Genomic DNA, 57,671 nt, shown 5'->3' with positions numbered 1-57,671 from the left:
GTACGCCTCGATTGCACCCACGCCGACGCTCGCCGATTCGACCGCTTCGCCCCGAGGACTCAGCAACATGCTGCTCTACTTGTTCACCGACATCGACGCAGGCAATCCGCTGACGATGCTCGGGTTTCAAGTGCCGGGCATGGCGGTCAGCGACTTCAAACTGCTGACGCCCGACCCGAGCTACACGACCCCGCCGTCCGATGAGCATGCCGCCAAGGACGCGCCGCCGCCGAACCTCAACGCCAAACCGCGTGAGAAAGTCGAGGACGTGCAACCGGTCAACAACAACGAACCGCTGGTCTACATCTACCACTCGCACAACCGCGAGTCGTTCCTGCCGGATCTGAAAGCGGGCACCAAGGCGGACAACGCCTACGATGCCAAGATCAACATCGAGCAAGCGGGTGGGGCGATGAAGCAGGAATTGGAAAAAGCAGGCGTGCCGACTCTGCAAACGCTCGTGGACTACTGGTCGGTCGGGGACTTTGACAACGCCTACGACTATTCGCGCCCGACGGTGCAAAAAGTGCTGAGCGAGCACAAAAACATCAAACTGATCTTCGACATCCACCGTGACTCTCTGCCGCGTGAGAAAACGACGACGACGATCAACGGAGTCGATTATTCGATGGTCTACTTCATCGTCGGCGGCGGCAACAACCCGCATTCCGAACAAAACGCAGCGACTGCCACGAAATTGCACGACTATTTAAAAGAAAAATACCCGAGCCTCTCCAAAGGGGTGTGGGTCAAAGGCCCGGCGCCTTACGACACCCGCTACAACCAAGACCTCGACCCGAACATGGTGCTGATCGAAATCGGCGGCCCGGGCAACTCCATCGAGGAGGAAAAACGCACGGCCACCGTGATGGCGGACGTCATCGCCCAGTATCTCAAGGACATCAACGCCCTCTCGCCGGAAGTGAAAGTGACCAAAGAAATGCAAGATTCGCAACAACGCCAAGAGCAACGGACGCAGACGGGCAACTAGGGGGTATCACCCCCTTTTTCCCGGACCATACTGGATAGCAAACTCTACTGGGGAGGAGTTGAAACCATGAAAGTCAAAACGATTCTGGAGCAGTCGGCCGTGTACGGCGTGTTGCTCGTAATGCTTGCGCTGCTGGTGATCTTCGGCATCTCCTCGGCGGAGAAGGGCGTCAACTCGCTGGTCGGCACAAACGACAAGCAAGCGCTCGCGATCAAAAACGAGCAGGGCGACGTCGATCTGAAAATTCTCGGCAAGGACGTCAAAGCCACCAAGCCTTCGTGGTCGCAAGAATTGAGCCATGACATTGAAAATCAACAGAGCTCCGTGGGCAGCGGGGTAGACACCGCTTCGATCTCGATTGGCACGTGGATGGAGACGGGAGCCAAGAAGTTGCTCGATTCGCTTTCGGGAGCTTTTACTTCGAATTAAATTTGAGACCCTGTGCATAGCGCAGGGTGCTTTTTTTTGTTATAATTACGGGCATGTATGGTCTCAGAAGGGGGACATCTTGAAGATGGACGCAAGAAAACGCCAGGAGAAGATCCGCAACTTCTCGATTATCGCACACATTGACCACGGGAAGTCCACGTTGGCTGACCGGATTCTTGAATATACAGGCACGATCTCCAAGCGTGAGATGCAAGATCAATTGCTGGACAATATGGACATCGAACGTGAACGCGGGATCACGATCAAATTGCAGTCCGTGCGCCTGAACTACAAGGCGAAGGACGGCGAGGAATACATCTTGCACCTGATCGACACGCCGGGACACGTAGACTTCACGTATGAAGTTTCTCGTTCGCTGGCCGCTTGCGAAGGCGCGTTGCTCGTCGTGGACGCGGCACAGGGCATCGAAGCCCAGACTCTCGCAAACGTGTACTTAGCTTTGGAGAACAACTTGGAAATTCTCCCGGTTATCAATAAAATCGACCTCCCGTCTGCGGAACCGGAGCGCGTGAAGCAAGAGATTGAGGACGTCATCGGTCTTGATGCGTCCGACGCGGTGCTCGCGTCTGCGAAGTCGGGCATCGGTATCCAAGACATCTTGGAACAAATCGTGCAAAAAGTCCCGGCTCCGACCGGCGACCCGGATGCGCCGCTGCAAGCGTTGATCTACGATTCCTACTTCGACCCGTACAAGGGCGTCATCGTTCAGATGCGGATCATCAACGGTTCGCTGAAAGCGGGTCAAAAAGTCCGCATGATGGCAACCGAAGCGGAGTACGAAGTCATCGAAGTCGGCAAACTCGCGCCGCGCATGATCGCCGTCGACGAGCTGATGGTAGGCGACGTCGGCTACTTCCACGCTTCGATCAAAAACGTCCGCGACACCCGCGTCGGCGACACGGTCACTCTCGTCGAGAACCCGGCGATGGAGCAATTGCCTGGCTACCGCGGCATCAACCCGATGGTCTTCTGCGGTCTGTATCCGGTTGAAACCAACGAATACAACGACCTGCGCGATGCCTTGGAGAAAATGGAACTCAACGATGCCGCTCTCAAGTACGAGCCGGAGACGTCGACCGCTCTGGGCTTTGGCTTCCGTTGCGGTTTCCTCGGCCTCTTGCACATGGAAGTTATCCAAGAGCGTCTCGAGCGCGAATTCGACCTCACCCTGATCACGACGGCTCCGTCTGTTGTCTACCATGTCTACAACACGGACGGCACCTCGATGGAAATCGACAACCCGTCCAAACTGCCGGACCCGCAGCGCATCGAGCGCATCGAGGAGCCGTATGTCAAGGCGTCGATCATTGTGCCGAAGGACTATGTCGGCGTCATCATGGAGCTCTGCCAAGAGAAGCGCGGCGTGTTCCTGAACATGGACTACCTCGACCAGAACCGCGTCACGCTCGTGTACGAGATTCCGCTGACCGAAGTTGTGTACGACTTCTTCGACCGTCTGAAGTCGGGGACGAAGGGCTATGCGTCGTTCGACTACGAGCTGATCGGCTACCGTCCGTCCGCGCTGGTCAAAATGGACGTTCTGCTCAACAACGAAATCATCGACGCCCTGTCGATCATCGTTCACAAGGACAAAGCGTACGCCCGCGGCAAATCGCTCTGCGAGAAGCTCAAAGAACTGATCCCGCGCCAGCAATTCGAAGTCCCGATCCAAGCGGCGATCGGCAACAAGATCATCTCCCGCGAAACGATCAAAGCGATCCGCAAAAACGTCCTCGCCAAGTGTTACGGCGGCGACATCTCCCGGAAACGCAAACTGCTCGACAAGCAAAAAGAAGGCAAGAAGCGCATGAAGCAAGTCGGCTCCGTCGAGGTGCCGCAAGAAGCGTTCATGGCGGTTCTCAAAATCGACTAACACAGCAAAAAACGTCCCCTGTGCACGAATGCGCAGGGGACGTTTTTTATGGTACAATGAAGTTTATCTGGACTTAGATAGAGGGGGACTTAAGTTGGTGTCCAAAGAAGAAAAGCAAAGAGAGCAACTTCATCAGATGTTGCAACATATAGAGGATTGCATGGCCGAGGAAATGTACGAGCGTGCGCAGGAGGTCTTGAATACCTGCTTGAAGCTGGAAGTGTATGACGCTCGCGTCTACCAGCGCTATGCGTTTGTCCTGCGGATGCTCGACCGTGTACCGGCCGCAGAGCTTTTTGAAAAAGTCGCGATGAACCCGGATGATGCGGAAGGCTACTACGGCGTGGCGCAAGCGCTGATGAAGGACAACCTGTTCGGTTCCGCCATCAACCCGCTGCGCAAAACGGTCGAACTGATCCCGATGGCGGCGAATGCGGTGTTTGAGCTGGGCTATTGCCTGCTCAAGGAATTCCGCATGGAAGACGCGCTGGAGCAATTCAAAAATGCGTACGAGTACTCCCCGAGTCCGAATACGGCGTTCTACGTCGCCTACACTTCGTTGCTGTCCAAGGACGCGGCGGGCGCGAAAGAACTGTTCCCCTACATCGAGGGCGAGTACGCGAAGCACAACCAAGAGCCGGTGATGCTGAACATTTTGAAGGACATGCTTGCGCGCTATGAAGCGTTCCCGCCGAAAGACCTGCGCGATTGGCACTTCGTTCAATACGGCACCCCGCTTCTGCGCACGTCGGAGGAAGACTTGGGCGAACCGAACGAAAACCTCAACGGCCGCTATGTGTTCATCAACTACGGCTGGCTGAACGTCGCGCAGATTCTCGTCGCGTTGAAACGCATGATCGAGGAAGTTCCGGGCTTCCCGCAGTACGAATACATCATTCCGGCGAGCATGGACGTAGCACCGATCGCCTTCGCCTTCTCCGAAATGACCGGCATCCCGATGGTGCCGCGTGAAATGCTCGACACGACGCAAAAAGGTCTGCTGTTCACCGCATGGTCGGATGAAGTTCGCGTGGTGGCGGAGCATATGTCGCACAATCCCAATGTCACGCTGTTCTCGTTCTCGATGGGCTGGACGCTGCAAGCGCCGGTTTGCCCGGACATGATCGGCTACCTCGACCAAGCAAGCCGTCTGCCGTGGCAAGAGACGATGTTGGTCCACGAAAACGGCGAGCGCAACCACCGCCCGGCGATGCAGGTGCCGCCGGAAGTCGTGATGTACCACATCTTGGAGCGCGTAGAAGCGGTCGACCAAGGCGAGATCGACAAGTTGGTGGCGTACTACACGGAACGCGCCCATCTGTTGAAAGTCGGCGAGAACATCAACAACCCGCGCCTCGGTTTCCAAGTCGAGTCGCCGATCGAATCGATCCGCATGGTGGTGTGACGAAGTGAAGGGACAAGTCTCGTCGCTGTACGTTCACATCCCGTTCTGTGCGTCGAAGTGCTACTACTGTGATTTCAACTCCTATGTCTCGACGTCTGATGTGATGGACCGCTACTTGGACGGCTTGGATCGAGAATTGGAAGCAGTCTCCTCCGCATATGAACACCTCCCGTTGCAGACGGTGTTCTTCGGCGGGGGGACACCGACGATTTTTGATGCCCGGCAGAGCGAGCGGATGATGGCGATGTTGCATCGCCACTTCCGCATGGCGGACGGCGTGGAGATTTCCGTCGAAGCCAATCCGGGCACCGTCGATTTGGAGAAGTTGCAAGTGTTGAAGGACGGCGGGGTGAACCGCTTGAGTTTCGGCGTGCAGAGCTTTGACAACGACCTGCTCGTCAAACTCGGCCGCCTGCACGACCGCGATGCGGTCTACCGCTCGTGGGAATTGGCGCGCCAAGCCGGGTTTGGCTCGATCAACTTGGACCTGATGTTCGGGTTGCCGGGGCAGACGGTCGAGACGCTTCAGAGCACGCTTCGGGCGCTGATCGATCTCGGGCCGGAGCATGTGTCGGCGTACTCGTTGAAAGTGGAGGAAGGCACGCCCTTCTACACGTGGTACGAGCGTGGGAAGTTGATTCTCCCGCATGAAGATGAGGAAGTGCTGATGTACCAACTCGTCATGGATTCGTTCCGTGCGAGCGGGTATGAGATGTACGAAATCTCGAACTACGCGAAGCCGGGTCACCGCTCGCGACACAACCAAGTGTATTGGAGAAACGAGCCGTATATGGCGACCGGCTCCGGTGCGCACGGCTATGTCAACAGCGTGCGGTACGTGAACCAAAAAGACGTGCCGCAGTACATCGAAACCACCGTTGGCGGTGAACGCCCGGTGGTGGAGACCGAGGAAATTTCTGACGTGATGCAACGAGAAGATACGATGATCCTCGGATTGCGTTTGTTGGAAGGCGTGACGTTCGAGCGGTTCCGCGAGAAACACGGGCAGGACATGCTGGACGTGTTTGCGAAGCCGATCCGCAAGTATGAACAACGTGGTTTGCTCACCGTCGATGACGTGGGAGTGCGCTTGACCGAGCAGGGGATTTTCCTCGCCAATGAAGTGTACGCTGCGTTTTTGGGTGACGAATAGAAGGTTTGGAAGGTTTGGATTGGTTGAAAGTACGTTGTGTGCTCGAAACTACTCCACCAAAATCAAATTCCGTAGGGGCGATTTTTTCGACTCTTTTGGGGATTGTTTTTGGTGGAGTTTTTTTCTAGATGCGAATTGGGCTATACTTTTAAGAACTGAAGCGAGGTGCGCTGATGACAATTGACAAAATGAACCGACCCCTGCGCGACCTCCGGATCTCCGTGACCGACCGTTGCAATTTCCGCTGTCGATACTGCATGCCGCCGGACGTGTTTGGCAACGACTACCCGTTCCTGTCTCGGGAGGAATTGCTGGACTTTGACGAGATCGTTCGTCTGTCGGAAGTGTTCGCCAAGCTCGGGGTGCGAAAATTGCGGGTGACGGGCGGGGAACCTCTGCTGCGTCCGAATCTTCCGGAATTGCTGGGGCGTTTGCATGAAATTCCGGGCATTGAGGATCTGGCTTTGACGACCAACGGAGTGTTGGTGCCGAAGTATGCACAGGCGTTGCGAGACGCAGGGTTGCAGCGGATTACGATCTCGTTGGATTCGCTTGACGAGGAACGGTTTGCTCATATGAACGGACGCGGCGTGAGCGTGCGCGCGGTGCTCGACGGCATTGAAGCGGCGGCAAAAGCGGGGTTGAAAGTCAAGGTGAACACCGTCGTGCAGAAGGGCGTCAACGAAGACGACATTCTGCCGCTGGCTCGTCATTTCCGTGGAACGGGGCATACGGTGCGTTTCATTGAATTTATGGATGTGGGGAATTCGAACGGCTGGATGTTGGATCAGGTGGTCTCGAAGCAGGAGATCTTCAACCTGATTCACCGAGAGATGCCGATTGAGCCCGTGGCTCCCGCAGAGCTCGGCGAAGTGGCGAAGCGGTTCCGGTACATAGGGAGTGAGGAGGAGATTGGTATCATCTCCTCGGTGACAGATGCGTTCTGCTCGACGTGTACACGGGCGAGATTGTCTGCGAACGGGCAATTTTATACGTGTTTGTTTGCGAGCAGCGGGTCTGATCTGCGCGATTTCATGCGTGGGGGCGTTTCGGCGGACGATTTGTCTGCGAAGATCGCGGAGATTTGGAACGGACGGGGCGACCGCTATTCCGAAGAGCGGATGGAAGGCACCCAGAAGCCGCGCAGCAAAATTGAAATGTCCTATATAGGCGGTTGATGACAGATGAAGTTCAATCGACCGACGGTTGACGTCGGAAAGGCACAAGACTTGCTCTTGCAACATCTCACTCCCTTAGAGGCGGAAATAGTCCCGCTCTTGGAGAGCTTCGGGCGGACGCTTGCGGAGGATGTCCACGCCACGCATCCGGTGCCGCACTTCGTGAAGTCAGGCATGGATGGATACGCCGTGCGGGCTGTAGACATCCAAGGGGCGACGCCTGAGACTCCGGCTCTGTTAAAAGTGAATGAAGTGATTCCCTGTGGATCTCTTCCCACAAAGCCAATAGGACCGGGGGAAGCCGCCCGCATCATGACGGGAGCCATGCTCCCCGAGGGCGCAGACACCGTCGTTATGTTCGAGATGACGGAAGAGCGCCAAGAAGCCGGCGGTGACGAAGGTTTTGAAAAAAAGGAAAGCCTGAAGTATGCGGTCGTATTTAAAGAAGTACCCCTCGGACGAAATGTCTCGCAGATTGGTGAAGAGATGGCGGCGGGAGAGTTGTTGCTCGAACGTGGACGCACGATTCAAGCGGGGGAAGCGGCGCTTTTGGCGACGTTTGGTTTTTCGGAGGTGCCCGTCGTGCGCAGACCTCGCGTGGCGATCTTCACCACCGGCTCTGAATTGCTGGCCGTCGACGCCCCCTTGCAACCGGGCAAGATTCGCAACTCCAACCGCTACATGCTCACGTCCCTCGTTCAATCGGCCAGTGCGCAAGTCGTCTCCCTGCAAACGGTGCCCGACGATATCGAGCAAGCCCGCGCCCTCGTGTGCGACTGGATGAACCGTGTCGACGTGGTGCTGACGTCGGGGGGCGTCTCGGTCGGGGACTTTGACATCATGGCAGACTTGCTCGACAACTGGGACGGTCAAGTGCTGTTTCAGAAGATCGAGATGCGACCGGGCAGCGTGACCAGCGCGGCTGCGCGGGGGAACGCTTTTTTATGTGCGCTCTCCGGCAATCCGGGTGCGTGTTTTGTCGGGTTCGAACTTTTCGTGCGACCGGTTCTGCACGGACTCCAAGCCCGTCGCCAAGTCTTACCAACAGCGTTCACCGCCGTCCTGCGCGGCGACTACCCCAAAGCGAACATCTACGCGCGCTACTTGCGCGGACAGACGCTTCTCCACGAAGGCAAAGTCTACGTCGAACCCGTGGGCAAGGACCAATCCAGCGTCACCGTCTCCATCAAAGACTCCGACTGTCTGATCGTCATCCCACCGGGCGGCGGCGTCCGAGACGGGGAAATGGTCACCGCATTGCGCTTGCCTTCCCAGCCCTACGCATGAAAAAACTCCCGTTTCAAGAACGGGAGTTTTGTATGCGCTCCGGGTGCGTGTAGACGTTCAGCGTGTCATTGCGAATAAAACCGACCGCCGTAATCCCCAATTCTTCCGCCATCTCCAACGCCAACTGCGTCGGGGCTGACTTCGAGAGCACGACTTCACACCCGATCTTGGCGACTTTGAGCAGAATTTCCGAGGAGATGCGTCCGCTGAACACGATGACTTTGTCGTCTACGGAGATGCCGTTTTTCAGACAGTGTCCGTAGATTTTGTCCAACGCATTGTGCCGACCGATGTCGGTGCGGGACAGCAAGATGCCGTTCTGATCGCAAAGCGAGGCATTGTGAACCCCGCCCGTTTCTTGAAAAAGTGCCGCCTGCGCCTGCATCTCCGACATCAGCCGGAAGCAATTCTCCACAGAGAGCGAGACACGGCGCTCCTTCATCGTCTTGACGGTGCGGGCGTCGTTGAAAAAGTAGAAGCTCTGGCGGCTTTTTCCACAGCAGGACGTGATGTAACGCTTGTTGTACAGGCGGGTGTTCAACGTGACCAACTTGTCGGTCTCGACATAGACGAACCCTTGCGCCGGGTCGACGGTGACGTTTCGAATGTCTCCGTACGAGCGCAGGACTCCCTCCGAACTCAAAAACCCGACCACCATGTCCTCGATATACTCCGGCGTGCAGACCACCGTGGCGAACTCCTCGTCGTTGAGGTAGATCGTCACCGGAAATTCGGTCACGACCGTGTCTTGTACGTCGCGGAATTCTCCCATGCGATACGAGCGGACGGTGCGGGTCGTGGAAATGGGTTGCAGTTTCCTCATCCCTTTCGATGGAGTCAATTTGAATTCATTCTACTCCGCTTCATGAAAATGTCAAAGGCAGGTGAGTCCTGATGAGCGCAACACGCCTCGCACATGAATTCTCCAACGTCGTGCGCGAAATCCGCAAAAAACACACCGGCAAAGGGCCGGAGGAGATCATCACCCGCTTTTGTGGACCGTGGGCGATTTCCGAAATGAAAGGCAATCTGACGAACTTGGAAAAATTCATGAGCCAGTCGGACGAAGGCAAACGGATGATCCACCAGACCCGCACCGCGTTTGTCAAAAAAATCTACGAAGAGCGCGAAGTGGTCGCCGCTTTGGAGAAAGTCGTCAACGCCACGTTCGTGACGCTGTTCAGCGATTTCAACGTGGAGATGGACGTGGCGATGACCGTTTTTGTTTTTGATCGACCTTTGGGTCTGGACAGTTAGGTGGGACGACGCCTATAATTATTTGTGCAAGGAATCATACAGGATTGGTTTCGCAGGTACGAAGGTGCTTGCTGCTACTCCATTACGATCCAGCTTTCATTCAACCAATGGGATGACGAGCTGTATTGTAATGGAGTTTTTTGTTATCTGGAATCATCTAGGAGGGACATTTCATGGAGAAACTCAAAGTTCGGATCGACGGACAGGACGTGGAAGTCGAGGCCGGCAAGACCATTCTCCAGGTCTTTTTACAACACGAAGTGGAACATCCGCACATCTGCTACCAGCCCGATCTCGGGCCGATTCAGACGTGCGACACCTGCATGGTGGAAGTGGACGGCCGCATCTTGCGCGCTTGTGCGACCGCCGTGGAGTCGGGGATGAACATTGAGCGACTTTCGGAGCGAGCGCGAGAGGCGCAAACCGAAGCGATGAACCGCATCTTGGAGAATCACATGCTATACTGCACCGTCTGTGACAACAACAACGGCGATTGCCGGGTACATAACACGGCGGAACTGTTGCAAATCGAGCACCAGACGTATGAATACAAACCGAAGCCCTATGAAATCGACATGTCCCATCCGTTCTACCGCTACGACCCCGACCAATGCATTCTCTGCGGGCAATGCGTGGAAGCGTGCCAAGACCTGCAAGTCAACGAGACGCTCTCGATCGATTGGGAGCGAGAACGTCCGCGTGTCGTCTGGGACTTCGACGTGGCGATCAACGAATCGTCCTGTGTCTCGTGCGGGCACTGCGTCACCGTCTGCCCGTGCAACGCCCTGATGGAGAAATCGATGCTCGGCGAGGCCGGGTTCATGTCGGGCATCTCGCAAGACTTGTTGCTCCCGATGATCGACTTGGTCAAAGAAGTGGAGCCGGGGTACAGCGGCATTTTTGCCGTTTCGGAAGTGGAGTCGGCGCTGCGCGACACCCGCACGAAAAAAACCAAGACCGTCTGCACGTTCTGCGGGGTCGGCTGTACGTTTGACGTCTGGACGAAGGGCCGCAAGATCTTGAAAGTCCAACCGACCCCCGAAGCTCCTGTGAACGGAATCTCCACCTGCGTCAAAGGCAAGTTCGGTTGGGATTTCATCAACAGCGAAGAACGCCTGACCACCCCGCTGATTCGCCAAGGCGACGAGTTCGTCGAAGCGACGTGGGAGGAAGCGTTGAGCTTGATCGGACGTCGATTGGGCGAGATCAAGCAACGCGACGGGGCGGATGCCATCGGGTTCATCTCGTCCTCGAAAGTCACCAACGAAGAAAACTTCCTCATGCAAAAACTCGCCCGTTCGGTCGTCGGCACGAACAACGTGGACAACTGCTCCCGCTACTGCCAGTCGCCTGCGACAGACGGTTTGATGCGCACGGTCGGTCTCGGCGGAGATGCAGGGTCGATTCACGACCTCGCAAGCGCAGGCCTCGTGATCATCGTCGGGGCGAATCCGGCAGAAGCACATCCCGTATTTGCAACGCGCATCAAACGTGCGCAAAAGCTTCACGGTCAGAAGTTGATCGTCGCCGACCTGCGCAAAAACGAGATGGCGGAACGCGCCGACGTCTTCATTCGTCCGAAGCAAGGCACCGATGCGATTTGGTTGGCGGCTGTCGCGAAGTACATCATCGACCAAGGCTGGCACGACCGCAAATTCCTGGAGGAAAAAGTCAACGGGTTCGAAGAGTTCGCCGCTTCGCTTGACTCGTACGATCTCGCAACGGCGTCTGAAATCACCGGACTCTCGCAAGAACAAATGATCGAGATCGCCACGATGATTCGAGACGCCGATGGAACGTGCATCGCGTGGGCGATGGGGATTACGCAAAACTGCGGCGGCAGTGAGACGTCCGCCGTCATCTCCGATCTGCTGCTCGTCACGGGGAACTACGCTCGTCCGGGTGCCGGTGCGTATCCGCTGCGAGGTCACAACAACGTCCAAGGCGCGTGCGACTTCGGGACCCTGCCGGTCTGGATGCCCGGCTACCAACTCTGGTCGGACGAAGCGGTCCGAGAGAAGTTTGCAACGAACTGGGGCACACCGCTTCCGAGCACGCGGGGCAAAGACAACATTCAGATGGTCGAAGCGATGCACGACGGAACGCTCAAAGCGATGTACCTGATGGGCGAAGACATGGCGTGGGTGGACGCCAACTCCAACCATGTGCAAGCGGCGCTTGAGAACTTGGAATTTTTTGTCGTGCAAGATATCTTCCTGACCCGCACGGCGCAGTATGCGGACGTGATCTTGCCGGCTTGCCCGAGTTTGGAGAAGGAAGGGACGTTCACCAACACGGAACGTCGCATCCAACGCCTCTACCAAGTGATGAAGCCGCTTGGCAACTCCCGCCCGGACTGGCAGATCATCCAGAGCGTCGCGAATTCGCTGGGTGCCAATTGGAACTACGAGAGCCCGGGGGACGTGATGGTGGAAGCGGCAACGCTCGCGCCGCTTTTTGCCGGCGTGTCGTATGAACGACTCGAAGGCTATCAGAGCTTGCTCTGGCCGGTGGCGGCAGACGGCACCGACACGCCGTTGCTCTACACGGAACGCTTCGCAACGGCGGACGGCAAAGCGAATCTCGTGCCCGTGAACTACATCACGCCGTTGACGGCGACCGAGGAGTACGACCTGCTGCTCAACAACGGGCGTCTGTTGGAGCACTTCCACGAAGGCAACATGACGAACAAATCGAGCGGCATCCAGCAAAAAGTGCCGACGACGTTCCTCGAAGTCTCACCGGAACTTGCAGCGGAGCGCGGCCTGCAAGACGGAGCCGTCGTGCGTCTGGAATCCCCGTACGGTGCCGTCCGACTGAACGTGCTGGTCACAGACCGTGTGCGCGGCAACGAATTGTACTTGCCGATGAACTCCGTAAGCGACGAAACGGCGGTCAACTTGCTGACGGGATCGCATCGCGACGTGCGCACGAATACGCCGGCGTACAAGCAAACCTACGTCAAGATGCAAGTCTTGCGACCGCGTGGTGAATCTCCGTTGCCGCGCGTCAACTCGCGATTCGGTACGCGCAACCCGCAGCGCGGGGTTGAAGTTCATCGCAAGTGGCGGCGCGGCGATTACCGCCCGCTCGATGAGGCGACTCAGGAATTTCTCGGAGGTGTGATCCATGGCCAAACCCATTCGAATCGTTCGTAAGCTGGAACTGACGCCCGAAGAGCGTCAACAGCAAGCGATGCAAGAACTTACCCAATCGCTGACGGACAACCAAGAAGCTCTGCAACAAAGCTTGAAGCTCGTTCGGGAGTTGCACGAGAGCGGGGCGTTGGAACTGGTCACCGCTCTCCTCCAATCCCGCGAGCAAGTTGCCAAGATCGCCGTCGATCAATTGGTCAAACCGTCTGTCACCCAGACGATCAACAACGCGATGGCCGTCGCCGGAGCGGTCGGCCAACTCAACCCCGACGTCACGAAAAAAGTCGTCGGCGGTGTCGTCAACGGGATGGAGCGGGCAGCCGAAGTGTTGGAGAGCAACGAAAAAGTCGGTCTGTTCGACCTCGTCAAAGCACTGCGCGACCCGGCGGTGAACAAAGCGCTGGCACTGGGATTGGGATTTTTGCGCGGCTTTGGAGAAAAAATCTAGTCTTCTGCTCATACTAAGCAAAACTTGAGTGGAGGCTGGCAGATGTCCTACCATACCCCGCAAGAAGTGGCGGAACTCGCCGCAGAAGCAGGAGAGCGCAAAGCGAAACTTCCACCGCTGACGTTGGCGGTCCTCGGATTTTTGGGCGGTGCGTTTATCGCCATCGGCTTTCTGCTCGACATCCGCGTCGTCGGAAACGTGCCCAAAGAGTGGGGATCGTTCGCCAGCTTTTTAGGCGCGGCGGTGTTTCCGCTCGGTCTGATCTTGATCCTCATCGGCGGGGGAGAGTTGATCACAGGAAATCTCATGGCGGTCCCGATGGCTTGGTTTGCGCGCCGCATCTCGTTCGGTCGAGTGCTGTACAACTGGGTCTGGATCACGGTGACGAACTTTCTCGGCGCACTGTTCGTCGCGTACTTTTTCGGCCACATCGTCGGGCTGACCGAGACGGGGCCGTTTCTCGCCAAAACGGTCGCCGTCACCCAGGCCAAGTTGGAGGAAGACTTTCTGCAGGCGTTCGTCTCCGGGATCGGATGCAACTGGCTGGTTTGCATGGGGGTTTGGCTCTCCTACAGCGCCGAGCACGTCAGCGGCAAGATTCTCGGCATCTGGTTTCCAATCATGGGGTTCGTGGCGATCGGGTTCCAGCACATCGTCGCCAATATGTTTTTGATTCCGGCGGCGATTTTTGCGGGGCAGGCGACGTGGGGGCAGTTTTTTACTAACTTTGTCCCCGTCTATTTAGGAAACGTCGTCGGCGGGGCGATTTTTGTCGCGGGGATTTACTTCCTCGCGTACTTGCGGACGAATCCGAAACAGGAGTAAAAACCATCCACTACGGATGGTTTTTTCCTTTTTCGCGGATACTGTTGGGAGATATAGCCTATTGAAGGTGGTGTTTCCCAACGTGGAGGATCAGGACCTAACCATACGCATCAACGACCGCGAATTCCCGTTCCAACCGGGGCAGAGCATCTTGGAAGCGGCGCAGGCGCAGGAGTATTACCTCCCGCATGTTTGCTATCACCCAAGCCTTGGCGCGATTCAATCTTGTGACACGTGCCTCGTTGAGGTCAACGGCGAGCTGGTGCGTTCTTGCAGCACGAAAGCGGAGCGGGGGTTCGTCGTGGACTCTCTCTCTCAACGTGCGCAAGACGCGCAATCGGAAGCGATGCAACGCATTTTGAAAAACCACGAGCTCTATTGCACCGTCTGCGATAACAACAACGGAAACTGCACGGTGCATAACACGGCGGAATTTTTGCAAGTCGAACACCAGAAGTACGAGTTCAAACCGAAGCCGTACCCGCCGGACACCACGCATCCTTTTTACCGCTATGAGCCGGATCAGTGCATTCTCTGCGGGCGATGTGTGGAAGCCTGCCAAGACTTGCAGGTCAACGAGACGCTTTCCATCGACTGGTCGATGGACCATCCGCGCGTGCTCTGGGACGGGGGATCGCCGATCGACCAATCGTCTTGCGTCTCATGCGGGCATTGCGTCACCGTCTGCCCGTGCAACGCCCTGATGGAAAAAACGATGCTCGGCGAGGCAGGCTACCTCACCAATATCCCGAGCGACCTCTTGCTTCCGATGATCGATCTGACCAAAGCGGTGGAGCCGGGGTATCAAGAAATTTTTGCGATCTCCGAAGTCGAGTCGGCGATGCGCGACTCGCGAATCAAACGAACCAAGACGGTCTGCACCTACTGCGGCGTCGGGTGCTCGTTTGAAGTCTGGACCAAGGGACGCAAAATTCTCAAGATCGAACCCCAGCAGGAAGCGCCGGTCAACCAGATTTCCACCTGCGTCAAAGGCAAGTTCGGCTGGGATTTCGTCAACTCCGAGGAGCGCTTGACCAAGCCGTTGATCCGTCGCGGGGACAAGTTCGTGGAAGCGACTTGGGACGAAGCGCTCGACTTGATCCACGAGAAGCTCGGCGCGGTCAAAGACAAGTACGGCGCAGATTCCATCGGGTACATCGCGTCTTCGAAGTGCTCCAACGAGGAGAACTACATCTTCCAAAAATTCGCCCGTGCCATCATGGGCTCGAACAACATCGACAACTGCTCGCGCTACTGCCAATCTCCCGCCACGGCGGGCCTGATGCGAACGGTCGGCATCGGCGGCGATGCCGGGACGATCCAAGACATCGCAGGAGCCGAGTTGATCATCGTCGTCGGAGCGAACCCGGCGGAGTCACATCCGGTTCTCGCGACCCGCATCAAACGTTCACACAAGCTCCGCGGACAGAAGCTGTTGGTCGTCGACCTTCGCAAGCACGAGTTGGGCGAACGCGCCGACGTCTTCATCCGTCCGAACCCCGGCACCGACCTCATCTGGCTCTCGGCGGTGACCAAGTACATCATCGACCAAGGCTGGCACGACGAGAAGTTCATCCTCGACCGCGTCAACGGTTTTGAACAGTACGTCGCGTCCCTCGCGCCCTACACGTTGGAATTCGCCGTTGAAAAAACGGGCATGACCCGTGAACAACTCGTCCAAATCGCCACGATGATCCACGAAGCGGACGGCACCTGCATCCTCTGGGCGATGGGCGTCACCCAGCATTCGATGGGGACAGACACCTCGACGGCGATCGGCAACTTGCTGCTGGTTACGGGCAACTTCGGTCGTCCGAACGCCGGAGCGTACCCGTTGCGCGGGCACAACAACGTCCAAGGCGCGTGCGACTTCGGCACGATGCCCGCTTGGATGCCGGGCTACGAAGCGGTGGAGGATGACAAAATTCGCGCCAAGTATGAAAAAGCATGGGGCGTGAAACTGCCGGAGAAGCCGGGGTTGAACAACCACCAGATGATCGAAGGCATCTTCAACGGCAAGTTGAAGGCGATGTACCTGTTCGGCGAAGAGATGAGCCTCGTGGATTCCAACTCCAACCATGTGGAGAACGCGTTTGAAAAACTGGACTTCTTCGTGGTACAGGACATCTTCTTCTCCCGCACGGCGCAATACGCGGATGTCGTGCTGCCCGCCGCGCCAAGCCTTGAAAAGGAAGGCACCTTCACCAACACCGAACGCCGCATCCAACGCTTTTACAAAGCGCTCAACCCGCTTGGCGATTCAAAACCGGACTGGGAGATCATCCAACTGGTCGCCAACCGTTTCGGTGCGAATTGGAAGTACGAACATCCAAGCGAGATTATGGCGGAAGCGGCAAGCCTTGCGCCGGTTTTTGCCGGGGTCGACTACGAGCGACTGGTGGATTGGAACTCGCTGGTCTGGCCGGTAGCGGCGGACGGAACGGACACGCCGCTTTTGTACAAAGAGAAGTTCGCATTTGCGGACGGTCGGGCCAGGCTGTACCCGCTGGACTTGCACGATCCGATGTTCCAACCGAATGAGGAGTACGACTTGCATTTGAACAACGGGCGGCTCTTGGAGCACTTCCATGAGGGCAACATGACGTATCAATCGAAGGGGATTACCCACAAAGTACCGCGCGAATGGCTGGAAGTCTCGCCGGAACTCGCCGAGGAACGCGGGCTGGAATCGGGGGCTCTCGTGCGGTTGTCCTCTCCCTACGGCCATGTCAAAGTCCGCGTGCAAGTGACGGATACGGTGCGCGGCAAGGAATTGTATCTCACCATGAACACGCGAGACCCCGAGCGGGCGATCAACCGTCTGACCTCGTCGTATCATGACAAGATCACGCACACGCCGAACTACAAAGAAATGCACGTCAAGATGGAGATCTTGGAGAAAAACGGAGAGCAACCGCTCCCGATTCACAACCACCGCTTTGGTCACCGAACTCCGCAGATCGGGGTGCGGGTGGAGGAGAAGTGGAAGCGTGACGACTACATCCCGATCTCAGACGTGATCGACGGAGGTGAAATCCATGGCCAAAGCCATCACACACATTGAGAAGACCGTTCCCAATGAGCAAGAAGAGCAAGAACAAGCGGTCCAAGAAATTCTGAGCAGCGCGGCGAAGAACAAAGACGCGATCTTGCTGTTCATGGAGATGCTCGGTGATCTCCATCAGTCGGGACTCTTGGAAGCCGCCGATGCGTTCTTGAAAAACCGCCACAAAATCGGCGTGATCGGCATCAACCAACTGAACAAGTCCGGCGCGCAACGGATCATCAAAAACGGCATGGGTGCCGTGCAATTTCTCGCGGGCGTCGATCCGGACAAGCTCAACACGTTGCTGAGTGCCGTCTCCTCGGGAATCGACCAAGCGGTGGAGACGCCCAAGGACGACCGACCCACCGGCATGTGGGGCATGGTCAAGCAGATGCGCGACCCCGGCGTGCAGTCGTCGCTCGGGGTGATGATGAACTTCCTGCGCGGCATGAGCGACGGATTCCAGAAGCAAGTTCACTAGAGGAAGGTGAGAGCATGGCGACAGGAAAGTTCGTCATCCAAGGGATGCGGGGCGAGGAAGACGCCAAACGGGTCGATGAGACGTTGCGCGGCGTCTGGGGCATCCAAGACGTGAACATGCTGGTCGAAAAAGCGGAAGTCAACTTCCGCTACGACGAGCGGGCGGCGTCCTACCAAGACTTGAAGCAAGCGCTGATCGACCAAGGCTTCGGCGTCGTCGACGGGAGGTTGTCAGATGGCCAACGTGTGTGAATTGTGCGGACGCACAGAGGGAGAGCTGGAAACGGGGACCGAGATGTCGCTCGACACGCTCAACGTCTGTGAACAGTGCCGCCAAGACCGCCGGTCGGACGAGGACGGAACGGGGCATTGGTAAAAGTGGCACGAAGATGAAAAAGAAGCCCGACCTCGTTGGAGAGGTCGGGCTTTTTAACTAGAAAACTGTCATTTCGGCTTGCCCCAAGGGGTTTGCGCGAGTTGTTCGCAATCGTGCAAAGTTAAGAATCGTGCTCCTGCATTGCCTAAATGAAAAAAGGCTGTACCCAATGCTTTTGTAAGCGCAGGCTCAACCTCCGAACCCGACAGTTTCAGTCTTACGATGGAATTGGATTTTGCTTGGGTGAAGATTTGACTTGCCAGTTGATCTGCATCCACAGGCTTCTCATCTTGTGCCTCTGGGACAATCGTTGCGCCATACATTTGTTTGAACAGGAGATGCCCGACCAAGGAAGAGGAGCTCTGATTTGGAGGTAACACCTGATGACCTTTTTGTTCGATATAATTGCGGAGTTCCGGATCAGGATCTGCAAAAAATGTGACGCTCCGAATTCCAAGGGAATCCACGAATTCCCGTGTCGGGGTTCCCTCAATCGTGACCGCCACAACACCGGCATCGGGATTGAGAGGCAAGGTCTCCATCGGTTTATTGAACGTGTAGGCACAGACGACGTACCCTACTACCACCACAAGCAGTGCGATGACCCAGCGTTTTTTCATTCCCAGCCTCCTTTTGTATAGGGAGTATTGTGTTCCAAATATTGTAACTCATTTCGCCAATTCCTTCAATCGGGCGTGTACGACGGAGTTTCTATAGTACAATGGAGGGAGACCAGCTTTTTGAGAAAGGGAGTTTCCCAGACGTATGGCCTTCCAGATTACGCCCTACCCCGAGTGGTCGTGGTCGCATTCGCGTGACCACCTGTTCCAAGAGTGCCCTCGGAGGTATTACTACCATTATTACGGCTCGCACAACGGCTGGCTGCGCGATGCGTCGGAGGAGCAGCGAGAAGCGTACCGCTTGAAGCAGATGGCGAACTTGTTCCTGATCTTCGGGGATGCACTGCACCAAGTGGCCGACATGTACATCCGGCAGTGGCAGTCCAAAAGCCACCTGTTTTCCTATACGGAGTTGCACACGAAGGTTCGCAACATGATGAACCAAGCGGTGCTCGAATCCAAGAACGTCGAGCAATGGATGGAAGCGCCGAAGAAACGCAAGATGTTGGTGGAGTGGTACTATTACAACCAACTGCCCAAGCGCATCGTCGAGATGATCAAGGAGCGCATGGAGACATGCTTGACGAACTTGCTCGACAGCGAGTCTTTGCAGGAGATCACGACCGATCCGCGAGTGGAGATTCTCGAGATGGAGAAGTTGAACACGATCTACGTGCGCGGCGAGAAAGTTTATGTGAAGCTCGACGTGCTGTACAGAATCGGCGACCGCTACATCATCGCGGACTGGAAGACCGGGCAGGAGGATGACAGCATCGAGGAGCAGTTGTATCTCTATGCGTACTACCTGCACCGCGAACTGGCCGTGCCGCTGGAGCAAATTGAGATTCGCACGGAGTACCTGTTGCCCGGTGAGTGCAAGAAAACGTACGTCACCCAAGCCAACTTGGAGCAGGTGGAGGAGAAAATCATCTCCTCGACGACAGAGATGAAATCCTACCTGCAAGACCCCGTGCAGAACCAGCCGCTCGCCAGACTCGACTTCGAAGGAGCCGCCAGTTCCCGCTCCTGCATGTACTGCAACTACCGCCAACTCTGCGAGTTGAAGGACCGCACGCTGTCAGACGCTACAGATGAAGCAACTCAGGCGGATGTAGGGTAACTGACTCCTCTCTTTTTTCAAAAAAAGTCGCCTTTGTGTCCGTGGCGACTTTTTTTCCGTTTGAGGGGTCTATTTCGTTGACAACGGTACGGCGATTTTGCTACATTTTATTTAGAGTTAGCACTCGAACTCATCGAGTGCTAACAAAGAGATGAAGGGAGCGTGTGCTCAATGTTAACCGAACGCCAGAAAGTCATCTTGCAAATTCTCGTCGATGATTATATTCGTTCTGCGGAACCGGTTGGCTCGCGCACGATCTCGAAGCGACCGGATATGTCGATCTCGCCTGCGACCATTCGCAACGAGATGGCCGATCTGGAGGAACTCGGCTACCTCGAGCAGCCGCACACCTCCGCCGGACGCATTCCCTCGCAGAAAGGCTACCGCTTCTACGTCGACAACCTCATGAACGCCGATGACGAGGAGAGCCCGGATGTCCACTCGCTTCGCTCAGGCTTCCTGACCCGTCTCGACGAGATGGAACAAGCCGTTCAACAGACCGCGACGATTTTGTCAGGTCTGACCAACTACACTGCCATCGTTCTCGGTCCGAAAGTCTTCACCGACAAACTGCTTCACATCCAAGTGCAGCCCTATGGCGAGCGCATGGCGGTTGCCATCCTCGTCACCGACACGGGACACGTCGAGCATCGCAAAGTCACGATCCCCGAAGGCATTCCGCTCGAAGCGATCCAACACTATGTCGAACTGCTCAACCGCAAATTGGTCGGCGTCCCGCTGCACAAGCTCAAAACCGCCCTGCACACCGAAGTCGCCGACGAACTCCGTCGCTACTCTGAACAGTTTGAGGGCGCGATGATGCTGTTTGACCAGATGGTCGAGCCGGATGAGGAAGGCACGGGCAACCAGCGCATCTACCTCGGCGGCACCACCCGGATCATGAACCAGCCGGAGTTCCGCGATGTGGAGAAGCTCAAGCCGTTGCTCGACATGTTCGAGCAGACCAAGAAATTGATTCAGATGCTAGAAGGCACAACTTCATCTGGCGGTGTCCAAGTCCGCATCGGGCAAGAGAATCAATTGGAGACGATTCACGAGTGTTCCTTGATCACCGCGTCCTATACCATCGACGGAGTTCCGGTCGGCTCGATTGGCGTTTTGGGGCCGACGCGAATGGAGTACGGACGTGTCATCCACACCTTGAATCTCTTCTCCTCCAGCCTCTCGCAGATGCTGACCCGGTTGTATAAATAACAATCTCCTGTTCATACTTGAAGAGGTAGTTTCGTAGAACGACAAGGGGAGTTTCAAACCTCCTCTTACATAAGACGGATGGGAGTTATGCCGGATGAGTCAGTCCTCCAGTCAGAAGCCGCAGGAAGCCGACGAGCGTTTGGCCGCGCTCTACTCGAACGCGACCGCCGTGCGGGCCATCGCTTCCGCCGTCGAAGGCACCATCGGCCCCAAGGGGCTTGACACGATGCTCGTCGATACGGCAGGCAACGTGATTATTACAAACGACGGCGTGACGATTCTCAACCGCATGGAAGTCACGCACCCGGCCGCCAAGATGCTGATCAACGTCGCGTCTGCTCAACAAGAGGAGATTGGCGACGGAACGACGACAGCGACGCTTTTGGCAGCGGCGCTTTTGAATGAAGGCGTGGCTCAAGTCGAACGCGGTGTGCCCGTTACACGCGTCATCGAAGGCATCACCTTCGGCGTGCAGTATGCGGTCGAACGCTTGCAGAGCAGGGCTCGTTCCTTGGAAGGGCTCGGCGAAGACGTGCTGTTCCAAGTCGCGATGGTTGCCGGACGTGAGCATGAAGACATCGCTCACTTGGTCACGGAAGCTGCGCAATTGATCGGGTTTGACAAACTGCGCGACCCGCAATATCGACTCTCGGATCATGTGACGTCGAGCGTCGGAGCGGCCAGTGAAGTTTTTCAGGGCTTGATCTTGAACAAACAACGCATGTCTCCCCAGATGCCGCAACGCATCGAGGAGGCCAAGATCCTGATCGTCGACGATGCGCTGGAACCGGAAGAAATCGACTCCGAAGCCCTCGGCACGGAGGCCGGGTTCCAACTCTACCGACATTATAAGGAAGAGTTCCGCAAAAACGTCGCTGCTCTCGCAGAGCTTGGCATCAACGTCGTCTTCACCGACCGCGGGGTTTCCCCGGTTGCAGAGGAAGTACTCGGCGAAGCGGGCGTGATGATCGTCCAACGCGTCGCTTCCAAAGACTTGCGCAAGATCGCCGAACACACCGGCGCCCGCCCGATCAAGCGGACGGGAATTGGCAAGGAAGCGGAGGAGTTGAGTCGCTTCGTTGGACGTGCCGACGGCGTGTACGAAGACGAGCGGATGGAGACGATTCGCATCGTCGGAGGCTTCGGACGCTCGCTTGCGACGATTCTCGTCGGAGCTTCCACAGAGGAAGTCGTCGGCGAACGATCTCGCATCGCCCGCGACGCAGCTTCGTCTGTGCAAGCGGCGGTGCAGGGCGGCGTCGTGCCAGGCGGCGGATCGGTGGAGCTGTGGACGGCACGCGAAGTGGAGAAAATGCGCGAGACGGTTCGCGGCATGACCGGTTTCGGAGTCGAAGCGGTCGCCCGCGCCTTGCGCAAACCGATGACGCAGATCGTCCAGAACGCCGGGTTCAACCCGCTGGAGAAAGTCGAAGAAGCGAACGTCGCACAAGTCGAGCACCTGTCCGATTCGCTTGCGATCAATTGCGAGGACGGCACCGTCTGCGACATGGCGGAGTACGGCATCTACGACCCGACTTTGGTCAAACTGCACGCTTTGCGCGCAGCCGGAGAAGTAACGGTCGCGATCATGCGAATCCATACGATCATTCGGATGAAGGATCGCAGCGATGGCGAAGAATAAAGGTTTTTTTAGGAGGTTTCGCAAAATGGAAGACAACCGTATGGATGAAACTCTCGAAGCGCAAGAAACCGAAGCAGAAACCACTGCCGACGTCGACGGTGCTGAAGATACCCGCACCCGCGAAGAGTTGCTGGCTGAAGTCCAGCGTCTGACTGCGGAGTCGGAGGACTACAAGGGCCGCTACCTGCGTGCCCAGGCGGACTTTGATAACTTCCGCCGCCGCAGCCGCCAAGAGAAGGAAGAGTTCGCGGCGTATGCAAACACCCGCATCATCGAAGAACTGCTTCCGGTGCTCGACACGTTCGAGATGGCGATGCAGTCGGCCGACAAAGCGGACGTGCAAACTCTGCTTACCGGCGTAGACATGGTCTACCGCCAATTGCAAACCGCGCTTGGCAACTACGGCCTTGCTGCGATTGAATCTGTCGGTCAGGCGTTTGACCCGAACGTCCACGAGGGCGTCATGCAAGTCGATTCGCCGGATCATCCGGCGGGCACCGTCGTCATGGAGATGCGCAAGGGCTACAAGCTCAAGGACAAAGTCATCCGCCCGGCGATGGTTCAAGTCAGCCAATAACTTTTCTTCTTACTATATAGAAGTGATAGATCATACAGGAGGGAAATTCACATGTCTAAAGTAATCGGTATTGACCTTGGCACCACCAACTCTTGCGTAGCTGTTATGGAAGGCGGCGAACCTGTCGTTATCCCGAACGCAGAAGGCAACCGCACCACCCCGTCCGTTCTCGGTATGAAAAACGGCGAGCGTCTCGTCGGCGACGTCGCGAAACGCCAAGCGGTCACCAACCCGGACAACACCGTCATGTCCATCAAGCGTTACATGGGCACCAACCACAAAGAAACGGTTGAAGGCAAAGACTACTCCCCGCAAGAAATCTCGGCGATGATTCTGCAGAAGCTCAAGTCTGACGCAGAAGCGTACCTCGGCGAAACCGTTACCCAAGCGGTCATCACCGTTCCGGCGTACTTCAACGACTCCCAACGTCAAGCAACCAAAGACGCGGGCAAGATCGCAGGTCTTGAAGTTCTGCGTATCGTCAACGAGCCGACCGCAGCAGCGCTCGCATACGGCTTGGACAAAGAAGAAGACCAAACCATCTTGATCTACGACCTCGGCGGCGGTACGTTCGACGTCTCGATCCTCGAACTCGGCGACGGCGTCTTCGAAGTAAAAGCAACTTCCGGTAACAACAAACTCGGCGGCGACGACTTCGACGACAAAATCATCGCGTTCCTCGTTGATACCTTCAAAAAAGAAAACGGCATCGACCTCTCCAAAGACAAGATGGCGTTGCAACGTCTGAAAGACGCAGCCGAAAAAGCGAAAAAGGAACTCTCCGGCGTCACCGCGACCACCATCTCCCTGCCGTTCATCTCGATGACCGCAGAAGGTCCGAAGCACTTGGAAGTCAACTTGACCCGTGCGAAGTTCGAAGAGATGACCGCAGACCTCGTCGAAGCTACGATGGTTCCGACCCGTCAAGCTCTGCAAGACTCCGGCCTCTCCGTCAACCAAATCGACAAGATCGTTCTCGTCGGCGGTTCGACCCGTATCCCGGCTGTTGTCGAAGCAGTTAAGAAACTGACCGGCAAAGACCCGTCCAAAGGCGTAAACCCGGACGAAGTTGTCGCAATCGGCGCAGCGATCCAAGGCGGCGTCCTCACCGGTGAAGTCAAGGACGTTGTCCTGCTCGACGTAACCCCGCTCTCCCTCGGTATCGAAACCATGGGCGGCGTCATGACCCGCATGATCGAGCGCAACACCACGATCCCGACTTCCAAGACCCAAGTGTACTCCACGGCGGCTGACAACCAAACCGCTGTTGACATCCACGTCCTGCAAGGCGAACGCGAATTCGCTCGCGACAACAAAACGCTCGGCCGTTTCCAACTCGGCGACATCCCGCCGGCACCGCGCGGCATCCCGCAAATCGAAGTCACCTTCGACATCGACGCAAACGGCATCGTCAACGTCTCTGCGAAAGACCTCGGCACCGGCAAGCAACACAAAATCACCATCACCTCCAACACCGGCCTCTCCGATGACGAGATCAACCGCATGGTGAAGGAAGCCGAAGAAAACGCAGACGCCGACAAAAAGCGCCGCGAGGAAGTGGACATCCGCAACTCCGCAGACTCCCTCGTCTACCAAACCGAGAAGACCCTCAAGGACCTCGAAGGCAAAGTGGACCAAGCGGAAGTTGACCAAGCAAACGCTGCCAAAGACGCGCTGAAAACCGCTCTCGAAGGCACCGACATCGAAGACATCAAGTCCAAGTCCGAAGAACTGTCGAACCTCGTGCAAGCCCTGTCTGTGAAACTCTACGAGCAAGCAGCTCAAGCCCAACAAGCGGCTGAAGGCGCAGGCGCCGGTGCAACCGCCGGCGGCAAAGACAACGTGGTCGATGCAGACTACACCGTTGTGGACGAAGACAAGAAATAAGAAATGAGTGAGCGCTCGTGAGCAAACGAGATTATTATGACGTCCTCGGGGTTGGCAAGGAATCCTCCCCCGAGGAGATCAAAAAGGCGTACCGCAAACTAGCGCGCCAATATCATCCGGACGTCAACAAAGACGATCCGAACGCCGGTGACAAGTTCAAGGAAGTCACCGAAGCCTACGAGAACTTGTCCGATTCCGAAAAACGCGCCCGCTACGACCGTTTCGGTCACCAAGACCCGAACCAGTTCGGCGGCGGTGGCGGCGGCGCTGGAGGATTCGGCGACTTCGGAGACATTTTTGACATGTTCTTCGGCGGTGGAGGCGGCGGTCGTGGGCAGCGCAACGGCCCGCAAAGAGGTCAAGACCTCCAATACCAGATGCAAGTGGAATTCAAGGAAGCTGCGTTCGGTACGGAAAAAACCATCGAGATCCCGCGCTGGGAGGAATGCGACACCTGCGACGGCTCCGGAGCGAAACCGGGCACCAACGTCTCGACGTGCCCGACTTGTAACGGCAGCGGGCAGCAAGAGCAGATCGTCAACACCCCGCTCGGTCGCATGGTCAACCGCACCACTTGCCGCACCTGCGGCGGCTCGGGCAAGAAGATCGAGCAAAAGTGCGGCTCCTGCCAAGGCGAAGGCAAAGTACGCCGCCGTCGTCAGATCAAAGTCAAAGTTCCGGCCGGCGTAGACACGGGCAACCGCATTCGCATCTCCGGCGCAGGCGAAGCGGGCACCAAGGGCGGCCCGGCGGGCGACTTGTTCGTCGTGCTCGTCGTACGCGATCACGATTTCTTCGAACGCGAGGGCGAGGATGTGTTCTGCGAAGTGCCGCTGACGTTCGTGCAAGCGGCGCTCGGCGACGAGATCGAAGTGCCGACCATCGACGGCAAAGCAAAATTACGTATTCCGGAAGGTACCCAGTCCGGGCAAATCTTCCGACTTCGCGGTCAGGGCATCCCGGTGCTCAACCGCAACAATGTACGTGGCGACCAGCATGTGCGCGTCGTCGTCATCACCCCGACGTCGCTGACCGACAAGCAGAAGGAACTGCTTCGCGAGTTGGCCTCGACGATGGGCGAAGAGACGCACGAGCAACAACGCACGCTGTTCGACAAACTCAAAGACCTGCTCCGCTAGGGTTTTGAATCAAGGGTTATGAAAAAATCCACAGGGTAGGAACCCGCCGATTGCGGGCATCCTATCACCTGTGGATTTATTTTTGCAGGTATGGTATTTTTACTTTTGCATGTCCAAAATGTGAGAGTGATCCCAAAGGGGGAAAATAGATGCAGTGGGCGGAAGTGCAAGTGCTGACCACCTCCGATGCAGTGGAGGCGGTATCCGCGATCTTGGAACGTTACGGGGCCAACGGCGTCGTGCTGGAAGACAGCAACGACTTGACCCGCACGTGGGAAGACCGCTATGGCGAGATCTACGGGCTGAACCCGGCCGATTTCCCGGAATCGGGCGTGCGTGTGAAGGCGTATGTGGCGCTGGAAATCTGGCAAGACGAGATGACCGGACAGATTCAAGCAGAAATTCAAGGCCTGCGTGAGCTCGGAATCGAACCGGGCACCGCAAAAGTCGAAGTTCGGATTGCCGATGAGGAAGAATGGGCGAACGAGTGGAAAAAATACTACCACCCCGTCCAAGTGACCGAACGCCTGACGATCAAGCCGACGTGGGAAGAATACACCCCGCGAGAGGGCGAAGTGCTGATCGAACTCGATCCCGGCATGGCGTTTGGCACCGGCACGCATCCGACGACCAACCTGTGCATTCGCGTGTTGGACAAGATCATCCAACCGGGCGATACGCTGGTCGATGTCGGTTGCGGCACGGGCATTCTCTCCATCGCGTGTGCCAAACTCGGCGCCGGCAGCGTCCTTGCACTCGACCTCGATCCGGTCGCGGTGCAAGTCGCGCAGGAGAACGTCGAACTCAACGGCGTTTCCGACAAAATCACCGTCCGCGCCAACGACTTGCTCAAAGGCGTAGACGAGAAATTCGACATCGTCGTCGCGAACATCCTCGCCGAGATCATCTTGCTCATGGTCAGCTCTGCGCGCGAAGTGCTCAAACCGGACGGCACGTTCATCACATCCGGCATTATTAAGGAAAAAGCCGACATCGTCCGCACCGAGTTGGAAGCTCAAGGCTTCCGCATCGTGGACAAATTCACCGAAGACGACTGGGTCGCCTTCGTCGCCAAACTGGCATAATCAGCGAGTTCGCCAATGTCCGCACGGCGGACAGCGGCGCTTTTTCGAAAAAGGAGGGGTCCTGCGTGCAACGTTATTTCGTACAGCCGGACGCAATCGCCGACGGCCGCATTGCGATCACGGGGGACGATGTGAAGCACATCGTCCGCGTCATGCGCATGGAAGCGGGAGAGGAAGTCATCGTTTGCGACGGTCTCGGCCACGCGTTTCGCGTGGAACTCACCGACCTTGGGGACACCACGGTCACGGGCCGTGTCGTGGAAGAGTTGGTCCACTCCCCGGAATCGCGTGTAAAAATTACCTTGGCGCAGGGCCTGCCCAAAGGTGATAAAATGGAGTTGATTGTCCAAAAGGGAACAGAGGTCGGCATCAACCGCTTCGTCCCCGTGGACATGGCGCGCTGCGTCGTCCAATACGACGCCAAAAAGGAACAGAAACGCCGCGACCGCTGGCAGAAAATCGCCAAAGAAGCGGCTGAACAAGCGCACCGCAACTTGGTTCCGTCCATTGCAGAACCGATGAGCTTCAAACAAGTGATGAACTCTCTTGACGGATTCGACCTCGTAGTCGTACCCTACGAAGGAGAAAAAGCAAGAAGCTTGCGCGAAGTGTTGGCAGACGCTCCCGACGCCCAGCACATCTGTGTGCTGATCGGACCGGAGGGCGGCATCGCCGATTCGGAAGTTGAAACGGCCCTGAGCCGGGGAGCACTCCCCGTGACGCTTGGGCCTCGCATATTGCGCACGGAAACGGCCGGACTGGTGGCCGCGACTTGCATTTACTATCACTATGGTGAGATGGGAGGTTGAATTCATGAGCACCGTTGCTTTTCACACATTGGGTTGCAAAGTCAACTCGTATGACACCGAAGCGATCTGGCACTTGTTCCATGACAAAGGCTGGGCGCAAGTGGACTTCGAAGACATCGCCGATTGCTATGTCATCAACACCTGCACCGTCACCAACACCGGGGACAAAAAATCGCGCCAGATGATTCGCCGCGCGATTCGCCGCAACCCGGATGCAACCATCGTTGTAACCGGTTGTTACGCACAGGTTGCACCGGATGAAATTTTGGAGATTCCGGGCGTCGACCTCGTCATCGGGACGCAAGGTCGGGAGAAAATTCTGGAATACGTAGAGCGCGCGCAAGAAGAGAAGAGCCCGTTCAAAGTGGTCTCTTCCGTCCGCAAGCAGCGCGAGTTCGAAGAATTGGACGTGCCTTCCTTCAACGACCGCACCCGCGCCTCGCTGAAGATTCAGGAAGGTTGCAACAACTTCTGCACGTTCTGTATTATCCCGTACTCCCGCGGCTTCATTCGCAGCCGCGATCCGCAGAACGTCATCCGCCAAGCGAAGAAACTGGTGGAAGCGGGCTACTACGAGATCGTCCTGACCGGGATTCACACCGGGGGCTACGGCGACGATCTGGAGAACTACAACCTCGCAGACCTGCTGCGCGATCTGGAAGAAAAAGTGCCGGACCTGCGCCGCATCCGCATCTCGTCCATCGAAGCGTCGGAGCTCGATGACAAGATGATCGACGTCATGACGAAGTCCACCAAGATCGTCCGCCACCTGCACATCCCGTTGCAAGCGGGTTCGAACCGCGTGTTGGACCGCATGAACCGCAAGTACACCATCGAAGAGTTCGCCGAAGCGGTGAAAAAAGTCCGCGGCGCCTTGGGCGACGTCGCCATCACATCGGACGTCATCGTCGGCTTCCCGGGCGAGACGGTCGAGGACTTTGAAGGAACGTACAACTTCATCAAAGACCAAGAGTTTGCCGACCTGCACGTCTTCCCGTACTCCCGCCGCAACTTTACGCCGGCCGCGAAGTACAAGGACCAGTTGACCGAGCGTGAGAAGGAAGCGCGTGTCACCCGACTGATTCAGTTGGCGAACACCCTCCAAGTGAAGTACTCGACCCGTTTCTTGGGAGACGTGTTGGAAGTCATTCCGGAAGAGCGCGACGAGAACGGCCAACTGATCGGGTATACCGACAACTACATCAAAGTCGTGTTCGACGGCGATGACGAACTGCTCGGTGAAGTCTGTGCAGTCCGTCTCGACGCAGCCGGTCCTGAAGTGTCGCAAGGCACGTTCGTGGAGCGATTGACCTTCACCGAGAAAGTCATCGCCCCGATTGAGGAAGGCCAGTTCGCAGGTGCGATGGAATTGGAAATGCTGTAATTCGTTCGATCGTCAAGAATCCCCCGCGCAGGAAACTGTGTGGGGGATTTTTTTGGGCAAACTATGCTATAGTGATAGGGATTGTGGAAAAATCGCCCGTTTTTTCAAAGCTAGGAGGAATCCAACATGCAACAGATCATCGAATCCGCACGCGCGGCCGTCCGCGATGCGATCGGTTTCACTCATGAACCGACCGGCGCCTTCACCCAAGTTCCCGTGGACCAAGCCGCTTCGATTATCGATCATACTTTGCTCAAACCGGAAGCCACTCCGGAGCAGATTGATCAACTCTGCGCCGAAGCCGCTCAATACAAGTTCGCCGCTGTCTGCATCAACCCGATCTACGTCGCCCGCTGTGCCAAGGCACTCGCCGACACAGAAGTCAAAGTCTGCACCGTCATCGGCTTCCCGCTCGGAGCGACGACCGCAGAAGTCAAAGCGTTCGAAGCGAAAAACGCCGTCGCCAACGGCGCTCACGAAGTGGACATGGTCATCTCCAACGGCCTGATGCGCGCAGGAGACTACAAAGCCGTTTACGAAGAGATCAAAACGGTCGTCGACGCGGTCAAAGACCAAGCCCTCACCAAAGTCATCATCGAAACCTCCTTGCTCACCGACGAGCAAAAAGCGATCGCGTCTCTGCTCTCCGTCGCCGCAGGAGCCGACTTCGTCAAAACGTCCACCGGCTTCTCGACAGGCGGGGCCACTCCGGCAGACGTCGCCCTCATGCGTGCCGTCGTCGGCCCGAACACGGGGGTCAAAGCATCCGGCGGCGTTCGCTCGCTCGCAGATGCACAAGGCGTCATGGAAGCAGGCTGCAACCGCATCGGCTGCTCCGCCGGCGTTGCCATCGTTCAAGGCCAAGTCTCTCAAGAGAACTACTAAGCGGTAAAAAAGCGCCCGTCCCCTCCGAGGACCGACGCTCCCTTACATAACCCGTGCAACTGCGACCTACGTTTTTTTCTCCGGCATCATCCAGCAGACCAACTTGGCAAACCACTTCGTAAACGGCCAGACCGCAAGCGACGAAATCAAGTTGAACAGCAGATGAGAAGTCGCAACTTGAACGCCGATGTCTCCGCCAAACCAGCGGCACAGTTCGGCAAACCCGCCGATGAACGGCAGGAACGCAGCACCGCCTAGCACATTCAAAATGATGTGCGCCAGTGCCACCCGCTTGGCATTGAGCGGAGTTCCGACCGCCGCGATGATCGACGTAACGGTCGTTCCGATGTTGTTGCCGATAATGATCGCAATTGCACCGGGCAAGTCCACCAAACCTTGCGAAGCCAGTACAATCGTCAGCATCGTCGTCGCTGTGCTCGAAGTAATCATCGCCGTCAACACGGTCCCGGCGAGAACGCCGAGCAACGGATGGTTCGAAGAGTACGCGAGGATGTCTCGGAACCACGGCATGGCGGACAGCGGCTCCAAGGCGCGCTCGATCAACTCCAACGCGAGGAAGATCGCGCCAAAGCCGAGCACGGCGAGACCGATGTACTTGTACGTCCCCCGCAAGAAAATCGAAAGAATCGCGCCGACGATGAGAAACGGGAGGAACAACTGCTGAATTCCGAACGACAACACTTGTGTCGTTACCGTCGTCCCGATGTTAGATCCGAGAATGACCCCGAGCGAGTCGGCGAACGTCATCGCTCCGGCGCTGACCAACCCGATGGAGATGATCGTCACTCCCGCGCTCGAATGAATCAACGCCGTCAAGACCGTCCCCGTCAGCAAGCCTCTCGTGGGCGTTTTGACAAAGCGTTTGATAATCTCCGGCAGGCGGTCCACCGCCATTTTTTCCATGCCGGTTCGCATGATCCACATCCCGGCGAGAAACCCGCCCAAGCCCAATATGAGCAAAAGCGTGGATTTCCACAGCATACGATCCACCTCCTGGGACAAACTCACATACTAACATGTATGCGAAGGAGACAACTTCTATGGCAAACATCATCTTGAAAAAAACGCGCAAAAAGCGTCTCGAAGCGGGCAATCCGTGGGTATTCAACAACGAAATCGAGCGTCTCGAAGGCGTTGCGGCGCCCGGCGACATCGTCGATGTCCAAGACCATCGCGGTGCTTTTCTTGCGCGCGGCTATTACAACCCGAAATCCCAGATTTCCGTTCGCGTCATGACCTATACGCCGGGCGAAGAGATCGACCAGGCGTTTTTCACCCGCAAAGTGCAGGAGTGCTATGACTACCGCCGCCGTTTCGTCGATTCGGACTCGTTCCGTTTGATCTACGGGGAAGCGGACTACTTGCCCGGCCTCGTGGTGGACAAGTTCGGCGACGTGCTGGTCCTGCAAATTCTCTCGCTTGGCATCGAAGTCCGCAAAGACCTCATCTTGCAAGCGCTCAAGGACGTTCTCAATCCGAAAGCGATCTACGAGCGCAGCGACGTCGGCGTCCGTGAACTGGAAGGCTTGGAACAACGCACCGGCCTCTTGCACGGCGAACTCGGCGGCGATGTGATCATTGAAGAAAACGGTCTGAAAATGGTCGTCGACGTCGTCGGCGGGCAGAAAACCGGATATTTCTTCGACCAACGGGAAAACAGAGCGGCGATCCGCGACCTCGTCAAACAAACGACCGAGGGCGAACCGGGTGCTTCCGTGCTGGAATGCTTCTCGCATACGGGGTCGTTCACCGTCCACGCCGCCGCGTTTGGCGCGACGAACATCACGACGCTCGACATCTCGGAGCACGCGATTGACACGGCGATTCGCAATGTCGAGCTGAACGGCTTCGAAGACAAAGCCGATTTTGAATTCGTCGTCGCCGATGCGTTTGAACAACTGCGCGAATGGGAGCGGGAGAAGCGTCAGTGGGACGTCGTCATCCTCGACCCGCCCGCTTTTGCAAAAAGCCGTCACGCCGTTCCGGGTGCCGTCCGCGGGTACAAGGAAATCAACCTGCGCGGCATGAAATTGGTGAAGGAGCGCGGCTTCCTCGTCACCGCGTCCTGCTCGTACCACATGCATTCGGACCTGTTCATGGAAACGATTGCCGAAGCGGCGCTCGATGCGAAAAAAGTGTTGCGACTCGTGGAATACAGAACGGCCGGCAAGGACCATCCTAAATTACACGGGATGGATGAAAACAACTATCTCAAATTCGCGATCTTTGAAGTTCGAAGCCGTCGCTAATTGAGGGAAAAATACAAGACGAGGGAGGAGTTGACCTCCCCTTCGTCGAAGTATTCAGTGCCACAAGAGAACAACAGGGATAGAGGGTTTTACTTTTCTGTGCCAATGGCTTATAATTATCGGGTACTCCGATGGTCCCTCAGTTGACATAGTTTTACTTGGTATATTATAATGTTCTCTGACGGATTCTCGTTATTTGCCGTATGTATTTCTCGGCTGATGTTGCTTGGCGGAGGGAGGGAAATCAAATGTCTGAAGTCAAGGTTCGTAAAAATGAATCTTTAGATAGCGCACTTCGTAGATTTAAGCGTGCAACCGCTAAGGATGGCATCCTCGCGGAAGTGAAAAAACGCAAACATTACGAAAAGCCCAGCGTAGCCCGCAAGAAAAAGTCCGAGGCTGCCCGCAAGAAGAAGAAATTCTAAGGAGGCCACCTGAGTCATGAGTTTAACCGAACGTCTTACCAATGACATGAAGCAGGCGATGAAGGACAAGGACAAAGTTCGCTTGTCGGTTATTCGCATGATTCGTACCGCGATGAAGAATCTGGAGATTAACGAACAACGTGAACTCTCCGATGAGGACGTCATCAACGTGATGAATCGTGAGCTGAAACAACGCCGCGATTCCCTCCAAGCTTTCGAAGCTGGCGGCCGCCAAGACCTGGTGGAGGAAGCCACTGCCGAGATTCAAGTCCTCATGGACTATCTCCCGCAGCAACTGACTGAAGATGAGATCCGCGCCATCGTGCAGGAAACCATCGCAGCAACGGGTGCCGCGAGCAAAGCAGACATGGGGAAACTCATGGGGGCTCTCATGCCGAAGGTCAAGGGCCGTGCGGATGGCAAGCTCGTGAACCAAGTGGTTACACAAGAGCTTCAATAGAAAAGCGAAGAAACCATGTACTCTACGGAGTGCATGGTTTTTTTATGGACTTTTTTTCTTGGAACTTTTCTTACGTTCATCCGTAAGAACTACTAAGGATTTGAAATTGGGAAAGGAGGTTCCCTATGATGAGAGCTCCCTCTTGGAGAGGGTTTCGGGTTCTCCTCCTCTTGCTGTTCTGTTGGACGACGTTTTTTGTGCTGACACCTGCAAAGGCAGAACCCGCGAAGTCGGTGTTCGTGATTCCGGTGCAGAACGAGATCGAAACCGGACTTGCGGCGACGCTGAAACATGCGTTCCAAGAAGCGAAAGACAGCGGGGCGCAAGTGATCGTGCTCGACATCAACACACTGGGCGGGCGCATCGACGCCGCCGTGGAGATCGCCGATCTTATCCGCTCGTCAAACGTACCGGTCATCGCCTACATTCGCGGGCATGCGATTTCGGCAGGCGCTTATCTCGCCATGAACGCCACGCACATCGCGATGGCACCCGGTTCCACGATTGGAGCCGCCGAAGTGCGCAACTCAGACGGTGAGCCTGTTGATCCGAAAGTGGTGGCGTTCTGGCGCTCGGAGATGACGGCTGCGGCGGAGTTTCAGGGCCGTGATGAAAAACTCGCCGTCGGCATGGTCGATCGCAACACCGAAATTCCGGGTGTGAAGGAGCGCGGCGAGTTGGTTTCGCTGTCGGCGCAACAGGCCGTCGAGCACAACCTTGCAGACGGGGTGTTCCCGACGTTGCAGGGGGCGCTTCAAAACTACGGATTTGGTCAAGCGTCCATCCAAGACTTCCAGCCGTCCGTCGCGGAGAAAATCGCCCGTTTCGTCACGAAGCCGACGGTCATCCCGCTTTTGTTGATTCTGGGTTTGATCGGACTCGGTGCCGAGTTGTTGTTGCCCGGTCACTTCGTACCGGGATTGATCGGTGTGGCGTGCTTGGGGTTGTATTTCTTCGGGAGTATGGTCGCCGGATTTGCCGGGTGGGAAGCGGTAATTCTGTTCGTTGCGGGGATCATCCTGCTCGTGGCCGAGATCTTCGTCGTCGGATTCGGCATCCTCGGAACGCTTGGCGTGCTGGCGGTCGGCACAGGGGTTGTCATGGCGGCGTACGACACGACGTATGGTATCAAAGTCATGTTGGTCGCACTGGCGCTCGCGGCCGTCGTGGTCGCCGTGCTGTTCAAGTATTTCGGGCATCTCGGCGTCTGGAACCGCTTGATTCACACCGACGTGCAGGAGAAAGCGGCCGGTTACACCCCGAACCGCAACCTTCGCCACATGCTCTACCAAGTCGGGCGCACCGTGACTCCGTTGCGTCCGGCGGGCACCGCCGTTTTTAACGGGCAGCGATTTGACGTGGTCAGCGACGGGGCTTTTGTGCCGGTCGGGACCGACGTGCAGATCGTGTTGATTGAAGGCACGAGAATCGTCGTCAAAGCCAAACCCAAGGACGGCGACGCGAACCTCGTGATCCCGAGACTGCCCGAAGAGCAGTCAGACATTTGAAGGAGGTTTTCGTATGAATACTGCGACTGTAGGGCTTTTGGTCCTCATCGCGCTCGGCCTGATCGTACTGGCTGTACTTTTCACGTTCATTCCGGTTGCCCTGTACATCTCCGCGTGGGCGGCCGGCATCCGAATTTCGATTTTCAATTTGATCGGGATGCGTCTGCGTCGGGTCATTCCGTCGCGCATCGTCAACCCGCTGATCAAAGCGCACAAAGCGGGGCTTGCGATCACCACGAACCAACTGGAAAGTCACTTCCTCGCAGGGGGCAACGTCGACCGCGTCGTCAACGCCCTGATTGCGGCCGAACGCGCAGACATCAACTTGCCGTTTGAACGAGCGGCGGCGATCGACCTCGCAGGTCGGAACGTGCTCGAAGCGGTACAGATGTCGGTCAACCCGCGCGTCATCGAAACTCCGATCGTCGCTGCCGTAGCCAAGGACGGGATCGAAGTCAAAGTTCGCGCCCGCGTCACCGTTCGCGCCAACATCGACCGTCTGGTCGGGGGTGCCGGCGAAGAGACGATTCTTGCCCGCGTCGGGGAGGGCATCGTCACGACCATCGGTTCGGCAGAATCGCACAAAAAAGTCTTGGAGAACCCGGATGCGATCTCGCAAACGGTTCTCTCCAAGGGTCTCGACGCCGGAACGGCGTTTGAAATTCTCTCCATCGACATCGCGGACGTGGATATCGGCAAAAACATCGGGGCGCAATTGCAAACCGACCAAGCGGAAGCGGACAAACGCATCGCGCAAGCCAAAGCGGAGGAACGCCGTGCGATGGCCGTTGCCCGTGAACAAGAGATGAAAGCGTACGTCGAAGAGATGCGCGCCAAAGTTGTGGAAGCGGAAGCCGAAGTCCCGCATGCGATGGCAGAAGCTTTGCGCAGCGGCAAACTGGGTGTCATGGACTACCTGAACTTGCAGAACCTCAACGCCGACACCGAGATGCGCCAATCTCTCGCCAGAGTCGGCGACGACGACCAGCCGATCAAGGACATTACGAAAAAGTAGGTGACGCCCCATGTCCGGACTCTGGGCGATCATAGTCCTCATCGGTGCTGTCGTCTCCATCCTCCGCCGCGTGAAGCAAGAAACCGCACGCCGGCAACAGCACCGGCAGGAAGCGCCGCAACAAGAGCAAGAACAAGTGCAAGTGAAGCACGAGCAACATCAATCGCAACCGCAGTCTCCTCGTGAACAGACTGCGTACGAATGGATCTTCGGCACGTCAAAGCCCGACCCGGAAAACCATGACAACGAAGACTGGATGGAACCGGTCCAGCCGTCTGTCCACATGGACTTGGAAGACCTCCAAGAGTCGCAGCGTGAGATCGTACACGAGTCTGTACACGAATCTCTCCATGTGCGCCACTCGCGCCTTGACGAGTCACCGGCCCCGCAGAAGGCAAAACATCCTCTGCACCTGGACCGTCAGACGCTCTCACAAGCTTTGCTCCTCAAAGAAGCCCTCGATCCGCCGCGTTCCCTGCGTCCTTGGAAACCCGGCAAGCACCGCTGAACACTCTCTTGAGAAAAGACCTCCCGCCCAGTGCGGAGAGGTCTTTTTTTCGTTCATAAGCCATACATGTGAGAAGAACCGCATAGATTTGAAGCAGAAGGAGGGTGACGTCTGTGCGCGCTTCTTGGCGTCAACGCGTGAAGAAATTGGCGGCCGATATGCTCGATGTGCCGAAGGATTCGGTGTTGAATGTACCGCGAATCACCCTCATCGGCGGCCTGCAACTGTACGTGGAGAATTATCGCGGCATCGTGGAGTTCCGAGACGATCTCCTGCGCCTTGCCCTGACGGAAGGCCAGTTGCACGTCAATGGCAAGGAACTTGTGATCAAGCAGATTTTTCCCACCGAAGTGGTCATCGAAGGGAGTATCAGCGGCATTAAATATCAAGACTAGCCGACTATTCGTAACAGGAGGAACCGTACCATGCTCGGAAGATGGCTGTTGGATTTTTGGCGAGGCTATGTGGTGCTGACCGTTCGCGGGGAAGCGGTCCCCGAGATGTTAAATCGGGCGACCCAGGCCGGGATCGAGCTCTGGGAGATCTCCCAGACCAAAGGCAACACCTACCGACTGCGGATGCATCGCGACGACGTAAAGAGCTTGCGTTCCATCTTGCGCGAAACTCATACGCGCATTCACTTTGAACGCAAGCTCGGCGTTCCTTTTCTGGCTTGGCGCGCGTGGAGGAGGAAGTTTTTCCTCGCGGGCGCTCTGACGTTTCTCGTTTCGTTTTACGTGATCACCTCGATGGTGTGGAACATCGAAGTCACCGGCGACCTCAAGCGCGTCTCGCCGGAGACTGTCGAGGAAGTTGCCAAGGAAGTGGGGATTTACCGAGGCGCTTGGAAGGGTAAACTGCCGGATACGGACATTTTGCAAACGCAGTTGCTGGACAAACTGCCGCAATTGTCGTGGGTCGGCGTGCAAGTGCAAGGAACCAAAGTCACGATCCAAGCGGTGGATAAAATTCCGGGCACCACGCCGCAACCGACCAACCCGCAAAACATCGTCTCTCCGAAGAAAGCGACCGTCCGCGAGATTTTTGTACACAAAGGCAAAGCGGCCGTCGTGCGCGGTCAAGTGGTACAAGTCGGGCAAGTCCTGATCAACGGCTCGCTTGGCAACAAATCGGTTCACGCCGCCGGCATCATCAAAGCGGAGACGTGGTACCGCAGCGACCTCACGATTCCCTTGCAAGCGGAGAGCAAAGCGTACACGGGCAATTCGGTCGAAAAACACTTCCTGACGTTCTGGGGGCATCCGGTGCAGATCTGGGGCTATGGACAGATTCCGTTCCAAGAAATGGAGACGGACAACGACGACAAAGCGCTGACGATCGGCTCGTTCACGTTCCCGATTCAGTACCGTCACGCCGTGTACAAAGAGACTCAAACGCAGAAAGCGGAACTCACCGAAGCGGAAGCGCTCGACCTCGCCAAGGAGTTCGCCAAAGCGGATGTTCTCACCAAAGTGGGAAAAAATGGGGTAGTGGAGAGTCAAAATGTTTTGCAGAGAGGTTTGAAAGATGGTAAGTTAGAGATATCCATCCTGAACAAGGCAATAGAGGAGATCGGCCAACCGCAGGAATTTACACCGCAAGCCCCGGCTGATCCACAAGCGAAGAAACAATAAGGGCATCCTATATAAATCCGATTTCAGCAGAAGGAGTGGAATCCTCTATTGAACAATCAATGGGTGACGAAGAAGATCGTACTGAAGGACAACAACGAAGCCACGCTTCTGTTCGGGCCGCACGACGCCTACATGAAGCAGATCGAGGCGGAGTTTACGGCGAAGATTCATGCGCGAGGTGTCGAACTGACGCTGACCGGCGACCCGGAGGAGCTGGCGACGGTCGAGTCGCTTTTTGACACGCTCTTGAAATTGGTGCGCAAAGGCCAGGTCGTCAAGGAGCGCGACATCGCCTATGCGATCAAACTGGCCAAGCAAGGGGCGGCCGAGGAGTTGCTCGAACTCTACTCCGAGGAGATCGCCACCACCGTCAAGGGCAAGTCGATCCGCATCAAGACGTTGGGTCAGCGCGACTACATACGTGCGATCAAGAAAAAAGACATCGTCTTCGGCGTCGGCCCCGCCGGTACGGGCAAGACCTACCTCGCCGTCGTCATGGCGGTGCAAGCGCTCAAGAAAAACGAAGTCAAGCGCATCGTCCTGACTCGTCCCGCCGTGGAAGCGGGGGAGAACCTCGGGTTCTTGCCGGGCGACTTGCAAGAGAAAGTCGACCCGTACCTGCGCCCGCTGTACGACGGCCTGTACGATGTCCTCGGCCAAGAGAACACCACCAAGTACATGGAGCGCGGTCTGATCGAAGTGGCCCCGCTTGCGTACATGCGCGGTCGCACGCTTGAGGATTGCTTTGTCATCCTCGACGAAGCGCAGAACACCACGCCCGAACAGATGAAAATGTTCTTGACCCGCTTGGGCTTTGGCTCCAAGATGGTCGTCACCGGCGACGTCACCCAGATCGACTTGCCGCGCGGCAAGCAATCGGGGTTGAACTCCGCCATCAAAGTGCTGCAGAACGTGGGGGATCTCTCCTTCATCTTCCTCAGTGAGCAAGACGTCGTCCGTCACCACCTCGTCCAGAAGATCATCCAGGCGTACGATCAGAACGCCGACGTGTAATCACAGCCCGCGACAATGGGGAGAGGCTGACCGTAAGGAGACGAAGAAGTTATGAGGAGCAATCTGCTGAAACATATTCGCCAGATCACATTGAGCCCGGAGCTGCGGCAAAGCCGTTCGCTTCGGCTCTCGATCTACGTCGTCCTCTCCGCCTTGCTCTATCTTCTCTTTCTTGGCAACGTGTTGCCCGAACGGTTCAACTACGATGTCGGATCGGTCGCTGAGAAGACGATCAAGGCGCCGACCGACGCCATTGACACGCAGGCGACCAAGCGGTTGCGCGATGAGGCCCGCAAGGAAGTCGGGCCTCAGTTCAACCGCGATATCGAAGTCGAGGACAAAGCCTACCAGAGCATCAACACCTTCCTCGACAACGTGCAAAAAGTCGCCGCCGATGCCTCGGTCAAAGACGCGGACAAGTTGGCCGCCTTCAAGAACCTCAACCCGCCGATCAACGTCTCGGACGAGACGATCAAGAGACTGCTCCAACAGACGCCCGACACGCTCGCTTCCTACAAAAAAGAAGCGACCCGCGTCACTCAGAAGATCTACTCGGAGAACATCACAGACGACAATTTGCCGAACATCGGCTCGAAGCTCGACGCGCAACTTGCGTACGCCGACCTCGACCGTGACGGCCGCTTGATCGTCAAGGAATTCGTGCAGCCGATCATCCACCCGAACATGATCTACGACCAAGAAGCGACCTCCAAGAAACGGGAGGAAGCGGCGCAAAACAAATTGCCGGTCCAGATCAACAAAGGCGAGATCATCGTCAAGCAAGGGGAGCGCATCGACGAAGAGAAGCTCTCCAAGCTCGAAGACCTCAAGTTGCTCTCCAAGCGTCCGAACTACCGGATGTACTTCGGGTTCGCCGGGTTCATTCTGCTCTGGATGCTGGTGCTGGGCACGTACATCGAGATGACCCGTCACAAACTTTCGCGCAACAACTTGTTGCTGCTCTGCTTGTCGATCATCGTCCTCGTGACAGGGCTCGGGATCAAAACGATTACGTTGTTCCTGCCGCTTGGATTCCCGAACATCGGGTACTTGACTCCGATCGCAATGGGCACCATGTTAGTGACGATTCTGTTTGATATGCAACTTGGCATCATGCTCTCGTTTTTGTTTGCCCTCCTGACCGGAGTGGCGTTCGACCTCGCGTTCCAATATGTGTTTGCGTCGTTCGTCAGCGGTTTGGTCGGGACGTTTGCCGTCTCGCGGGTCAAGCATCGTCTCGTGATCATGCGCGCCGGCTTCATCATCGCAGGGTGCAACCTCGTCACGATTTCGGCGATGCAAGCTCTGACTTCGTCGACCGGCAGCGAGTTGAGTCCGTACTTGCAATCGTTGCTCTACGGAATTATCAACGGCGTGTTCTCGGCGGTCGTCACGATCGGCGTGTTGCCGTTCTTGGAGAGCACATTCGGGCTCTTGACACCGATCTCGCTGCTCGAACTCTCCAACCCGAACCACCCGCTGTTGAAAAAACTCCTCATGGAAGCCCCCGGCACGTACCACCATTCGCTGATCGTCGGCAACTTGGCGGAAGCGGCGGCGGAGATGGTCGGAGCCGACCCGCTGATCTGTCGGGTAGGTGCGTACTTCCATGACGTGGGCAAGATGAAGCGCCCGATGTTCTTCATCGAGAACCAACTGTCCAAGGACAACCCGCATGACAAAATTGCCCCGACGCTCTCGCACCTGATCATCACGTCGCACGTTCGCGACGGCTTGGAGATGCAGGAAGAAGCGCGATTGCCGAAACCGATTCGCGACATCTGCGAGCAGCACCACGGGACGACGATTCTCTGGTACTTCTACAACAAAGCGCTCGAACAGGACAAAAGCGGGTCGATCCAACCGGACGACTTCCGCTATCCGGGTCCGAAACCGCAGTCCAAGGAAGCGGCGATCGTCATGCTCTGCGACGCGGTCGAAGCGGCTGTCAGAGCGATGAACCGCCCGACTCCGAACCGCATCGAGTCGATCATTCACAAGATCGTCAAGGATCGCCTGAATGACGGACAACTCGACGAATGCAACTTGACGCTCAAAGACCTCGACAAAGTGAGCGACGCGTTTTTGCGCACGCTAAACGGCATCTACCATGCCCGCATCCAGTATCCGGAGCTGCCGAAATCGAACTAAGGAGACCACATCTATGTCCGAACAGAAAATTCTCGTCGATGTCGTCGACGAGTTGGGCGAAGAATTTCCGTTCAACGCCGAAGATCTGATCACCAAAGCCATCCTGGCCGCAGCCGCCTACGAGAACATCGAGGCGGGAGAAGTCGTGGTGTCGCTCGTCGATGATGAAGCGATCCACGAACTCAACCGTACCTACCGCGGCAAGGACGCCCCGACCGACGTCTTGTCCTTCGCCATGCAAGAGGGCGAAGACGACGAAATGTCGATCGTGTTCGACGAAGAAGATGAAACCGAAGAAGACAACACGCTCGGCGACATCATCATCTCGATTGAAACGTGCAAGCGCCAAGCCGCAGACTACGGTCACAGCTTCGAGCGCGAACTGGCTTTCCTCACGGTTCACGGTTTCCTGCATCTGATCGGGTATGACCACATGACGCCCGAGGATGAGAAGGAGATGTTCGGACGCCAAGACGCGATCTTGGAGACTGCAGGCTTCACGCGGGGGTGACCCAAGTGTCAGGCATCGGCAAACTGCTGAAAAGCTTCTCCTATGCCATCGAGGGCATGATGCACACGCTGAACACCCAGCGCAACATGCGCATCCACTTCGTGGTGGCGTTTTTCGCGATGTTGCTCGCCTTGTTCCTCGATCTCTCGAAGTTGGAGCTGATCTTGCTTTTCTTCTCCATCGTGCTCGTGGTGGCCGCCGAGCTGTTCAACACAGCCATTGAAGCGGTCGTTGACTTGGTCACCCACGACTATCACCCGCTCGCAAAAATCGCCAAGGACGTGGCGGCAGCCGCCGTCCTCTTGACGGCGGTTCATGCGGTGATAGTCGGTTTTTTTGTCTTCTCAGACAAGTTGTTTCCCCTGCAACTCCGGCACTGGCAAACGACGGGCTGGATGGCGTTTTACGTGGCGTTCATTCCCTTGGGCCTGCTGCTTTTGCTCTCCATTTCTTGGCGGGCCTACGTGCGCTTCAAGCGCAACCATACATAACGAGGTGAGGTACAAATGGATCAAAAGCAATTGATCGACCGCGCACGACTTGCGCGTGAACATGCGTATGTTCCGTATTCGAAATTCCCGGTTGGCGCCGCTCTGCTCTTGGAGGACGGGCAAGTCATCACCGGCTGCAACATTGAGAACGCCTCGTACGGCCTCTCCAACTGCGCCGAACGCACGGCGATTTTTAAAGCGGTCTCGGAAGGGAAGCCTAAGATCAAGCAAATCGCCGTCATCGCCGACACCGATGGCCCGTGCTCGCCGTGCGGCATGTGCCGCCAAGTCATGGCGGAATTCTGCGACCCGAACACCCCGGTCGTGTTGACCAACCTGAACGACAACGTGTATGAAACCACTGTGGGCGAACTTCTGCCCTTCGCTTTTCTAAAGGAGGATCTCGATGAGTCAGTCAACAAAGCAAACGGATAATACAAACCAAGTTACGCATTCCGGTTTCGTCGCCATCATCGGTCGCCCGAACGTGGGCAAGTCGACCCTGATGAACTACATGATCGGTCAGAAGATCGCGATCATGTCCGACAAGCCGCAAACCACCCGCAACCGCATCTCCGGCGTTCTGACCAACGAGCGCGGCCAGATCATCTTCATGGACACCCCGGGGATCCACAAACCGAAGCACAAACTCGGTGAACAGATGGTCAAAACGGCCACCGATACCCTGAGCGGCGTCGAAGCGGTGCTGTTCCTCGTCGATGCCACCATGCCCAAGGGCGCGGGCGATGAGTACATCATCGAACTGTTGAAAAAAGTCAAAGACACCCCCGTCTACCTCTTGATCAACAAAGTCGACATCGTGGAAAAAGAAACCCTGCTCGGCATCATCGCTTCGTACAAAGACGACTACCCGTTTGCCGAAATCATCCCGATCTCGGCGAAAAAGGGCGACAACGTCGACGCGCTGATCAACAACTTGATGGACCTCTTGCCGGAGGGTCCACACTACTACCCGCCCGACATGGTCACCGACCATCCGGAGCGCTTCATCATCGCGGAATTGATCCGTGAGAAATGCCTGCACCACACCCGCGAAGAAGTGCCGCACTCGATTGCTGTCGAAATCGAGAAGATGCAGTTCAAAGAGGAAAAAGACATGCTCGTCGTCCACGCCGCGATCTACACGGAACGCGACTCGCAGAAAGCGATCATCATCGGCAAGCAAGGGGCCCTGCTCAAGAAGATCGGACAACTGGCCCGCCATGACATCGAGCGCCTGATGGGCTCGAAAGTCTACCTCGAACTGTGGGTCAAAGTCAAGGAAGACTGGCGCAACCGCGAGCACCTCTTGCGCAACTTTGGCTTCACCGAAGAGTAAGCCACGGGACACTTGTTTGGCGCACAACTGCCATCAATTCCATAGTATAGGGTAGGGTCGGATTGCGAACTCTAGGGTTACAATGTTTGGCACCCTCACTTTGGAACGAAAGGATGAGCTACATGCGTGATTTCTCGTGGCGATATTTCGAAAGTACAGGTGAGATTGATGCCTACTTACTCTATAAAGAGCATCAAACGATTTGCGGTTCCTGCAACACCATCGACGAAGCCGACAACCTCCTCAACCCGTTGGAGGGCGAAGCGATGGCCGAGTAATCGTCAAGAAGGAGCCTCTTCATGAAAAAAGTCGAAGCCCTCGTCCTGCGGACGATCGACTATGGAGAGAACCACAAGATCTTGACGCTTTTGACCGACACTTTTGGGAAGATCGCCGTGATGGCACGCGGCGCGAAGAAGCCGTCCAGCCAACTAGGTTCGATCTCCCAGCCTTTTACCTACAGCTCCTACCTGCTCATCATCAGCGAGCGGGGGATGGGAACGGTCGCCCAAGCGGAGTTGATCGACTCCTTCCGTAAGATTCGGGAGGACTTGTTCAAGACGGCGTATGCATCGTACATGATGGAACTCATCGATCGATTTACCGAAGAGCGCGAACCGTCGGCGGGGCTGTATCTGCTTGCGCTGACGCTGCTTTCATACCTCGCCGATGGCAAAGACCCGGAGATCCTCACCCGCCTGACCGAAGTCAAGATGCTGGACGTTGCGGGCATTCGACCGGAGTTGTTCCACTGTGCGAACTGTGGACGCGACGTAGAATCCGCGATTCGGTTCAGCGTCACGAACGGCGGCCCGCTCTGCGGCGACTGCCACTCGGCGGACCAACGGGCGATTTGGATCAAGCCCGCGACGCTTCGCCTGTTGCAAGTCTTTCAAACGATGGACGTGCGCAGGCTCGGCGAGATCAACGTGGGGGACGATGTCCGGAGGCAGATGAACAAAGTCTTGCGAGAGTACTACGACGAGCACAGCGGTGTGCAACTGCGCACGCGGACCTTTTTGGATCAGCTTCACAAATACGAACTCGATTTCTAGTCCTTGTGAGGAGAGGTGATCGAAATGGCAGAGCCTACGCTTGAGAAAATCGACATCCTGCGCAAGCGATGCAACTTGAGCTATTCCGGCGCCTATGAAGTGCTGGAACGCAACGGCGGCAACGTGATCAAAGCGCTGATTGAGATGGAGAGCACCGAGGGCAAGCCGGACGTGGTGCAGCAGATCGAAGAGCGTGTGACCGTCATGGGCCATGAAGTTTGGGACAAGGTTCAAGACATCATCCGCAAAGGGCAAAGCACCAAGATCCGCGTCCTCAAGGGCGGCCGCACCGTCGCCACGATCCCGACGGCGGTCGGAGCGGTCGGCGCGATGTTTTTCCCGTACATCACGTTGATGGCAACGGTCGCCGCGATGGCCGGCAAGTATGTTCTCGTCTGGGACAAGCGTCTCCCGAGCTCCACGGGGCGCGAAGTGAACTCCGGTCATCAACCGGGCGTCATGAACGTGCACCACGAAGAAATCGTCGAGCAACCGCTGGTCGTGAATCCATCTTAAAAAAAGCCTCCTTCGTTCCTGCAACGAAGGAGGCATTTTTACGTATGAAATGGAAACAGAGAAAGATCACGAGGGGGTGAGTGATCATGACCAAAAGCAAAGGCAGATGGGTACTCGTCATCGCGACAATTGTGGCGTTTGGCCTGGCCCTTGGATATTCCGCATGGCGGGGGGAACCGACACAAGCCCCCGCGCAGACCAAATCAATCGAGATTCGAACGGCAACAGATCAAGGGATCACCGTCACATTCGGGACCCCGCAGTACGACGGGGTCCGCATGACTTTGCCATACTCGATTCAAGGAGAGCAAAATCTGAGTGAATCGGTCTCCCTCGACGGCGCACAGGTGAAAATCAACATGCAACCTCTCAACGGGAGCCTGGTGTCCCGCAGACAGCCGACCTCTGGACGCAACGCGGCAGGTGAACTGCAACTCTACCTCGTCGACGACGTGGCCGACACGTACCGTCTCGACATCCACGTGCCAAAAATCAACGAAGTCGAAGGAAACTGGAACTTCCAACTGAACGGACAACTCAGCAGCAAACCGATCACGCTGAACCCGAACATCGAGAAGAAAAAAGGCGATCTGCTGTTCCGACTCTCCACCGTCAAGATCGGGCAAGGTGCGGGGCGGATTCGCTACAGCGCGGTCACGCCCGCGACGGCAGACCATTTGCAAATCAACGACGTTGAAATCCAAGATGAACGGGGACGCCAGATGCAGTCGATCCTCACATCGGCTTGGAACGGAGGCGACGGTACTTGGAAATTCACGCAGGATTTCCAACTTTACAACGACCCGCCAAAACTCTTGATCCTCAAGCCGTACTACCTCGAAGGCCAAGGCGAGATGACGCCGAAGCATGAGATGACGCCCCAGCACGAGATTCTGTTGACCACCCCGTGGGACGGCAAGACCATACCGACCAAGATCGATCTCGGGCCGGATCAACGTGCGGAAGTCATTGGCATGAAGACTCTCCCGGACCGCACACGTCTGACGTACCGCGTCTCAGCCGCAGACCCGTTCCTGGCAGTGAACCTCATCCGTGTGTTCGACGCCGACGAACACGAGTACCTCCCGCTCGACTCGTTCGCCACCCCGACGGAGGTTCAGAACGACGTCTACACCTTCACCCGCGAGTACCCGCGTTTCCCGCAGGACAAAGCGTTTACCTTCAAGACTTCCACCCACGACCACCCGGCACGCCACTACCTCCCGGAGCTGGAAGTGCGCATCCCCCTCAATTGAGAAAAAAGGAGCTGCCCGCATCATGCGGACAGCTCCTCTTTTTGCTAGACAGGGTTGGGTGTTCCTCGTTCCTCTTGCTTGTCACGAGGCTCACTGGTCTTCGCCGGTTTGAACTTCAGGTAGATCATCACGCCAATCGCGAGCACGATCACCACGAGCGAAGTCCATTGCGCAGCCGTCAAACCGGCAAAACGGTCCGTATCCCCGCGCAAGAACTCCAGCATCAACCGCCCGAAGGAGTAGAGAATGTTGTAGTACAGGAACAGGTATCCGGTCGGTTGTTTGCGCATCTTGAGGATGAACAGCAACGCGAGGACGATCAAATCCCACTGGCCTTCCCAAACTTCTGCCGGCCACAGCGGTTGGTCGCCGTATGTATCGTATGCGAATGTGCCGGGCGGGTAGACCAAGCCGAAGTTGCTGCCGGTCGGAGAACCGAAGGCATCGCCGTTCATCAGGCAGGCGATGCGGCCGACCGCTTGTCCGAGGATGACCCCCGGTGCGGCGAGGTCCGCAAATTCCCAGAAGTGAATCTTGTTGAAGTACGTGTACAGCCCGCCGCCGACGAAGCCGCCGACCAAGCCGCCTTGGATCGACATGCCGCCGTTCCAGATTGCGAACATCTCGCTGAGATGCTGCGAATAGTAATGCCACTCAAAGAAAAAGACCTGCCAGAAGCGCGCCCCGATGATCGAGCCGACGATCGCCCAGATGACGAGACCGAGCACATGCTCTTCGTACTTGCCGGCTTGCTTGGCCATATACATCGTCAACCCCGCAGCGAGCAAGATCGCGATCGCAACGATCGTGCCGTACGCGCGCACTTCGTAGGAGCCGATATGGAAAAGGATTTGATGCAACGTTCATTCCTCCTAGTGTCTCAGGTTGTTGCCTCCATTGTAACCAACCTTGGTCGAGAAGGAAAGGTGTGCCGGCGCACAGCTACGCCCGTGCGATCAGGATGGAACCTGCGACGATCAGCACGCAGCCGGCGACGATGCCAAACGAGATTTTTTCCTTTAAGAACAGCGCGGCGAGGATCAGCGTGAACACCACGCTCAAACGGTCGATGGGCGCCACTTTCGAAGCCGGAGCGAGACGCAGCGCTCCGAAGTAGAACATCCACGACGCCGCACCTGCAAGTCCGGAGAACAAGATGAACAGCAGAGCTTTTTTGTCGACGGTGCCGATCTTCCCGAGCGAGCCTGTGAACGCGACGAAGACAACGCTTGCCACCGCCATCACCACCGCACGGATCGCCGTCGCCAAATTGCTGTCCACGCCACTCATGCCGATCTTGCCAAGAATCGCGACGAACGAAGCGAAAACGGCCGAGAGCAAAGCCATTACGAGCCAACTCATGCAACAATCCCTCCTACAGCAGTGTTTGTCCTTGGTATGCCCAAGGGGGGACGGGGACATGAAATTTTTTGCGAAAATGGTTTCGGCAGGCATGGCAGGAATGGGCAACATGCGATATAGTATATACTATATAGCTCATTTGATCTTATCAGTATGTCACATTTTGAAGCGTGCAAAGGTGGTGTGTACCATCGAACTGTCCAAACGACAACAGCAGATCTTGGATATCGTTCGGGACCAAGGTCCGATCACAGGCGAACACATCGCAGATCACCTCGGACTGACGCGGGCGACGTTGCGCCCGGACCTCGCGATTCTCACGATGGCGGGCTTCTTGGAAGCGCGACCTCGTGTCGGGTATTTTTACGCGGGGAAAAAGTCAGGCCAGATCTTCGGAGATCAACTGCGCAAGATGCTGGTTCGCGAATACAAAGCCGTGCCGATCAACATCGCCGAGAATACTTCGGTCTACGATGCGATCGTCATGATGTTTATGGAAGACGTCGGAAGTATTTTCGTCGTGAAGGAGGGTGGATTGCTTGCCGGCGTGGTCTCGCGCAAAGACTTGCTCAAAGTCGCCATCGGCAACCAAGACACCCGCGAAGTGCCGGTGACGCTCGCCATGACGCGGATGCCGAACATCGTCACCGTCACGGGAGACGATACGGTCTATGACGCTGCCAAGAAATTGATCGACTACCAGATCGACTCCTGTCCGGTGGTACGACCCGTCGATGCGGCGGGGCGCAACCTCGAAGTGATCGGACGCTTTACCAAGACGACCATCGCCAAAGTCTTCGTAGAACTTGGTGAAAATCGAGAAGTGTGAGGAGGAGGCGACAACCATGACGCCACAGTTGCCAATCGTCTATGTAGTATCTGATTCCGTCGGGGAAACCGCCGAGTTTGTCGTCCGCGCCGCTGCCAGCCAATTCAACGGCGGGCGGGTGGAGATCAGACGGATCTCGTATGTCGATGATTTTGAGCCGATTCGCGAAGTTGTGCAAGCCGCCAAAGAAGCCAACGCGCTCGTCGGCTACACGCTGGTCTTGCCGGAGATGCGCGAAGCTCTGCTTCGAGAAGCGACCGAACACGGCGTGATCGCCGTCGACATCCTCGGTCCGATGATCGAAGCGTTCTCGAAAATCAACAACCAAAGTCCGAAAAACTTGCCGGGTCTCGTCCACCAGCTCGATGACGAGTACTTCCGCCGTGTGGAAGCGATTGAGTTCGCCGTCAAGTATGACGACGGCAAAGACCCGCGCGGTCTCTTGCGGGCCGACGTCGTGTTGATCGGGGTTTCGCGCACGTCCAAGACGCCGCTCTCGATGTTCCTCGCCCACAAGCGTTTGAAAGCGGCGAACGTCCCGCTCGTGCCGGAAGTGACGCCGCCGGAGGAACTTTTTGAAGTCAACCCGCGCAAAGTGATCGGGTTGACGATTTCGCCCGACGAGTTGAACTTGATCCGCACCGAGCGTTTGAAAGCACTCGGTCTGCGCTCGCAAGCCAACTACGCCGCACATGAACGCATCCTTTCCGAACTCGAATACGCGGAGAAGATCATGAAGAGAATTGGTTGTCCTGTCATTAACGTCTCGAACAAAGCCGTTGAAGAAACTGCCAGCATCATCATGGACATCATCAAACGGGGAGGCCGCGGGTAAACATGAGCAAATTTGTCTACCTTTTTAACGAAGGCAACGCAGGGATGAAGGAATTGTTAGGGGGCAAGGGCGCGAATCTCGCCGAGATGACGCGCGCCGGGCTGCCGGTGCCGGAGGGCTTTACGATCTCGACCGAAGCGTGCAACCAATACTACGTGGACGGCGGTGCGCTGTCGGATGACATGCGTGCCGAGATCTCCGCCGCTTTGTCCGATCTGGAACGTCGCACCGGGAAAGTGTTCGGAGATACGGCGAACCCGCTGTTGGTTTCCGTTCGCTCCGGTTCGGTCTTCTCGATGCCGGGGATGATGGACACCGTCCTGAACCTCGGGCTGAACGACCAGACTGTGGAAGGGTTGGCAACGCTTACGGGCAACGCCCGTTTTGCGTACGACTGCTACCGTCGCTTCCTCCAGATGTTTGGCGACGTCGTGCTCGGGATCGACCACTACTTTTTTGAACAAATCCTCGAAGACGTCAAGCACGCCCGCGGTGTGGAACACGACCCGGACCTGACCGCCGACGACTGGAAAACCATCATCACATCCTACAAAGCACTCGTTCAAAAGGAGACAAGGGCTCCCTTCCCGCAAGACCCGCAAGAACAATTGAGCCTCGCCATTCAAGCGGTGTTCAAATCATGGAACAACCAGCGCGCCATCGTCTACCGCCGCATCAACAAAATTCCCGACCACCTCGGCACCGCCGTCAACGTGCAGTCGATGGTGTTCGGGAACTTGGGCGAAGACTCCGGCACCGGCGTTGCCTTCACCCGCAACCCGTCGACCGGCCAACGCGAACTGTACGGAGAATTTTTAATCAACGCTCAGGGGGAGGACGTCGTCGCAGGCATCCGCACCCCGCAGCCAATCTCGGCGTTGGAAGAAGTCCTGCCGAACGTCTATCAGGAATTCAGCCTCATCTGCGAACGGTTGGAACAGCACTACCAAGACATGCAGGACATCGAATTCACCGTCGAGCGCGGCAAGCTCTACATCTTGCAGACACGCAACGGCAAGCGCACGGCGCATGCGGCTGTCAAAGTCGCCGTCGATCTGTGCAACGAAGGCATTCTCTCTAAGGAAGAATCTCTGCAACGAGTGGACCCGGAATCGCTCGATCAACTCCTGCATCGCCGCATCGACGACAACGCCAAGCTCAACGTTATCGCCACGGGCTTGCCGGCGTCTCCGGGCGCTGCCTCGGGCCTGATCGTGTTCGACGCCGACCTCGCCGACAAATGGGCAAGCGATGGAAAAAAAGTCATCCTCGTGCGGCCGGAGACCACACCGGATGACATCCACGGGATCGTGGCGGCGCAAGGCATTTTGACCTCTCGCGGCGGCATGACGTCGCATGCGGCCGTCGTGGCGCGCGGGATGGGCAAATCGTGCATCTGCGGCTGTGAAGACCTGCGCATCGACCTCGAAGCGAAAACGGTCACCGTCCGTGAAGTAACTCTGCGCGAAGGCGACTTGCTTTCCATCGACGGCGGCACCGGTCGCGTCATCCTCGGTGACGTGCCGTTGATCGACCCGGAACTGTCCCAAGAATTCAAACTGTTGTTGCAATGGGCGGACGAAGTGCGCCAAATTGCCGTTCGCGCCAACGCCGACAACCCGGAAGACACCGCCAAAGCCCGCGAATTCGGTGCGGAGGGCGTCGGTCTCTGCCGGACGGAGCACATGTTCATGGCGGCAGACCGCGTGCCGATCGTGCAAGAAATGATCCTCGCCGAGACGTTTGAGGAACGCATGGACGCGCTCGACAAGCTCTTGCCGATGCAACAGAGCGATTTTGAAGGCATTCTCCGCAGCATGGAAGGTCTGCCGGTGACGATTCGCCTGCTCGACCCGCCGCTGCATGAATTTTTGCCGAATCTCGAAGACCTCGTCGTCGAACTGACCAAGCTGCGTCTGCAAGAGGGCGTCGAACGCCGTGTCACGCGGGAAAAAGAAAACCTGATCCGCAAAGTCCGCGCCCTGCACGAATTCAACCCGATGCTCGGCCATCGCGGTTGCCGTCTCGGGATCACCTATCCGGAAATCTACGCGATGCAGGTGCGAGCGATTTTTCTCGCCACAGCGAAGTTGCAAGCAGAGGGCGTCAACGCGATTCCGGAAGTGATGATTCCGCTCGTGGGGCATGTCAACGAGCTGAAAGAGATGCGGCAACTGGTGTTGCAAACTGCCGAGCGGGTCATGGAAGAGACCGGGCACAAGTTCGAGTTCCTCGTCGGTACGATGATCGAAGTGCCGCGTGCCGCTCTGACCGCCGATGAGATTGCCGAGGAAGCCGATTTCTTCTCGTTTGGCACGAACGACCTGACGCAGACGACCTTTGGCTACTCGCGAGACGATGCGGAAGGCAAGTTCCTGCATCACTACTTGCAAAGCAAACTCCTGCCCGACAACCCGTTCCAAGTGCTCGACCAGAACGGCGTTGGCAAGTTGGTGGAGTTGGCGACGGAGAAGGGCCGCGCCGTGAAGCCGGGCCTGAAACTGGGCATCTGCGGGGAGCACGGGGGAGAGAAGCACTCCATCGACTTCTGCTTCCGCACGGGCCTTGACTATGTGTCCTGCTCGCCGTTCCGTGTGCCGATCGCTCGACTGGCTGCGGCACAGGCTACTCTTCGCCACTCTAACTAGTAGAACAACGAATCAAAAAAACCCCCGCTCTGCAAGCGGGGGTTTTCATAATTTGTGAACGTTTTGAGCAAAGAAGGATTTTTTCAAAATGGTCGCGTACATATTAGGGAAGATCTCAAATCAATCTTGACAAACCATTTCAAATGCGGTAGTAGACGGGAATATTTCCCGACCCGAGAGTCTATACTAGGGACGTATTTGTGAGGGTCGAAACAAGATTTTTGTCGAATTATGTCCGAATGAAGAATTGGTAGAAGGAATTCGATAGGAGTCGTAGAATACTGTACGATGCATGTTTCTGATCTCAATGGTTGTACACCCTGTCAAAATTGTGTCGAAGGTGCAGAAGGATATTGTAGAACCTTGGCGAATATCTAACGTACTCGGGAAGACCGACATGCATGAAGGGTGATGACCAAGTTGAGAAGGCGGATTCCGGAAGAGATCGTGGAACGAGTACGCCAGCATTTCGACATCGTGGACGTCATTGGGGAGTATGTGGGACTCAAGAAGGCCGGTCGCAATTCGTACACCGGGCTCTGTCCGTTTCACAACGAGAAGTCTCCGTCGTTTCATGTATCTCAAGACAAACAACTGTACCATTGCTTCGGATGCTCCGCGAGCGGGAACCTGTTCACTTTTTTGATTGAGAAGGAAGGGATCACGTTCCAAGAATCGGTGGAGCGGTTGGCCCAACGGGCGAACATCGCATTGCCGGCCGAAGAGATGGAGGACGTTGAGTCTCCAGAGTACAAACGGCGCAAGGAAATGCTCCGCGCCCACGAACTTGCAGCGAAGTATTACAACCACATCCTGATGAACACCGAGCACGGCAAACTTGGGCTTCGCTATCTGGAGGAGCGCGGAATCTCCCGCACCACCATCGATGCGTTCCAACTCGGGTATGCGCCAGATGCTTGGGATGTGTTGCGCAAATTTCTGCTCAAGCGGGGATTTGCGGAAGAGTTGCTTTTCGAAGCAGGGTTATTGTCAGAAGCGCAGAATGTAAAGGGTAGGTACTTTGATAAGTTTCGTCACCGTGTGATGTATCCGATCCATGATGCCCAAGGCAACGTGATTGGATTTGGCGGTCGGATCTTGACGAAGGAGAAGGACTCCGGACCCAAGTATCTGAACTCGCCGGAGACGCCGCTGTTCCACAAGGGTCGGCATCTCTACAACTTGCACCGGGCGCGCTCCAACATGCGCTCCGAAGGTCGAGTGCTCGTCCTCGAAGGCTACATGGACGTCATTGCTTCGTACCAAGCCGGAGTTCAGAACGTGGTAGCCGTACTCGGGACGGCGTTGACGAGCGATCATGTGCGGCTTCTCCAACGCAACGTGCAGGAGATCGTCATGATGTTCGACGGCGATGCGGCCGGACAGAAAGCAGCTCTGCGATCCGCCGAGGTCGTCAAGGACGCCGAAGTCAAGACGCGGGTCGCCACACTGCCGGAAGGGCTGGACCCGGACGATTTCTTGAAAAAGTACGGCAAGGATGCCTATGTACGCGCGATTCAAGACAATGCCTCCTCGATGACAACTTTCCGCGTGCTCGCCATGCGCAAAGATTTCAACCTCTCCACAGATGTGGGTCGGGAAGACTACCTCAAAGCCGTGATCCAAACGGTCTTGACGGAAGTGACCTCGCCGATGGAGTTGGAAAAGCAACTCAGGGAGCTCTCCGAAGAGTTCGGTGTGTCTGTTGATGCGCTGAATGAAGAGGTCAGGCTGGCGAAGAAAAGCGCCCCTGCAGGGGATAAACCCGACAGGAAGTGGAATACTAATAGAAATAATGCGGATGGAGTGAGCGTTGCCAGGTTTGGCAAATCGTCTGCACCTCTGCCTGCACACATCGTAGCAGAACGCATACTCCTTACTCATATGTTAATCGATGAAGGGGTAGCAAGACAAGTTCAAGACGAGCTGGCTGACGAATTTTCTGTGGACGAACATCTTGCGCTGGCGGCCCATCTCTATGCGTACTACGCAGAGCATGAACAGGCCGATCCGCAAAAGTTCCTCACGGGGCTTGAAGACCGCGATTTGATCAAGTTGACCACTCAACTGTTGTTCAAGGTCGACGAGCTGGACAGACGTCCTGAATTCGTTGATGAATATATCCAACGCATCCGGGTGTTCCACCTGGAACGAGAGTTGAAGCGTTTCGATCTCGCCTCTGTCGAGTGCGGAAATCGAGGGGATTGGGAAGGAATGTTGACGGCGCGTGCCGAAATGGAACGCATAAAGTCCTCTATCTCAGCCCTGAAGAATCGTAACAATAGCTAATTACTCCTTAGGGGAAGGAGGGGTCGGGATGGTGAAAAACGTGAAAGACGGAGAAGCACAAGCTCTCACGCTTGAGGAAGTCAAGCAATCCCTCGTGGACATTGGCAAAAAACGCGGCGTGATCACATACAGCGAGATCATGGACAAACTTTCGCCGTTCGATCAGGACTCCGATCAGATCGACGAATTCTTCGACCACGTTTCCGAACAAGGCATTGAAGTTATCAATGAATCGGATGAAGATCCGGGCTTCGATGATGATGACGACGATGATGATGAGGAAGACGAGGACGGTCCGAAGGGTGGACTTGAGGAGGAAGAGTTTGACCTCAACGACTTGAGCGTACCGCCGGGTATCAAGATCAACGACCCTGTACGGATGTATCTCAAGGAAATCGGCCGTGTGCCGTTGCTTTCCGCTGAGGAAGAAATCAAACTTGCACAACGCATCGAAGAGGGCGACGAAGAAGCAAAACGTCGTCTGGCAGAAGCGAACCTTCGACTCGTTGTTTCGATTGCCAAGCGCTATGTCGGCCGTGGGATGTTGTTCCTGGACTTGATCCAAGAGGGCAACATGGGCTTGATCAAAGCGGTTGAGAAGTTCGACTACAACAAAGGTTACAAGTTCTCCACTTATGCAACGTGGTGGATTCGCCAAGCGATCACTCGTGCGATTGCCGACCAAGCCCGTACCATTCGGATTCCGGTACACATGGTCGAGACGATCAACAAACTGATCCGCATCTCGCGTCAACTCCTGCAAGAACTGGGCCGTGAACCTTCGGCTGAGGAAATTGCAGCCGAGATGGACATGAGCCCGGACAAAGTTCGCGAGATTCTGAAGATCGCCCAAGAGCCGGTCTCTCTGGAAACGCCGATCGGCGAAGAGGACGACTCGCACCTTGGAGACTTCATCGAGGACCAAGATGCATTGGCTCCGGCAGATGCAGCGGCGTATGAACTGCTCAAGGAACAGCTCGAGGACGTGCTTGACACGCTGACCGAGCGCGAAGAGAACGTATTGCGTCTGCGTTTCGGCCTTGATGACGGTCGTACCCGTACGCTTGAGGAAGTCGGCAAGGTCTTCGGGGTTACCCGTGAACGGATTCGCCAGATCGAAGCCAAAGCGCTTCGCAAACTGCGTCATCCGAGCCGCAGTAAACGCCTCAAAGATTTCCTTGAATAAGGAACTTACCCGGCACTCACTTTCGCAGTGGGTGCCTTTTGTTTATCAATCGAGGGCGAAAGTGAAAAGTGGAGGGTGACCCCCGGTGAATCAACAACAGAAACACGTCATTCTGCAAGAGATCAAGCACTGGCGCACTAGTAAATTGCTTCCGGCAGAATATTGCGACTTTTTAATGAACCTCTACGGTGAGGGCGAGTCGTTTTCCGATGAGCAGACGGAATCCAAGCAAGGATTCGTCAGCGGCAGATTGAGCGATTCGTTGAACCGCGTTCTGATCGGACTCGCGGTGTTGCTGGTGTGCTTGGTTGTTGTTTTTAATTTTACATGGTTTCCAATGCCAATGCAAATCGGCATCCTGACAATCGCGTCGATGGTTCCCTATTTTTTGGCAAACCGTCAAGGACGCTCCAATCCGCTTGCCCGCATCGGGTGGCTGGGAGCAGCTGCGTTGCTGGTGGTGCTCGATGGGTATTATTCCCTCTGGGCGAACGGAGCGGTGGATGACAAGGGGGCTTTGCTTGGGGTGATGGCCTTCGTGTTTTTCATCTGGATCTTGATCGGTGGAATCGGACGCACCCGTTTGATCGGGGGAGCAGGTCTGGCCGGTATGCTGTTGATCTATTTTAACCTGTTGGAGCTCTTTGGCAATCCGGGCGCGGCGACGTACAGCCTCTTGCACTTATATTGGATTCTCCCGTTTGCGTTCTTGGTTTTCCTAAGCGTCCTGTTGGGTCGCAGCCGTGTGTACTTGTCTCCGATGTTCCTGCTGTTTGGCATCGTGGCGATCTTCGGACCGGAGATGCGGATGTTGCTGTTCACGATGCCGATGGACCTGTTCGTGCAGGGCATCGTGTTCCTCAAACTCGCGGCGTTGATCACGATGTTGATCGTGTTCCGCATCGACCTGCGCAAGTGGGTGTCCAAGCTCGACGTGCAATCGTCGCTGCCGGCGTCTCCTGCGCTTTCCTCTGAATGATCGCTTGCATGGACTCAATTCTCTGTATATAATGAAAGTACGAATAATGAATGTGTACTCATTCAGTCCCGTTCCCATTTGTATACGCTTTCAAGAACGGGACTTTTCTTTGAACAAGGCCTACCAACTGGTCGGTCCACGATGAGCGCATACACAGCAAGGGGAGGATTACAAATGAATTTTGATTTGACCCAAGACCAACAGATGATCCGCAACATGGTTCGCGACTTCGCAGAAGCTGAAATTCTGCCGGAAGCGGAACACGTGGACAAAACCGGGGAGTTCCCGTTGAACACTTTCAAGAAAATGGGCGAGTTGGGCTTCCTCGGCCTGCCGATTCCGGAAGAGTACGGCGGTGCAGGCGGCGACACCATTTCATACGCATTGGCTGTTGAAGAAGTCGGGAAAGCGTCCGGCTCGCACGGTCTCTCCTACGCAGCGGCAGTTTCGCTCGGCGTTTCTCCGTTCTACTACTTTGGTACCGCAGAACAGAAGGCAAAATGGCTGACCCCGCTCGCGGAAGGCAAGATCCTCGGCGCGTTCGGTCTGACCGAGCCGAATGCAGGTTCTGACGCAGGCGGCACGCAAACCACCGCCGTTCTCGACGGCGACGAGTGGGTCATCAACGGCTCCAAGTGCTTCATCACCAACGTCACCTACGCGGGCGTTTGCATCGTTACCGCGGTTACCGATAAGTCCAAAGGCACCAAGGGCATCTCGTCGTTCATCGTCCCGACCGACACCCCGGGATTCCGCACCTCCACTCCGTATGACAAACTCGGTCTCAAAGGCTCCAACACCGCCGAGATCATCATGGAAGACGTGCGCGTTCCGCGTGAAAACCTGATCGGCGAAGAGAACATGGGCTTCAAGCAATTCATGGTCACCCTCGACGGCGGCCGCATCTCCATCGGCGCACTGTCGGTCGGGATTGCACAAGCAGCGTACGAAGCGGCTCTGAAATACTCCCAAGAGCGCATGCAGTTCGGCCAATCGATCTCCAAGTTCCAAGCGATCCAGTTCAAGCTCGCTGACATGGCGATGAACATCGAACTCGCTCGCACCGCGGTTCTCAAAGCGGCATGGCTGAAAGACAACGGCCG

55 protein-coding genes (2 of these 55 cut by a window edge) are annotated in these 57,671 nt (G+C 56.4%); 50 read left to right on the top strand and 5 right to left on the bottom strand.

Features of this window, described 5'->3' with window-relative positions; all coding sequences use genetic code 11:
* From spoIIP to JJB07_RS17395, 7 genes are all read left to right on the top strand, one after another.
* A protein-coding gene (gene spoIIP / locus JJB07_RS17425) for a stage II sporulation protein P (protein WP_201637236.1) crosses the window boundary here: on the top strand, nucleotides 1–991 show its 3' portion. Its footprint begins 242 nt before the window's first position; only the last 991 of its 1,233 coding nucleotides appear in the window; its start codon lies off the left edge, out of view; its stop codon occupies nucleotides 989–991.
* A gap of 66 nt (nucleotides 992–1,057) precedes the next feature.
* Entirely contained in the window at nucleotides 1,058–1,420 is a 363-nt protein-coding gene (locus JJB07_RS17420) for a DUF3679 domain-containing protein (RefSeq protein ID WP_201637235.1), read from the top strand.
* Between the two features lie 85 nt (nucleotides 1,421–1,505).
* The gene (gene lepA / locus JJB07_RS17415; protein WP_201637234.1) at nucleotides 1,506–3,314 is read left to right on the top strand and encodes a translation elongation factor 4; all 1,809 of its coding nucleotides are present in this window, start codon (nucleotides 1,506–1,508) and stop codon (nucleotides 3,312–3,314) included.
* Nucleotides 3,315–3,411: 97 nt separating this feature from the next.
* Complete coding sequence (locus tag JJB07_RS17410; protein ID WP_201637232.1) at nucleotides 3,412–4,719, top strand: tetratricopeptide repeat protein; 1,308 nt, start codon at nucleotides 3,412–3,414, stop codon at nucleotides 4,717–4,719.
* A 4-nt stretch (nucleotides 4,720–4,723) separates the two neighbouring features.
* Entirely contained in the window at nucleotides 4,724–5,872 is a 1,149-nt protein-coding gene (gene hemW / locus JJB07_RS17405; RefSeq protein ID WP_201637230.1) for a radical SAM family heme chaperone HemW, read from the top strand.
* Nucleotides 5,873–6,045: 173 nt separating this feature from the next.
* Nucleotides 6,046–7,050, top strand: coding sequence for a GTP 3',8-cyclase MoaA (gene moaA / locus JJB07_RS17400; protein WP_201637229.1), 1,005 nt, complete (start codon nucleotides 6,046–6,048; stop codon nucleotides 7,048–7,050).
* Between the two features lie 6 nt (nucleotides 7,051–7,056).
* Nucleotides 7,057–8,337 carry a molybdopterin molybdotransferase MoeA gene (locus JJB07_RS17395; RefSeq protein ID WP_201637227.1) on the top strand — a complete coding sequence of 427 codons (1,281 nt, stop codon included), beginning with the start codon at nucleotides 7,057–7,059 and terminating at the stop codon, nucleotides 8,335–8,337.
* A 13-nt stretch (nucleotides 8,338–8,350) separates the two neighbouring features.
* Here the strand turns inward: JJB07_RS17395 and fdhD are convergent, their stop codons facing one another.
* Entirely contained in the window at nucleotides 8,351–9,151 is an 801-nt protein-coding gene (gene fdhD / locus JJB07_RS17390) for a formate dehydrogenase accessory sulfurtransferase FdhD (protein WP_430727234.1), read from the bottom strand.
* Between the two features lie 80 nt (nucleotides 9,152–9,231).
* Here fdhD and JJB07_RS17385 point away from each other — a divergent pair, with 80 nt between their 5' ends.
* From JJB07_RS17385 to JJB07_RS17350, 8 genes are all read left to right on the top strand, one after another.
* On the top strand, nucleotides 9,232–9,594 hold the full coding sequence (locus JJB07_RS17385; protein WP_201637223.1) for a Na-translocating system protein MpsC family protein: 363 nt from the start codon (nucleotides 9,232–9,234) through the stop codon (nucleotides 9,592–9,594).
* Nucleotides 9,595–9,767: 173 nt separating this feature from the next.
* On the top strand, nucleotides 9,768–12,752 hold the full coding sequence (fdhF, locus tag JJB07_RS17380) for a formate dehydrogenase subunit alpha (RefSeq protein ID WP_201637222.1): 2,985 nt from the start codon (nucleotides 9,768–9,770) through the stop codon (nucleotides 12,750–12,752).
* The gene (locus JJB07_RS17375) at nucleotides 12,724–13,197 is read left to right on the top strand and encodes a helical membrane plugin domain-containing protein (protein ID WP_201637221.1); all 474 of its coding nucleotides are present in this window, start codon (nucleotides 12,724–12,726) and stop codon (nucleotides 13,195–13,197) included. The genes fdhF (JJB07_RS17380) and JJB07_RS17375 overlap by 29 nt, the downstream gene beginning before the upstream one ends.
* 42 nt (nucleotides 13,198–13,239) lie before the next feature.
* Nucleotides 13,240–14,022, top strand: a complete 783-nt coding sequence (locus JJB07_RS17370) for a formate/nitrite transporter family protein (RefSeq protein ID WP_201637219.1) — start codon at nucleotides 13,240–13,242, stop codon at nucleotides 14,020–14,022.
* 82 nt (nucleotides 14,023–14,104) lie between these two features.
* Complete coding sequence (fdhF, locus tag JJB07_RS17365; protein ID WP_201637218.1) at nucleotides 14,105–17,086, top strand: formate dehydrogenase subunit alpha; 2,982 nt, start codon at nucleotides 14,105–14,107, stop codon at nucleotides 17,084–17,086.
* Nucleotides 17,061–17,549 carry a helical membrane plugin domain-containing protein gene (locus JJB07_RS17360; RefSeq protein WP_201637216.1) on the top strand — a complete coding sequence of 163 codons (489 nt, stop codon included), beginning with the start codon at nucleotides 17,061–17,063 and terminating at the stop codon, nucleotides 17,547–17,549. The genes fdhF (JJB07_RS17365) and JJB07_RS17360 overlap by 26 nt, the downstream gene beginning before the upstream one ends.
* A gap of 14 nt (nucleotides 17,550–17,563) precedes the next feature.
* Complete coding sequence (locus tag JJB07_RS17355) at nucleotides 17,564–17,800, top strand: heavy-metal-associated domain-containing protein (protein WP_201637214.1); 237 nt, start codon at nucleotides 17,564–17,566, stop codon at nucleotides 17,798–17,800.
* A complete protein-coding gene (locus JJB07_RS17350; RefSeq protein ID WP_201637212.1) occupies nucleotides 17,784–17,924 on the top strand; it encodes a hypothetical protein in 141 nt (46 codons plus the stop codon). Before JJB07_RS17355 ends, JJB07_RS17350 begins: the two co-directional genes overlap by 17 nt.
* 68 nt (nucleotides 17,925–17,992) lie before the next feature.
* Here the strand turns inward: JJB07_RS17350 and JJB07_RS17345 are convergent, their stop codons facing one another.
* On the bottom strand, nucleotides 17,993–18,544 hold the full coding sequence (locus tag JJB07_RS17345; protein WP_201637210.1) for a hypothetical protein: 552 nt from the start codon (nucleotides 18,542–18,544) through the stop codon (nucleotides 17,993–17,995).
* Between the two features lie 145 nt (nucleotides 18,545–18,689).
* Here JJB07_RS17345 and JJB07_RS17340 point away from each other — a divergent pair, with 145 nt between their 5' ends.
* The 10 genes from JJB07_RS17340 to deoC all read left to right on the top strand — a co-directional run bounded on the left by JJB07_RS17340 (nucleotide 18,690) and on the right by deoC (nucleotide 30,287).
* Nucleotides 18,690–19,664 (top strand): PD-(D/E)XK nuclease family protein, encoded by a 975-nt coding sequence (locus JJB07_RS17340; protein WP_201637208.1) that lies wholly within the window; start codon nucleotides 18,690–18,692, stop codon nucleotides 19,662–19,664.
* A 171-nt stretch (nucleotides 19,665–19,835) separates the two neighbouring features.
* Nucleotides 19,836–20,879: a heat-inducible transcriptional repressor HrcA gene (hrcA, locus tag JJB07_RS17335; RefSeq protein ID WP_201637206.1), complete on the top strand. Its 1,044-nt coding sequence runs from the start codon at nucleotides 19,836–19,838 to the stop codon at nucleotides 20,877–20,879.
* A gap of 94 nt (nucleotides 20,880–20,973) precedes the next feature.
* Nucleotides 20,974–22,521: a TCP-1/cpn60 chaperonin family protein gene (locus tag JJB07_RS17330; protein WP_201637204.1), complete on the top strand. Its 1,548-nt coding sequence runs from the start codon at nucleotides 20,974–20,976 to the stop codon at nucleotides 22,519–22,521.
* Nucleotides 22,522–22,546: 25 nt separating this feature from the next.
* Nucleotides 22,547–23,098: a nucleotide exchange factor GrpE gene (gene grpE, locus JJB07_RS17325; protein WP_201637202.1), complete on the top strand. Its 552-nt coding sequence runs from the start codon at nucleotides 22,547–22,549 to the stop codon at nucleotides 23,096–23,098.
* 51 nt (nucleotides 23,099–23,149) lie between these two features.
* Nucleotides 23,150–24,985, top strand: coding sequence for a molecular chaperone DnaK (dnaK, locus tag JJB07_RS17320; RefSeq protein WP_201637200.1), 1,836 nt, complete (start codon nucleotides 23,150–23,152; stop codon nucleotides 24,983–24,985).
* A gap of 17 nt (nucleotides 24,986–25,002) precedes the next feature.
* A complete protein-coding gene (gene dnaJ, locus JJB07_RS17315) occupies nucleotides 25,003–26,124 on the top strand; it encodes a molecular chaperone DnaJ (protein WP_201637198.1) in 1,122 nt (373 codons plus the stop codon).
* Nucleotides 26,125–26,273: 149 nt separating this feature from the next.
* Nucleotides 26,274–27,209: a 50S ribosomal protein L11 methyltransferase gene (gene prmA, locus JJB07_RS17310; RefSeq protein WP_201637196.1), complete on the top strand. Its 936-nt coding sequence runs from the start codon at nucleotides 26,274–26,276 to the stop codon at nucleotides 27,207–27,209.
* A 65-nt stretch (nucleotides 27,210–27,274) separates the two neighbouring features.
* Nucleotides 27,275–28,018 carry a 16S rRNA (uracil(1498)-N(3))-methyltransferase gene (locus JJB07_RS17305; RefSeq protein ID WP_201637194.1) on the top strand — a complete coding sequence of 248 codons (744 nt, stop codon included), beginning with the start codon at nucleotides 27,275–27,277 and terminating at the stop codon, nucleotides 28,016–28,018.
* A gap of 4 nt (nucleotides 28,019–28,022) precedes the next feature.
* Nucleotides 28,023–29,402 carry a tRNA (N(6)-L-threonylcarbamoyladenosine(37)-C(2))-methylthiotransferase MtaB gene (gene mtaB / locus JJB07_RS17300; RefSeq protein ID WP_201637192.1) on the top strand — a complete coding sequence of 460 codons (1,380 nt, stop codon included), beginning with the start codon at nucleotides 28,023–28,025 and terminating at the stop codon, nucleotides 29,400–29,402.
* A 216-nt stretch (nucleotides 29,403–29,618) separates the two neighbouring features.
* Entirely contained in the window at nucleotides 29,619–30,287 is a 669-nt protein-coding gene (gene deoC / locus JJB07_RS17295) for a deoxyribose-phosphate aldolase (RefSeq protein ID WP_347338366.1), read from the top strand.
* 66 nt (nucleotides 30,288–30,353) lie between these two features.
* Here deoC and JJB07_RS17290 read toward each other — a convergent pair whose 3' ends face one another.
* The gene (locus tag JJB07_RS17290; RefSeq protein ID WP_201637188.1) at nucleotides 30,354–31,289 is read right to left on the bottom strand and encodes a Na/Pi cotransporter family protein; all 936 of its coding nucleotides are present in this window, start codon (nucleotides 31,287–31,289) and stop codon (nucleotides 30,354–30,356) included.
* 59 nt (nucleotides 31,290–31,348) lie between these two features.
* Between JJB07_RS17290 and JJB07_RS17285 the strand changes: the two genes are divergently transcribed.
* The 18 genes from JJB07_RS17285 (at nucleotide 31,349) to JJB07_RS17200 (ending at nucleotide 46,440) form a co-directional block, all read left to right on the top strand.
* Nucleotides 31,349–32,557, top strand: a complete 1,209-nt coding sequence (locus JJB07_RS17285; protein ID WP_201637186.1) for a class I SAM-dependent rRNA methyltransferase — start codon at nucleotides 31,349–31,351, stop codon at nucleotides 32,555–32,557.
* A gap of 248 nt (nucleotides 32,558–32,805) precedes the next feature.
* On the top strand, nucleotides 32,806–32,982 hold the full coding sequence (gene rpsU / locus JJB07_RS17280; RefSeq protein ID WP_201637184.1) for a 30S ribosomal protein S21: 177 nt from the start codon (nucleotides 32,806–32,808) through the stop codon (nucleotides 32,980–32,982).
* A gap of 16 nt (nucleotides 32,983–32,998) precedes the next feature.
* Complete coding sequence (locus JJB07_RS17275; protein WP_201637182.1) at nucleotides 32,999–33,442, top strand: GatB/YqeY domain-containing protein; 444 nt, start codon at nucleotides 32,999–33,001, stop codon at nucleotides 33,440–33,442.
* Between the two features lie 125 nt (nucleotides 33,443–33,567).
* A complete protein-coding gene (locus tag JJB07_RS17270) occupies nucleotides 33,568–34,950 on the top strand; it encodes an NfeD family protein (RefSeq protein ID WP_236588151.1) in 1,383 nt (460 codons plus the stop codon).
* A gap of 13 nt (nucleotides 34,951–34,963) precedes the next feature.
* A complete protein-coding gene (floA, locus tag JJB07_RS17265) occupies nucleotides 34,964–35,965 on the top strand; it encodes a flotillin-like protein FloA (protein ID WP_201637178.1) in 1,002 nt (333 codons plus the stop codon).
* Nucleotides 35,966–35,975: 10 nt separating this feature from the next.
* Nucleotides 35,976–36,473 (top strand): hypothetical protein, encoded by a 498-nt coding sequence (locus JJB07_RS17260; protein WP_201637176.1) that lies wholly within the window; start codon nucleotides 35,976–35,978, stop codon nucleotides 36,471–36,473.
* Between the two features lie 113 nt (nucleotides 36,474–36,586).
* Entirely contained in the window at nucleotides 36,587–36,868 is a 282-nt protein-coding gene (gene yqfC / locus JJB07_RS17255) for a sporulation protein YqfC (RefSeq protein WP_347338363.1), read from the top strand.
* Nucleotides 36,869–36,898: 30 nt separating this feature from the next.
* Complete coding sequence (gene yqfD, locus JJB07_RS17250; RefSeq protein ID WP_201637175.1) at nucleotides 36,899–38,107, top strand: sporulation protein YqfD; 1,209 nt, start codon at nucleotides 36,899–36,901, stop codon at nucleotides 38,105–38,107.
* 48 nt (nucleotides 38,108–38,155) lie between these two features.
* Entirely contained in the window at nucleotides 38,156–39,121 is a 966-nt protein-coding gene (locus JJB07_RS17245) for a PhoH family protein (RefSeq protein WP_236588150.1), read from the top strand.
* Between the two features lie 51 nt (nucleotides 39,122–39,172).
* A complete protein-coding gene (locus JJB07_RS17240; RefSeq protein ID WP_201637174.1) occupies nucleotides 39,173–41,272 on the top strand; it encodes an HD family phosphohydrolase in 2,100 nt (699 codons plus the stop codon).
* 13 nt (nucleotides 41,273–41,285) lie between these two features.
* Nucleotides 41,286–41,783, top strand: coding sequence for an rRNA maturation RNase YbeY (gene ybeY / locus JJB07_RS17235; RefSeq protein WP_201637173.1), 498 nt, complete (start codon nucleotides 41,286–41,288; stop codon nucleotides 41,781–41,783).
* 5 nt (nucleotides 41,784–41,788) lie between these two features.
* Complete coding sequence (locus JJB07_RS17230) at nucleotides 41,789–42,274, top strand: diacylglycerol kinase (protein WP_347338362.1); 486 nt, start codon at nucleotides 41,789–41,791, stop codon at nucleotides 42,272–42,274.
* Between the two features lie 15 nt (nucleotides 42,275–42,289).
* The gene (locus tag JJB07_RS17225) at nucleotides 42,290–42,709 is read left to right on the top strand and encodes a cytidine deaminase (RefSeq protein WP_201637172.1); all 420 of its coding nucleotides are present in this window, start codon (nucleotides 42,290–42,292) and stop codon (nucleotides 42,707–42,709) included.
* Nucleotides 42,681–43,613, top strand: a complete 933-nt coding sequence (gene era, locus JJB07_RS17220; protein WP_201637171.1) for a GTPase Era — start codon at nucleotides 42,681–42,683, stop codon at nucleotides 43,611–43,613. The genes JJB07_RS17225 and era overlap by 29 nt, the downstream gene beginning before the upstream one ends.
* 122 nt (nucleotides 43,614–43,735) lie before the next feature.
* A complete protein-coding gene (locus JJB07_RS17215; RefSeq protein ID WP_201637170.1) occupies nucleotides 43,736–43,891 on the top strand; it encodes a YqzL family protein in 156 nt (51 codons plus the stop codon).
* 21 nt (nucleotides 43,892–43,912) lie between these two features.
* Nucleotides 43,913–44,668, top strand: a complete 756-nt coding sequence (gene recO / locus JJB07_RS17210) for a DNA repair protein RecO (protein WP_201637169.1) — start codon at nucleotides 43,913–43,915, stop codon at nucleotides 44,666–44,668.
* Nucleotides 44,669–44,692: 24 nt separating this feature from the next.
* Nucleotides 44,693–45,184 carry a DUF4342 domain-containing protein gene (locus JJB07_RS17205; RefSeq protein ID WP_201637167.1) on the top strand — a complete coding sequence of 164 codons (492 nt, stop codon included), beginning with the start codon at nucleotides 44,693–44,695 and terminating at the stop codon, nucleotides 45,182–45,184.
* A gap of 86 nt (nucleotides 45,185–45,270) precedes the next feature.
* Nucleotides 45,271–46,440 carry a DUF5643 domain-containing protein gene (locus JJB07_RS17200; protein WP_201637165.1) on the top strand — a complete coding sequence of 390 codons (1,170 nt, stop codon included), beginning with the start codon at nucleotides 45,271–45,273 and terminating at the stop codon, nucleotides 46,438–46,440.
* A 44-nt stretch (nucleotides 46,441–46,484) separates the two neighbouring features.
* Here the strand turns inward: JJB07_RS17200 and lgt are convergent, their stop codons facing one another.
* Together lgt and JJB07_RS17190 are read right to left on the bottom strand one after the other, a co-directional pair.
* Nucleotides 46,485–47,300: a prolipoprotein diacylglyceryl transferase gene (gene lgt / locus JJB07_RS17195; RefSeq protein WP_201637163.1), complete on the bottom strand. Its 816-nt coding sequence runs from the start codon at nucleotides 47,298–47,300 to the stop codon at nucleotides 46,485–46,487.
* Nucleotides 47,301–47,382: 82 nt separating this feature from the next.
* On the bottom strand, nucleotides 47,383–47,802 hold the full coding sequence (locus JJB07_RS17190; protein ID WP_201637161.1) for an EamA family transporter: 420 nt from the start codon (nucleotides 47,800–47,802) through the stop codon (nucleotides 47,383–47,385).
* 196 nt (nucleotides 47,803–47,998) lie between these two features.
* Between JJB07_RS17190 and ccpN the strand changes: the two genes are divergently transcribed.
* The 7 genes from ccpN to JJB07_RS17155 all read left to right on the top strand — a co-directional run.
* On the top strand, nucleotides 47,999–48,631 hold the full coding sequence (gene ccpN, locus JJB07_RS17185) for a transcriptional regulator CcpN (RefSeq protein WP_430727233.1): 633 nt from the start codon (nucleotides 47,999–48,001) through the stop codon (nucleotides 48,629–48,631).
* Between the two features lie 16 nt (nucleotides 48,632–48,647).
* A complete protein-coding gene (locus tag JJB07_RS17180; protein WP_201637159.1) occupies nucleotides 48,648–49,466 on the top strand; it encodes a pyruvate, water dikinase regulatory protein in 819 nt (272 codons plus the stop codon).
* 2 nt (nucleotides 49,467–49,468) lie between these two features.
* Nucleotides 49,469–52,114, top strand: coding sequence for a pyruvate, phosphate dikinase (gene ppdK, locus JJB07_RS17175; protein WP_201637157.1), 2,646 nt, complete (start codon nucleotides 49,469–49,471; stop codon nucleotides 52,112–52,114).
* 411 nt (nucleotides 52,115–52,525) lie between these two features.
* Nucleotides 52,526–54,403 (top strand): DNA primase, encoded by a 1,878-nt coding sequence (gene dnaG, locus JJB07_RS17170; protein WP_201637155.1) that lies wholly within the window; start codon nucleotides 52,526–52,528, stop codon nucleotides 54,401–54,403.
* 28 nt (nucleotides 54,404–54,431) lie between these two features.
* The gene (gene rpoD / locus JJB07_RS17165; RefSeq protein ID WP_201637153.1) at nucleotides 54,432–55,589 is read left to right on the top strand and encodes an RNA polymerase sigma factor RpoD; all 1,158 of its coding nucleotides are present in this window, start codon (nucleotides 54,432–54,434) and stop codon (nucleotides 55,587–55,589) included.
* A gap of 85 nt (nucleotides 55,590–55,674) precedes the next feature.
* A complete protein-coding gene (locus JJB07_RS17160; RefSeq protein WP_201637151.1) occupies nucleotides 55,675–56,568 on the top strand; it encodes a hypothetical protein in 894 nt (297 codons plus the stop codon).
* Between the two features lie 174 nt (nucleotides 56,569–56,742).
* Nucleotides 56,743–57,671, top strand: the 5' portion of a protein-coding gene (locus JJB07_RS17155) for an acyl-CoA dehydrogenase (protein WP_201637149.1). The gene runs 211 nt beyond the window's last position; 929 of the gene's 1,140 nt are visible here — the first part of the coding sequence; its start codon is at nucleotides 56,743–56,745; the stop codon falls past the right edge of the window.

Source organism: Tumebacillus amylolyticus, assembly GCF_016722965.1.
Lineage (GTDB): Bacteria > Bacillota > Bacilli > Tumebacillales > Tumebacillaceae > Tumebacillus > Tumebacillus amylolyticus.
Note: the sequence above shows the minus strand (reverse complement) of the source record. Positions and strands in the feature narration are given on the sequence as shown.

Coding starts and splice junctions, on each gene's coding strand:
- JJB07_RS17420 (WP_201637235.1), top strand. CDS start 1,058: ATGAAAGTCAAAACGATTCTGGAGCAGTCGGCCGTGTACGGCGTGTTG.
- lepA (WP_201637234.1), top strand. CDS start 1,506: ATGGACGCAAGAAAACGCCAGGAGAAGATCCGCAACTTCTCGATTATC.
- moaA (WP_201637229.1), top strand. CDS start 6,046: ATGACAATTGACAAAATGAACCGACCCCTGCGCGACCTCCGGATCTCC.
- JJB07_RS17395 (WP_201637227.1), top strand. CDS start 7,057: ATGAAGTTCAATCGACCGACGGTTGACGTCGGAAAGGCACAAGACTTG.
- JJB07_RS17385 (WP_201637223.1), top strand. CDS start 9,232: ATGAGCGCAACACGCCTCGCACATGAATTCTCCAACGTCGTGCGCGAA.
- fdhF (WP_201637222.1), top strand. CDS start 9,768: ATGGAGAAACTCAAAGTTCGGATCGACGGACAGGACGTGGAAGTCGAG.
- JJB07_RS17375 (WP_201637221.1), top strand. CDS start 12,724: ATGGCCAAACCCATTCGAATCGTTCGTAAGCTGGAACTGACGCCCGAA.
- JJB07_RS17370 (WP_201637219.1), top strand. CDS start 13,240: ATGTCCTACCATACCCCGCAAGAAGTGGCGGAACTCGCCGCAGAAGCA.
- JJB07_RS17360 (WP_201637216.1), top strand. CDS start 17,061: ATGGCCAAAGCCATCACACACATTGAGAAGACCGTTCCCAATGAGCAA.
- JJB07_RS17355 (WP_201637214.1), top strand. CDS start 17,564: ATGGCGACAGGAAAGTTCGTCATCCAAGGGATGCGGGGCGAGGAAGAC.
- JJB07_RS17350 (WP_201637212.1), top strand. CDS start 17,784: ATGGCCAACGTGTGTGAATTGTGCGGACGCACAGAGGGAGAGCTGGAA.
- JJB07_RS17345 (WP_201637210.1), bottom strand. CDS start 18,544: ATGAAAAAACGCTGGGTCATCGCACTGCTTGTGGTGGTAGTAGGGTAC.
- JJB07_RS17340 (WP_201637208.1), top strand. CDS start 18,690: ATGGCCTTCCAGATTACGCCCTACCCCGAGTGGTCGTGGTCGCATTCG.
- hrcA (WP_201637206.1), top strand. CDS start 19,836: ATGTTAACCGAACGCCAGAAAGTCATCTTGCAAATTCTCGTCGATGAT.
- JJB07_RS17330 (WP_201637204.1), top strand. CDS start 20,974: ATGAGTCAGTCCTCCAGTCAGAAGCCGCAGGAAGCCGACGAGCGTTTG.
- grpE (WP_201637202.1), top strand. CDS start 22,547: ATGGAAGACAACCGTATGGATGAAACTCTCGAAGCGCAAGAAACCGAA.
- dnaK (WP_201637200.1), top strand. CDS start 23,150: ATGTCTAAAGTAATCGGTATTGACCTTGGCACCACCAACTCTTGCGTA.
- prmA (WP_201637196.1), top strand. CDS start 26,274: ATGCAGTGGGCGGAAGTGCAAGTGCTGACCACCTCCGATGCAGTGGAG.
- mtaB (WP_201637192.1), top strand. CDS start 28,023: ATGAGCACCGTTGCTTTTCACACATTGGGTTGCAAAGTCAACTCGTAT.
- JJB07_RS17290 (WP_201637188.1), bottom strand. CDS start 31,289: ATGCTGTGGAAATCCACGCTTTTGCTCATATTGGGCTTGGGCGGGTTT.
- JJB07_RS17285 (WP_201637186.1), top strand. CDS start 31,349: ATGGCAAACATCATCTTGAAAAAAACGCGCAAAAAGCGTCTCGAAGCG.
- rpsU (WP_201637184.1), top strand. CDS start 32,806: ATGTCTGAAGTCAAGGTTCGTAAAAATGAATCTTTAGATAGCGCACTT.
- JJB07_RS17275 (WP_201637182.1), top strand. CDS start 32,999: ATGAGTTTAACCGAACGTCTTACCAATGACATGAAGCAGGCGATGAAG.
- JJB07_RS17270 (WP_236588151.1), top strand. CDS start 33,568: ATGATGAGAGCTCCCTCTTGGAGAGGGTTTCGGGTTCTCCTCCTCTTG.
- floA (WP_201637178.1), top strand. CDS start 34,964: ATGAATACTGCGACTGTAGGGCTTTTGGTCCTCATCGCGCTCGGCCTG.
- JJB07_RS17260 (WP_201637176.1), top strand. CDS start 35,976: ATGTCCGGACTCTGGGCGATCATAGTCCTCATCGGTGCTGTCGTCTCC.
- yqfD (WP_201637175.1), top strand. CDS start 36,899: ATGCTCGGAAGATGGCTGTTGGATTTTTGGCGAGGCTATGTGGTGCTG.
- JJB07_RS17240 (WP_201637174.1), top strand. CDS start 39,173: ATGAGGAGCAATCTGCTGAAACATATTCGCCAGATCACATTGAGCCCG.
- ybeY (WP_201637173.1), top strand. CDS start 41,286: ATGTCCGAACAGAAAATTCTCGTCGATGTCGTCGACGAGTTGGGCGAA.
- JJB07_RS17225 (WP_201637172.1), top strand. CDS start 42,290: ATGGATCAAAAGCAATTGATCGACCGCGCACGACTTGCGCGTGAACAT.
- era (WP_201637171.1), top strand. CDS start 42,681: ATGAGTCAGTCAACAAAGCAAACGGATAATACAAACCAAGTTACGCAT.
- JJB07_RS17215 (WP_201637170.1), top strand. CDS start 43,736: ATGCGTGATTTCTCGTGGCGATATTTCGAAAGTACAGGTGAGATTGAT.
- recO (WP_201637169.1), top strand. CDS start 43,913: ATGAAAAAAGTCGAAGCCCTCGTCCTGCGGACGATCGACTATGGAGAG.
- JJB07_RS17205 (WP_201637167.1), top strand. CDS start 44,693: ATGGCAGAGCCTACGCTTGAGAAAATCGACATCCTGCGCAAGCGATGC.
- JJB07_RS17200 (WP_201637165.1), top strand. CDS start 45,271: ATGACCAAAAGCAAAGGCAGATGGGTACTCGTCATCGCGACAATTGTG.
- JJB07_RS17190 (WP_201637161.1), bottom strand. CDS start 47,802: ATGAGTTGGCTCGTAATGGCTTTGCTCTCGGCCGTTTTCGCTTCGTTC.
- JJB07_RS17180 (WP_201637159.1), top strand. CDS start 48,648: ATGACGCCACAGTTGCCAATCGTCTATGTAGTATCTGATTCCGTCGGG.
- ppdK (WP_201637157.1), top strand. CDS start 49,469: ATGAGCAAATTTGTCTACCTTTTTAACGAAGGCAACGCAGGGATGAAG.
- dnaG (WP_201637155.1), top strand. CDS start 52,526: ATGACCAAGTTGAGAAGGCGGATTCCGGAAGAGATCGTGGAACGAGTA.
- rpoD (WP_201637153.1), top strand. CDS start 54,432: ATGGTGAAAAACGTGAAAGACGGAGAAGCACAAGCTCTCACGCTTGAG.